We start from the raw sequence: 43,691 nt of genomic DNA, 5'->3' as shown, positions 1-43,691 counted from the left end.
CCTCAACGACACACCAAGAGCCCAACCGCCCCGGTCAGCCGCAGGCCCGAAACCCCACCATCCCAGGGGACTTAGCCTTTGAAGACAGCCCGCGTACCGGGCACACCTTTAGTGACGGTTTGCTGAATCGGTATGCCGCAGCCGCGACACACCACAGGAACGCGCCTCGCTCGCGCCCGCGTGACATGGCCGTAGCGGGCCGACGCCACTGGTCGGTGCCCCGACCCGAAGATCGCGATCAGGTGGACCACTGCGGTGAGAAGATCAACTGTCCGGCGCGCAGCGGGCATGCCCAGCCCGTCTCTGCCACTGTCCGGGGGTGCGCCTCCGACAACATCGGCAAAAGTACTCAAAAGTGGCCAATGGCGCACTCCGGGAAGTATCGTACAAATACCTATATGGTCGGGAAACAAGACGTATCGCCGCGCAGGTCATCCATCCTGGACAGCAGGGCCCGCCGCTTGCACGACCATTGCGGCCTGTAGGGACGGTACATCTTGTCGAACACAAGCGAGGCAGGTTTCCCGGCTGCCATAGCGCGGACGGTCTTGGTGGTCGACGCCGGGGATCCCGGGCCACAGTGGCAGCCCGGTACGGAGGCGTTGTCTACCGCCGCGCTCTCGTGGCTGGAGCGCACACTGGGCGAATTGGTTGCCGACCACAGCGGTATCTGCCTGACGGAGCAGGACCGCCGAGACAGGTTCGCCGCCGGGTTCGCGGACACCAGTGACGCGGTGGCGTGCGCCATGGCGCTGCAACGCACGCCTTCGGCACCCATCCAGCCGCGAATCGCAGTGCACGCCGACGAGGTGCCGCCGGTCGAACCGGACACGTACCCGAGATCCCTGGTGAACCGCGCCGCGCGGCTATGCGACCTGGCCCACGCCGGTCAGACGGTGTTGTCGGAGACGGCCCGCGAGCTGATGGGTGATCAGCTTCCCTTAGAGGCGTGGCTGCTTGATCTGGGTATCCATCGGCTGCCCGGCAGGCCGTATCCGGAGCGCGTGACGCAACTCTGCCACCGCGACCTTGGCACCGATTTTCCGCCCCTTCGAACGGCAAAGCCGCTGGCCGAGCCGCATTTTCCGACGCCGCTGACCAGTTTCGTCGGACGCGATGCGGAACTGACCGAGCTCCGGCGGCTCGTTGACGGCAACCGTCTTGTGACGTTGACCGGCACCGGCGGAGTCGGCAAGACACGGCTGGCGCTGCAGCTGGCCGATGAGTTGGCCGGCAGGTTTCGCGACGGGGCATGGTGTGTAGATCTGTCGCCGATCACTGATCCCGAACTGATTCCCGAGCGAGTAACGAGGACGCTGGGCCTGCCTGATCGACCGGACCGCTCCCCACTCGACACTCTGGTGTCCTTGATCGCAGGTCGGCAATTGCTGCTGGTGCTCGACAATTGTGAGCACCTCCTGGACGCGTGCGCACGGCTGACCGCCACGCTGTTGGCCGCCAGCGCGGAACTGACAATCGTGGCGACAAGTCGGGAGCCGATCGGGGTAGCCGGCGAGGTGACCTGGACGACCCCCTCACTCTCGCTGGCCGACGAGGCTGTCGACTTGTTCCGTCAGCGCGCTCGGCTGGTCCGGCCGAGTTTCACCGAGACCGCTGACGATGCCGCCTTGGTAGCCGAGATCTGCCGGCGGCTGGATGGGGTGCCGTTGGCCATCGAGCTTGCCGCGACACGAGCTCGGGCGTTGTCGCTGGTCGAGATCGCCGACGGGCTAGGCGAGCGCTTCCAACTGTTGACCGGTGGTGCGCGCACTGCGGTGCTGCGCCAACAGACGCTGAGGGCGTCGGAGGACTGGTCGCACGATTTGTTGAGCGAATCCGAACGCGTGGTGTTTCGCCGATTGGCGCCGTTTCGGGGCGGGTTCGACCTTGACGCCGCCCACGCCGTCGCCGGCAGCACTGACCTGCCGCGTGGCCAGATCGTCGACAAACTCACGCAGCTGGTGGATAAATCACTGGTGATAGCCGACAGCACCGGAGAGTCGACGCGCTTTCGGCTGCTGCAGACCGTGCAGCAGTACGCCCTGGAGAAGCTGGAGCAGTCCGGGGAAGCTGAGGGCATCCGGGCGCGCCACCGTGACCACTACGCAGCACTGTTCGACGCCGGGGCGACCGCCGGGTACGGATGGCACATTGCGCAGGCGGAACTCGAGATCGACAACCTCAGGGCCGCCTTCACCTGGAGTCGTGAGCATGGCGACATCGAGCTGGCCGCACATCTCGCCTCGTCGTTGTTCCCGCTGTGGATCCATAGCCAGACCTTGGAGGGCCTGGCGTGGTTTGATGCCGTTCTCACCGCGCCCGCCTCGATGGCACCTGCCGCGCGTGCCCGCGCTCTCGCCGACAAGGCCATCTTCGAGGCGTTGACCGGGAACTACGGCCATGCCGATCAAGCTGAGGAGGCGGTCGCCATCGCGCGGCGTCTCGATGACCCGGCCCTGCTCGCCTGGTCGCTGGCAGCCTGCGGTTTCACCTGTAGCTACAGCCCTGAGCTGGCCCTGCCCTACTTCGAGCAGGCCATCGCACTGTCCCCCGCCCTGGACGACGATTGGCGGCTGGCCCAGATATACGGCGTACAGGCCTATTCCGCCTTTGTGGCCGGGGACCTGGCCACCACGCGCGTGGCCGCGGAGAAAGGGCAGCGTCTCGCCGACGCGGTCGGCGACTGGTCGGTTTCGCGCCTGTGCCGGCTCTGCTTGGGTTTGACACACCTTCATCGGGGCGAGCTCACCATGGCCGTCGAGAAGACCCGGGGCGTGGCTATCGAGGCCGAGGCAGCAGGCGATCCGCTGTTCAGCACCCAGAGTCTGGCCGTCCTGGCCGAGGCCCTTGCGTGCCAAGGGGATACCCGAGGTGCCCGGGCCGCAGCGGACGCGTGCGTCGAGGCTGCCGCGGATCTCATCGACTTCCACCGTGCCGTCAGCTTCGGGACGGTGGTGGACGTGTCACTGGCCGCCGGTGATGTGTCCGGTGCGGTCGGCGCCGGTGCTGCAGCGTTTGACGCGTGCGCACTGCCGCAACTGATGGCAATAACCGGCAATCCGGTCGCCAGGGCCGCGTTGGCGTCCGGCGACCTGGTCACGGCGCGCCACCTGGTCGACGAGGCGCTTGCCGTGGGGTCCGGATTCCAGCGGATACTGCTGCTGGAGATACGTGCCCGGGTGGCGATGGCCGAGGGCGAACTCAAGCAAGCCGAGCAAGACGCGCGTCACGCGTTGGCGATCGCCGCCGAAACCGGTGGATACCTGGCCGTCCCCGAACTAATCGAGTCGCTGGCAGCCGTGAACTGCGCTGCGGGCCAACACCATCGCGCAGCACGGCTGTTCGGCCTGGCGGCCAGCGCCCGAGATATCGCCGGCACGGTCCGCTCCAAGGTATACGACGCCGAATACGCCGACGCAGTCAACACTCTACGAGAAGCAATGCCGCACGACGACTTTGAGCGTCATTGGGCCCAGGGAACTGCATCGTCGATCGCTGAGGTCATCGCCTACGCATCCGGCACCGAAGGCAGGCGTAAACGCCCGTCGCGTGGTTGGGCTTCACTGACTCCGGCCGAACACAACGTGATCCGGCTTGTCAGTGCTGGACTCCGCGACAAAGACATCGCCTCGAAACTGAGTGTCTCGCCGCGAACCGTGCACTCCCACCTGAACCACATCTATGCCAAGCTCGATATCTCTTCCCGCGTGCAACTGGTCCAGGTAGCGGCGAGGCATATCTGACCCCGGCGACGTTGCCCCGTTACGTACCATGCCGGGCGGGATTCGGGCGCTACGTGCTTCCACTTCCTCCCGTCGCAGCGGCACCTCACTGTCTGACGGCTTCAGGCCCCGTACACCGGCACCGGCGTGCGCGCCTGGGCCAGCAGATCGGTGACGACCGGCCCCAGCTCGGCGGGATCCCAGCGCGCGCCCTTGTCGGCCTGCGGGCCGTGCGCCCAGCCCTCGGCGACGCGGATCTTGCCGCCCTCGACCTCGAAGACCTTGCCGGTCACGTCACGCGACTCGACGCTGCCCAGCCACACCACCAGCGGGCTGACGTTCTCCGGCGCCATCGCGTCGAAGGCTTGATCCTGGGTGGCCATCATGTCGGCGAACACCGTCTCGGTCATCCGGGTGCGCGCCGACGGGGCGATCGCGTTCGCGGTGACGCCGTAGCGGCCCATCTCGGCCGCAGCGACCAGCGTCAGCGCGGCGATCCCGGCCTTGGCGGCGCTGTAGGTGGCCTGCCCGACACTGCCCTGCAGACCGGCGCCCGAACTGGTGTTGATGATGCGGGCGTCCACGGTCTCGCCGGCCTTGGACTGCGCCCGCCAGTAGGCGGCCGCGTGCTTCATGGTGGCGAAGTGGCCCTTGAGGTGCACCGCGGTAACAGCGTCGAATTCCTCTTCGGTTGCGTTGGCGAACATCCGGTCGCGCACGATGCCGGCATTGTTGACCAGCACGTCGAGCCCGCCGAAGTGGTCGACGGCGGTCTGGATCAGCTGTTCCGCCTGGGCCCAGTCGGCCACGTTGGAGCCGTTGGCGACGGCTTGCCCGCCGGCGGCGACGATCTCGTCGACCACGCCCTGGGCGGCGCTACCCCCACCGGCCGGTGAGCCGTCCAGGCCCACGCCGATGTCGTTGACCACCACCCGGGCGCCCTCGGCGGCGAAGGCCAGCGCATGCGCCCGCCCGATTCCGCCGCCTGCTCCGGTGACGATGACCACGCGGCCGTCGAGAAGTCCCATGTGTGCTGTCTCCTTTTTTTGGGGCCGACTTATTTATTTGCGCTCGACGCGTCGAGGTAGGCCGGCGGCTCGCCACCGCCGTGGGCTTCCAGGCTGGCGCCGCTGATGTAGGACGCGGCATCGGATGCCAGAAAGGCGGCTGCCCAGCCGATGTCGGCGGGCTTGGCGAGCCGGCCCAGCGGCACGGTGGCGGCGACGGCGGCGATCGACTCGGCGTCGCCGTAGAACAGTTCGGACTGCTCGGTCTCGACCATGCCGACCACCACCGAGTTCACCCGGACCTTGGGCGCCCACTCAACGGCCAGCGTGGCGGTCAGGTTGTCTACGCCGGCCTTGGCCGCACTGTAGGCCGCGGTGCCCGGCGACGGGCGGTGCCCGCTGACGCTGGTGATGTTGACGATCGAGCCGCCGCAGTCCTGGGCCTGCATGACGGCATTGGCGTGCTGGGCGACCTGTAGTGGCGCCAGCAGGTTGAGCTCGATGATCTTGCGGCTGAAGTTGGCCGAGGCCTGCGCGGCCGGCGCGTGCGGTGAACCGCCGGCGTTGTTGACCACAACGTCAAGCCGGCCGTGCTTGGCGACCACGGTCTCGATCAGGCCTCTGACCGCGTCGTCGTCGCGGACGTCGCAGGCGTGGAACTCATACGGCAGGCCGTCCATCGGCCGGCGTGCACAGGTCACCACGGTGGCGCCCTGGTCGGCGAAGACGGCGCTGATGCCCGCGCCGACACCGCGGACACCACCGGTCACCAGGACCACCTTGCCGGTCAATCCGAGATTGATTGCGTCAAGCACTGTGCTAGCGTACCAAGCAAGTGCTTGCTTAGGTACAGATGGTCCCGAAACGGAAGCGCAGGGTTTTCCAGATGCCGATCACATCCACCACCGTCGAGCCCGGGATCGTCGCGGTCACCGTCGACTACCCCCCGGTCAATGCGCTGCCGTCCCGAGCCTGGTTCGAGCTGGGCGACATCATCACCGCCGCCGGCAACGACATGTCCACCCACGCGGTGATCCTGCGGGCCGAGGGTCGCGGCTTCAACGCCGGCGTGGACATCAAGGAGATGCAGAACACCGAGGGCTTCACCGCGCTGATCGACGCCAACCGAGGCTGCTTCGCCGCTTTCAAGGCCGTCTACGAGTGCGCGGTCCCGGTGATCGCCGCGGTCAACGGCTTCTGCGTCGGCGGCGGCATCGGACTGGTCGGCAACGCCGACGTGATCGTGGCCTCCGACGATGCCAAGTTCGGCCTGCCCGAGGTGGAGCGCGGCGCACTCGGTGCGGCCACCCACCTGTCCCGGCTGGTGCCGCAGCACATGATGCGCCGGTTGTTCTACACCGCGGCCACCGTGGACGCCGCCACCCTGCGCCAGTACGGCTCGGTACACGAGGTGGTGCCGCGCGCCGAGCTCGACGAGGCCGCGCTGCGGGTGGCCCGCGACATCGCCGCCAAGGACACCCGGGTGATCCGGGCCGCCAAGGAGGCGCTCAACCTCATCGACGTGCAGAAGGTCAACTCCAGCTACCGCATGGAGCAGGGCTTCACCTTCGAGCTCAACCTCGCCGGGGTGGCCGACGAGCACCGCGACGCCTTCGCCGGCACCGAGAAGGGGAAGAAGTGACGACCAAGGTAACCACTCTCGACGACGCCGTCGCCGAACTGCGCGACGGCATGACGATCGGCATCGGCGGCTGGGGTTCGCGGCGCAAGCCGATGGCCTTCGTCCGCGCCATCCTGCGCTCGGGAGTCAAGGATCTGACCGTAGTGACTTACGGCGGACCGGATCTGGGGCTGCTGTGCTCGGCGGGCAAGGTGCGCCGCGCTTACTACGGCTTCGTCTCGCTGGACTCCCCGCCGTTCTACGACCCCTGGTTCGCGCGTGCCCGCACCACCGGCGCGATCGAGGCCCGCGAGATGGACGAGGGCATGCTGCGCTGCGGGCTGCAAGCCGCCGCCCAGCGGTTGCCGTTCCTGCCGATCCGGGCCGGCCTGGGCAGCTCGGTGATCGACTTCTGGGAGGGCGAGCTCAAGACCGTCACCAGCCCGTACCCGACTGACGGTGCCCACGAGACACTGGTCGCGATGCCGGCGCTGAACCTCGACGCCGCGTTCGTGCACATGAACCTCGGCGACGCCCGGGGCAACGCTGCCTACACCGGTATCGACCCCTACTTCGACGACCTGTTCCTGATGTCGGCGCAGCGCCGCTTCCTGTCGGTGGAGAAGATCGTGCCCACCGAGGAACTGATCGCCACCACGTCGCCGCAGACCCAGATCATCAACCGGATGATGGTGGACAACGTCGTGGAAGCACCCGGTGGTGCCCACTTCACCATCGGTGCAGCAGATTACGGCCGCGACGAGAAGTTCCAGCGGCACTACGCCGAAGCCGCGAGGTCCGACGAGACCTGGGCGGAGTTCACCGCCACCTACCTGTCCGGTAGCGAAGACGACTACCAGGCGGCGGTCAAGGCATTCGGAGCCAACCAGGAATCAGGGGCACAAGCATGACCGACTCACCCACCCGTGCCGAGATCTGCGCCATCGCCTGCGCCGAGCTGTTCCGCGACGCCGGCGAGATCATGGCCTCACCCATGGCCACGGTGCCCTCGGTGGGCGCCCGGCTGGCCCGCCTCACCTTCTCCCCCGACCTGGTGATCACCGATGGCGAGGCCCGCATCCTGGCCGACACGCCGGCGATCGGCAAGGTCGGTCCACTGGAAGGGTGGATGCCGTTCAACCGGGTCTTCGAGACCCTGTCGTGGGGCCGGCGCCATGTGATCATGGGCGCCAATCAGATCGACCGGTACGGCAACCAGAACCTGTCGGCGTTCGGCCCGCTGCAGCATCCCACCCGGCAGATGTTCGGGGTCCGCGGCGCGCCCGGCAACACCATCAACCACACCACCAGCTACTGGGTGGGCGCTCACTCGCCGCGGGTGTTCTGCGAGACCGTCGACATCGTGTCCGGCATCGGCTACGACAAGGTGGACCCGGCCAACCCGGCGTTCCGGTTCTTCAACCTCGGCGGGGTGGTGAGCAACCTGGGCGTGTTCGACTTCAGCGGTCCGGACCACCAGATGCGTGCGGTGTCGCTGCACCCGGGCGTCACTGCCGACGAGGTCGCCGAGAACACCTCCTTCGAGGTGCACGGGCTGGCAGACGCTGCGACGACCCGGTTGCCGGAAATCGAGGAGCTGCGGCTGATCCGTGAGGTCATCGACCCGAAGTCGCTGCGGGACAAAGAGGTCAGATCATGATGATCCCCCTCCTCCTCATCGCTTCGCTCTGCATCGTCGGCGGTGGCCAATGAGCCGCCTCAAGACCCCGCTGACCGAGCTGGTCGGTATCGAACATCCCGTCGTGCAGACCGGGATGGGTTGGGTGGCCGGCGCCCGGCTGGTCTCGGCGACCGCCAATGCCGGCGGGCTGGGCATTCTGGCCTCGGCGACCATGACCATCGACGAGCTGGCCGCCGCGATCGCCAAGGTGAAGTCGGCCACCGACAAGCCGTTCGGGGTCAACATCCGTGCCGACGGCGCCGATGCCGGCGACCGGGTGGATCTGATGATCCGCGAGGGCGTCAAGGTGGCGTCGTTCGCGCTGGCACCCAAACAGGAATTGATCGCGAAGCTCAAAGAGGCCGGCTCGGTGGTGATCCCGTCGGTGGGCGCGGCCAAGCACGCCAAAAAGGTGGCCTCCTGGGGCGCCGACGCGGTGATCGTGCAGGGCGGCGAGGGCGGTGGCCACACCGGACCGGTCGCCACCACCCTGCTGCTGCCATCGGTGCTGGACGCCGTTGCCGGCACCGGAGTGCAGGTGATCGCCGCCGGCGGCTTCTTCGACGGTCGCGGCCTGGCCGCCGCCCTGTCCTATGGGGCGACGGGCGTCGCGATGGGCACCCGGTTCCTGCTGACCTCGGATTCGACCGTGCCCGATGCGGTCAAGCAGCGCTACCTGGCCGCAGACCTGGGTGGCACCGTGGTTTCCACCCGGGTCGACGGCATGCCGCACCGGGTGCTGCGCACCGAACTGGTGGAGAAGCTGGAAAGCGGTTCGCGGGCACGCGGTTTCAGCGCCGCGATCCGCAACGCGGCGAAGTTCAAGAAGATGTCGCAGATGAGCTGGCCCACCATGATTCAGGATGGCCTGGCGATGCGGCACGGCAAGGAACTCACCTGGTCGCAGGTGCTGATGGCCGCCAACACGCCGATGCTGCTCAAAGCCGGTCTGGTGGAGGGCAACACCGAAGCCGGTGTGTTGGCCTCGGGTCAGGTGGCCGGCATCCTCGAGGACCTGCCGTCGTGCGCGGAGCTGATCGAGGGCATCGTGGCCGACGCCGTCGAGCACCTGCGGGCAGCCAACTCCTTCGTCGTTTAACCCCGAGTGAGAATCTCACGACGCGACACGCCGGTCGAGCGTCGCGAGGCTCCCACTGGCGGCCTGACCTGCCCAGCCGGCGGCGTACATCGCGTCGCGCACCCGGCCGATCAGCGTCGCCTCCCGGTAGCGCAGCAGCACCGCACTGACCCGGATGATCACCCAGCCCTGCTCGGCCAGCGCCACCTGGCGGTCGATGTCACGCTGTCGCTGCTTCGGGTCGTTCCAGTGTTGCGAGCCGTCGTACTCGATTCCGACCTTGAGTTCCCGATACCCCATGTCGACTCGGGCGACGAAACCGCCGAATGCGTCGCGGACGACGATCTGAGTCTCCGGCGTCGGGAATCCCGCGTCAATCAGCACCAGCCGGGTGCTGGTCTCCTGATACGACTCTGCGCCGTCATCGACGAGCGGTAGTACCGCCCGGAGCCCATTCAAATGCCGCGCGCCGGGATGCTCGGCGATGACGGCCTCGACGTCGGCGACCCCGACTTCGGTGGCGTTGGCCAGTGCATCGAGGCGTTGAACCGCGTGCAGCCGTGACCGGGTTCGCCGTCCGATGTCGAAAGCCGTGCGGGCCGGGGTGGTTACCGCCATGCCGTCGACGGTCGTCACCTCACCCGGGGCCAGGGTGTCGCGGTGCACGACGAGACTCGGTGGTGTCTTGTGGTTGCCGTACACCAGCTCCGCATCGAGCGCCGGGCTCACCCACTTCGCGCCCAGCAGCGCCGCAGCGGAATTACCCGCGACCACGGCATGCCGGCGCGACCACAGCCAGGCCGCCTCCGCCCGCTGCCGCGCACTCAGCTCGACGCCCCAGGGTGCGTAGACGCCCGGATAGACCGGTTGATACAGCGTTCGCATCGCCCGCTCGGGGATCGCCTTGTCGGCCAACGCTTCGGTGCCCAGGAACGGCCGGTCCAATTCGTCCACGACCGAATCGTGCCGGAATGCGCCGATCCGCGCCGACGGCTATCCCCAAGCACACCCCAAGCCCGCCGAGCGGGAATCTCACGACACGACACGCGGTGACGGCGTCGTGAGATTCCCACTGGCGCTGCGGCTAGACCTCGGCCACCATCAGGGTATGGCCGGTCGGGTCGCGGAACCAGAACAGCGGCGGCACCGGATCACCCATCCGGGACACCTGCTCATCGACGTCGATCCCGAGCTCCTTCATGGCGGCCAGCGTGGCGTCGATGTCGTCGGTGGTCAGCGTGATGCCGGTAACGGCCGGCTCAACCGGACCGCTCTCCGGCGGCGGCGGCGCCAGCGCGATGCCGGCGATACCTGTCGGCGGGTAAACCTCGATCCATCGGTAACCATCGCCCATCTCGATGTCGGTGCGCTTCTCGAAGCCCAGCGACTCATAGAACGCAACGGCCTTGTCCTGATCGGGCGTCGGGACACACACCAGGTTAATCGTCTTCAGGCCGGTCGTGGTGCTCATCTTTCTCCTTCTCGGTTGGGGGCGCTACGAGTTGGGGCCGTATAGCCGGGCGATCTCCGGCGAGCTCGCCCAGCGGCCGTAGGTGGGACCCTGCGGCCAGCCGGAGGGCGAGTCCTGCCACTCCTCCTGACGCCCATAGGGCAACACGTCGATCAACGGGAACGTGTGACTGAGCTGTTCGACACCACGTCCGGTCGTATGCCAGGTTCGGAATACCTTGTCGACTTGGCGCAGAAAGACATTCACGGCGAAGCCCCCTCCTGGCGGGGCATCGACATCAGCCCCGAACGCGCTGTCGGCGGTGCTGTACCAAGCCATCTGGTTGCCCACCCGGCGCTTATAGTCCAGCGCTTCGTCGATCGGACCCTGAGTGACGACGACGAACCGCGCGTCATAAGCCGACAGGAACTCCAGCCGGCTGAACTGCGCGGTGTACCCGGTACATCCGGGACACTGCCATTCCTGTCCCGGAGACCACATGTGGTGGTAGACGATCAACTGCCGCTTACCGTTGAACATCTCGGCCAGCCGGATCGGACCGTTCTCGCCTTCGAGCACGTAGTCGCCCATCGCGAGCATCGGCAACTGGCGGCGTTGCGCGGCGATGGCGTCGAGTTCCCGGGTGGCGGCCTTCTCCCGGACTCGCAGGGCGTCGAGTTCCCGTTGCCAGGCCGACCGTTCCACGACCGGCGGCCACCCCATGGTCGTAGTCACGAAAACCTCCCGATGTTATGTGTACGGCGTCCACATTGGTTATGTTGACACCGTACACTTCGACACGAGGGAGCTGTCAAGAGGTGACTGCGACGAAGACCGGTTATCACCACGGCGATCTGTGCGCGGCACTGATCGACGCCGGCCTGCAGCTCACCCGGACCGGCGGTCCGGAGGCGCTGACCGTGCGGGAGGCCACCCGGCGCGCCGGAGTCTCCCCCAACGCCGCCTACCGTCACTTCGCTGACCGCGATGCACTGCTCGCCGCGGTGGCGATGGCCATCCACGACAAGATGGCCGCGCGCATGCTCAAACCGGTGAACCGGCGCGGTTCAGCACAGACCCGTGCACGTGATCAGCTGCGCGCAGTCGGGCTCGGGTACATCGGGTTCGCCCTGGACGAGCCCGGCTGGTTCGCGGTGGCGTTCTTCGGGGCGGACTCGGTCGGCGATGACCGGGTTCCCCCGCCGCTTCGCGCACTCGTCGACGGGCTCGATGCGATGGTGGAAGCCGGTGTGTTGCAAGCGAATCGACGTGCCGGAGCGGAGTGGCCGTGCTGGTCGGCCGTACATGGATTCGCCGAACTGGCGCTACACGGGCCGCTGCGCGGCACCAGTCGCGACGAGCTCGATGCACTGGCACGACGAACCGTCGACGACATCATCTCCGGACTGGTGCGCTGACCCCGCTACCTCACCCGGCCCGGTTCGACCGGACCGGACCGGCATGGCGGATTCCGTGTCCGACCGCGAGCACGAAAGAGGTCAGATCGTTCGCCAACTCGTCGATCGACCGTGGCGGCTCGGTGGCATGCAAGAAGTCAGCGACCAGCTCGAACAGCCCCCCGACGGTGGCGACGGCCATCGCCCGGTAGTCGGCGTCGGGCGGTGCCTTGCTGCGCCAGAACGCCTCGATGAAGGCCGCTGCCCACCTGCGGTTCTCTTGCCGCCGAGCCTCGACCTGCGGCGAGATACCGGTGCACTCCCGGAACGCCACCACAGCCACCCGCGGGTCGTCGACCAGCACATGCGCAAACGTGGTGGCAACCCGGCGCACCGTCAGCTCTTCCGGCTCGTCGGGGGCGCTGCGCCCCAACTCCGCCTCGACCTCCCCTTTGAGCCGGTCGCCGATCTGGTTGAGCAGCGCCAGGAAGCAGTCTTCTTTGCTGTCGAACAGTTCATAGAACGCCTTGTTGCCGACATAAGCCGTCTGGCAGATCTGTTCGATCGACGTGTTGACATAGCCGTCCTGCGCGAACAGGTCGAAAGCCGCGGTCAGGAGTTGGTCGCGGCGCTGCGCGCGACGCTGCTCGGCGTCCAACCCGCGGATCCGGCGCCCGCCCGGCACGGAGGTCGTCATTGCTCCCATGCCGCAGAAGTTTAGCTGTCCAGCCGCTCGATGATGGTGACGTTTGCCGTACCGCCGCCCTCACACATGGTCTGCAGGCCGTAACGGCCGCCGGTGCGTTCCAATTCGTGCAGCATCGTGGTGAACAGTTTGGCGCCGGTGGCACCCAGCGGGTGCCCGAGCGCGATCGCGCCGCCGTTGGGATTCACCTTGGCCGGGTCGATCGGAAACTCCTTCATCCAGGCCTGCACCACCGGGGCAAAAGCCTCGTTGATCTCCACGACGTCGATGTCGTCGATGCCCAGGCCGGTCTTCTCCAGCGCGTAGCGGGTGGCCGGTATCGGGCCGGTCAGCATGAACACCGGGTCATCGCCCCGGGCGCTGATGTGGTGGATGCGGGCGCGCGGCTTCAGGCCGTGCGCCTGCACCGCGCTTTCTGAGGCCAGCAACACCGCGGACGCGCCGTCGGAGATCTGGCTGGCCAATGCGGCGGTGAGCCGGCCGCCCTCGACCAGCGGCTTCAGCCCGGCCATCTTCTCCAGCGTCGATTCGCGCGGTCCCTCGTCGACCCGGAACGCAACACCGTCGACGTCGACCGGGATGATCTCGCGGTCGAAGCGGCCCTCGGCGATGGCGGTGAACGCCCGCTGATGGCTCTGCAGCGCGAAGCGTTCCATCTCCTCGCGAGACAGGTCCCACTTCTCGGCGATCATCTCGGCGCCACGGAACTGCGAGATCTCCTGATCGCCGTAGCGTTCCAGCCACTTCTTGGACTCGTTGGTCGGCGAGGTGAAGCCGAACTGCTCGCCGACGATCATCGCCGAGGAGATCGGCACCCAGCTCATGTTCTGCACGCCGCCGGCCAGGATCAGGTCCGCGGTGCGCGACATGATGGCCTGGGCGCCGAACGAGATCGCCTGCTGGCTGGACCCGCACTGCCGGTCGACGGTGACGCCGGGAACGCCTTCGGGATAGCCGGCGGCCAGCCACGCCAGCCGGCCGATGTTGCCGGCCTGGCCGCCGATCGCGTCCACACAACCGACGATCACGTCGTCGACGGCCGCAGGGTCGACGCCGACCCGGTCCAGCAGCCCGCGGAACGCCAACGCGCCCAGGTCGACCGGGTGCACACCGGCCAGCGACCCGTTGCGCTTGCCGACGGCGGTGCGGCCGGCGTCGATGACATAGGCCTGCGAAATGGGAGCGATTTCAGACATTATGTTTTCTTCCTTCACTGATTCCACCCAGCACGATGGCGAGGTACTGTCTGCCCACTTGTTCGGCGGTGAGCGGTCCGCCGGGCTGATACCAGCGCACCGAAACCCATGTGGTGTCTCGGATGAAACGGTAGACCAGGTCGACGTCGAGATCGGGCCGGAAACATCCCGCTTCGGCGCCCTGCTGCAGCACGTCGATCCACATCTTGCGCTGCTGGCGATTGCGCTCATCGACGTAGCCGAAGCGCTCCTGCGAAGACAGCCGCTTGGCCTCGTCCTGGTAGATGACGACCTGGGCGTGCCGGTGCTCGATCGCATCGAACGACGCCAGGAACAACCCCTTGAAGCGTTCCATCGGATCGGATTCGGTGTCGATGATCTGCTGGTAGCGCTCGAACAGCCAATCGAGGAAGTCGCGCAGCACCTCGTCGACCATCTCCTCCTTGGAGGAGAAGTGGTGATACAGACTCCCCGACAGGATCCCGGCAGCGTCGGCGATGTCGCGCACCGTGGTCGCGCGCAGCCCACGCTCGGCGATCATCGCCGCAGCCAGGCTCAGGAGTTCGTCACGGCGCGTCATGGCATCACGGGTGCTGACTGGAAACCGAGATGACTTCGCCGGTCAGGTAACTGGAATAGTCGCTGGCCAAGAACGCGATGGTGGTGGCGATCTCCCACGGCTCGGCGGCCCGGCCGAACGCCTCGCCCTCGGCGAGCCGGTCGAGCAGCTCCGCGGAGCTGGTCTTCTCCAGGAACTTGTGTCGGGCGATCGACGGCGACACGGCGTTGATCCGAACCCCGTACTCGACCGCCTCGATGGCACTGCACCGGGTCAGCGCCATGACACCGGCCTTGGCGGCGGCGTAGTGCGACTGGGAATGCTGCGCACGCCAGCCCAGCACGCTGGCGTTGTTGACGATCACCCCACCGTGCTCGACACCGCGGAAATAGCGCAATGCGGCTCGGGTCGACCGCATCACCGAGTTGAGCGTGACATTCAGGACGCGGTCCCACTCCTCGTCGGTCATGTCGATCACCGGCGTCTGGCCGCCCAGGCCGGCGTTGTTGACCAGCACGTCGAGCCGGCCCATCTTGGCCACGGCGGTCTCGAACAGTTCGTCGACCGCGGCCGTCGAGGTGACGTCGCAGACCACCGCCTCCACCCGGCCCAGCCCGAGGGCGGCCAGTTCGTCACGGGTCTCGGAAAGCCGGCGCTCGTGATAGTCGGAGACGACGACGTCGGCACCTTCGAGCAGCGCACGACGGGCGGTGGTGGAGCCGATTCCGGTGCCGGCGGCCGCGGTCACCAGCACCGTCTTGCCCTTCAGCAGGCCGTGTCCGGCGATCTCTTCCGGCGCGGTGGACAGATCCGAAACCGAGCTCATCCCTTTGCCTCCCGGGGTAGGCCGAGAACCCGCTCGGCGATGATGTTGCGCTGAATCTCGTTCGATCCGCCGTAGATGGTGTCTGAGCGGGTGAACAGATAGAGCCGCTGCCACTCGTCGAACTCGCCGTCGGCGAGCACCATCGAGTCGCGACCGATCACATCCATGGCGAGCTCGCCCAGGTCGCGATGCCAGTTGGCCCACAACAGTTTCGAGACGTTATCTTGACCGGGCTGCTCGACGTCCATGGTGGCCAGCGCGTAGGACCGCATGGCACGCAAGCCGACCCAGGATCGGGTCAGCCGCTCGCGGATCAGCGGATCTTCGGCGACGCCGTTGCGCTGGGCGAGCTCGGCGAGCGCGGAAAGCTCACGCGCGTAACGGATCTGCTGTCCCAATGTCGAGACGCCGCGCTCGAAGGTGAGCGTTCCCATCGCCACTTTCCAGCCGTCGCCGGGCTCACCCACCACCAGGTCGGCATCGGTGAGCGCGTTGTCGAAGAACACCTCGTTGAACTCCGAGGTGCCGGTCAACTGCACGATCGGCCGGATCTCCACGCCGGGCTGGTCCAGTGGCACCAGCAGATACGACAGTCCGTTGTGGCGTTTGGAGCCCTTCTCGGTGCGGGCCACCACGAAGCACCATTGCGACAGGTGCGCCAGCGAGGTCCACACCTTCTGGCCGTTAATCACCCAGTGGCCGCCGTCCAGTATCGCGGTGGTGGCGACATTGGCCAGGTCAGATCCGGCGCCCGGCTCGGAGTAGCCCTGGCACCACAGCTCGGTGACGTTGCGGATGCCGGGCAGGAAGCGCTGCTGTTGTTCGGGGGTGCCGAAGGCGATCAGCGTCGGACCCAGCAGTTCCTCGCCGAGATGGTTGACCTTGTCGGGCGCGTCGGCGCGGGCGTATTCCTCGTAGAACGCCACCCGGTGCGCCACCGACAGGCCGCGGCCGCCGTGTTCGGTCGGCCAGCCCAGGCAGGTCAGTCCGGCGTCGGCGAGGTGGCGGTTCCACGCCATCCGCTCCTCGAAGGCCTCGTGTTCGCGTCCGGGACCGCCGAGGCCCTTGAGCTTGGCGAACTCCCCGACCAGGTTCTCGGACAGCCATGCGCGGACCTCAGCCCGGAACTCCTCGACTGCTTGCACCTTTGTAGGCTAACCTACCAAGCACTTGCTTTGTTAGCCCCGGCGCAGATGCCGTCACAGAGGAGCGGCGCACATGAGCCCCGAACCGCAGACCACTCCTGCGGCGCTGGACCACATCGCGCGGACGCTTCCCGATCACGACGCCCTGGTCACCGAGGACGACCGATTCAGCTACGCCCGACTCCGCGACGAGGTGCGCCGTGCGGCGGCCGCGCTGATCGCCCACGGTGTGGTGCCCGGCGACCGGGTCGCGCTGTGGTCGCCGAACACCTGGCACTGGGTCATCAGCTGCCTGGGCACCCACTACGCCGGCGCGGTGCTGGTGCCGCTGAACACCCGCTACACCGCAGCGGAAGCCGCCGACATCCTGGCCCGCAGCAAGGCCAAGGTGCTGGTCGGCATGGGCCGGTTCCTCAAGACCGACCGGCTCACCGAACTGGATCGCGACCAGCTGCCCGAGCTGCGGCACGTCGTCCGGGTACCGGTAGAGATAGCCGACGGAACCTGGGACGAGTTCATCGCGTCCGGGGCGGCGATCACCGAGGACGAGATCGACGCCCGCGCCGCGGCGGTCGGGCCCGACGATCTGTCCGACATCCTGTTCACCTCGGGGACGACCGGCCGCAGCAAAGGCGTGCTCTGCGCCCACCGGCAGTCGCTGGCCGGCCCGGCGGCCTGGGCCGAGTGCGGCCAGATGACCGCCGACGACCGCTACCTGTGCATCAACCCGTTCTTCCACAACTTCGGCTACAAGGCCGGCATCCTGGCCTGTCTGCAGACCGGGGCCACCCTGATCCCGCAGCTGACCTTTGACCCGGCCGCGGCGCTGCGCGCGATCGCCGAGCACCGGATCACCGTGCTGCCCGGGCCCCCGACCATCTACCAGACGCTGCTCGACCACCCCGACCGCGATCGGCATGACCTGAGCTCGCTGCGGTTCGCGGTCACCGGTGCGGCCACCGTGCCGGTGGTGTTGATCGAGCGGATGCAGAACGAGCTCGACATCGACATCGTGCTGACCGCCTACGGGCTGACCGAGTCCGGCGGGTTCGCCACCATGTGCCGCCCCGACGATGACGCCGTCACCGTCGCCACCACCTGCGGGCGGCCGATCGCCGACTTCGAGCTGCGAATCGATCACGGCCCCGACTCCGAGGCCGGCGAGGTGCTGCTGCGCAGCACCAACATCATGCTCGGTTACCTCGATGACGACGACGCCACCGCGGCCGCCATCGACGCCGACGGCTGGCTGCACACCGGCGATGTCGGCACCGTGGACGCGGCCGGCAATCTGCGCATCACCGACCGGCTCAAGGACATGTACATCTGCGGCGGCTTCAACGTCTATCCGGCCGAGATCGAGCAGGTACTGGCCCGCCTCGACGGGGTGGCCGACGTGGCGGTGATCGGGGTACCCGACGAGCGACTCGGCGAAGTCGGTCGGGCATTCATCGTGCGCCGGGCCGGATCGGACGAAGCTCTTGATGAGCAAAAGGTGATCGCTTACGCGCGTGAACATCTGGCGAACTTCAAGGCACCGCGATGGGTGACCTTCGCCGACTCCCTGCCGCGCAATCCCGGCGGCAAGGTGGTCAAGCATGAGTTGAGAGAGTGGGATTAGATGGACTTGAATTTCGATGCCGAGACCGAGGCCTTCCGCACGGAGGTCCGCGAGTTCCTGGCGGCGAACCAAGACAAGTTCCCGGTGGCGTCCTACGACACCGCCGAGGGGTTCGAACAGCACCGCCGTTGGGACAAGGTGCTGTACGACGCCGGCCTGTCGGTGATCGCCTGGCCGGAGAAATACGGCGGGCGCGACGCCACCCTGCTGCAGTGGGTGGTGTTCGAGGAGGAGTACTTCCGTGCGGGCGCGCCGGGGCGAGCCAGCGCAAACGGCACCTCGATGCTGGCGCCGACGCTGTTCGCACACGGCACCGAAGAACAACTGGACCGGGTGCTGCCGAAGATGGCCAGCGGCGAGGAGATCTGGGCGCAGGCATGGTCGGAGCCGGAGTCCGGCAGCGACCTGGCGTCGCTGCGGTCGACGGCCACCAAGGTCGAGGGCGGCTGGAAGCTCAACGGACAGAAGATCTGGAGCTCGCGCGCCCCGTTCGGTGAGCGCGGCTTCGGCTTGTTCCGCTCGGACCCGGAGGCCCAGCGCCACCACGGGTTGACCTACTTCATGTTCGACCTCAAGGCGCCCGGGATCACCGTGCGCGCCATCGAGCAGCTCGGCGGCGAGACCGGTTTCGGCGAGATCTTCCTCGACGACGTGTTCGTACCGGACAACGACGTGATCGGTGTGGCCGGCGAGGGCTGGCGCGCCGCGATGAGCACGTCGAGCAATGAGCGCGGCATGAGCCTGCGCAGCCCGGCCCGGTTCCTGGTGGGGGCCGAGAAGCTGGTGGCGCTGTGGCGCGAGCACGGCAGCGACCCGGCGTTCACCGATCGGGTGGCCGACGCCTGGATCGCCGCGCAGGCCTACCGGCTGCAGACCTTCGGCACCGTGACCCGGCTGGCCGCCGGCGGTGAACTGGGCGCGGAGTCCTCGGTCACCAAGGTGTTCTGGTCCGATCTCGACGTCGCGCTGCACCAGACCGGCCTGGACATCCGCGGCGCCGACGGCGAGCTCGCCGACGCCTGGACCCACGGCTACCTGTTCGCCCTCGGTGGCCCGATCTACGCCGGCACCAACGAGATCCAGCGCAATATCATCGCCGAGCGGCTGCTGGGCCTGCCCCGGGAGAAGAAGTGAAATTCGATCTAGACCAAGACCAGCGTGACTTCGCGGCCAGCATCGACGCCGCGCTGGCCGCGGCCGACGTGCCGGGCGCGGTGCGCGCCTGGTCCCACGACGAGCCCGACGCCGGACGTCGGGTGTGGAACCAACTCGCCGAACTCGGTGTCACCGCGCTGGCGGTTCCCGAAGAGCACGACGGCATCGGCGCCCACCCCGTCGATCTGATGCTGGCCATCGAGGCGTTGGGGCGCTGGTGTGTGCCGGGGCCGGTGGTGGAATCGATTGCGGTGGCACCCGTGCTGCTGGCCGGCGCACCCGACGCCGCAGCGCAGCTGGCCGCCCTCGCCGCCGGTGAGCTGATCGCCACCGTGGCGCTGCCGCCGCACACCCCCCGCGCGCTCGACGCCGACCGCGCCGATCTGGTGTTGCACGCCGAGAGCGGCCGGGCCGGCACGGCGCAGGCCGGCACCCGACACGCCTCGGTAGACCCCAGCCGGGGCGTCTTCGACGTCACTGCCACCGGTGACTCCTGGGACGCCGACACCGCCCGCGCCTACGAGGTGGGCGCCCTGGCCACCGCAGCGCAGCTGATCGGGGCCGGGCAGGCCATGCTGAACGCGAGCGTCGACTACGCCAAGCAGCGCACCCAGTTCGGCCGGGTGATCGGCGGCTACCAGGCGATCAAGCACAAGCTGGCCGACGTGCACATCGCTTTGGAGCTGGCCCGCCCGTTGGTGTACGGGGCGGCGCTCTCGCTGTCGCAGGACTCGGCCGACACCGCTCGCGACGTCAGCGCCGCGAAGGTGGCTGCGTCCGACGCCGCTCTGCTGGCGGCACATTCGGCGTTGCAGACCCACGGCGCCATCGGCTTCACCAGCGAATGCGACCTGTCGCTGTGGCTGCTGCGGGTGCAAGCCGTGCGTCCGGCCTGGGGCGACGTCACCGCCCACCGGCGGCGAGTGTTGGAGGCGATCTAAGTGGCCCGTAACGAGGAGCGCGACCTGCTGCGCCAGACCGTGGCAGCGCTGGTCGAAAAGCACGCCGCGCCCGAAGCGGTACGTGCGGCCATGGAGTCCGAGCGCGGTTACGACGAGACGCTGTGGCAGGTGCTCTGCGAACAGGTCGGTGCGGCCGCCCTGGTGGTACCCGAGGAGCTCGGCGGGGCCGGCGGTGAACTGGGTGACGCGGCCGTGGTTCTCGAGGAGCTGGGCAAAGCATTGGTGCCCACACCGTTGTTGGGTACCGTGCTGGCGGAGTTGGCGCTGCTGGCCGGACCCGAGCCCGACGCCACGGCCCTTGAGCAGCTGGCGGAAGGCGGCGCGATCGGAGCGGTTGTCTTCGATACCGATTACGCCGTCAACGGTGATCTGGTGGGAGCGGGTGACGTTGTCGTCGGCACCGACGGCGATCAGCTCACCCGGTGGACCTCTTTCACCGCGGAGCCGGTGGCGACCATGGACCCCACCCGCCGGCTGGGCCGGGTCACCGCCGAGCAGACCGAGCCGATCGGCGCCGACCCCGGTATCGCCGACTGTGCGGCGATCCTGCTGGCCGCCGAACAGATCGGCGCGGCTACCCGCTGTCTGGACCTGACCGTGCAGTACACCAAGGACCGGGTGCAGTTCGGCCGGCCGATCGGCAGCTTCCAGGCCCTCAAGCACCGGATGGCCGACCTGTACGTGGCCGTCTCGGCCGCCCGGGCCGTCGTCGACGACGCGATCGCCGAGCCGTCGGCGACGTCGGCCGCACTGGCCAGAGTCGTTGCCAGCGAGGCATTCTCCAAGGTCGCCGGTGAGGCGGTCCAACTGCACGGCGGCATCGCGATCACTTGGGAAAGCGACATCCAGCTTTATTTCAAACGCGCGCACGGCAGTTCGCAGCTGCTCGGCCAGGCGGCCGAACACCTGCGGCGGTTACAGGCCGAGGTGTTCTAGAAGCCCGTAGGGTAGACACATGTGCACCCGATTGGTTTACCTGGGCCCCAATGGCAACATCCTCACCGGACGGTCGATGGACTGGAAGCTGGATCTGGCAACCAACCTGTGGTCGTTGCCGCGCGGCGTGAAGCGCGACGGGCGGGCCGGAGCGAACTCCATCGAGTGGACCGCGAAGTACGGCAGCGTGGTGGCCACCGGCTACGACATCTGCACCACCGACGGATTGAACGAGGCCGGCCTGTCGGCCAACCTGCTGTGGCTGGCCGAGTCGGAGTATCCCTCCCGCGACGCTTCCCGCCCGGTGATGTCCGTCGCGACGTGGGCCCAGTACATGCTCGACAACTTCGCCACGGTGGCCGATGCGGTCGCAGCACTGCAGACCGAACCGTTCGATGTGCTCACCGAAGGCGTGCCCGGCGAAGAGCGGCTGGCCACCCTGCACCTGTCGATGTCGGACAGCGGCGGTGACAGTGCGATCGTGGAATACGTTGGCGGCAAACAGGTCATCCACCACAGTCGCGACTATCAGGTGATGACGAACTCCCCGATCTTCGAACAGCAACTCGCCGTCAACGCCTACTGGGAACAACTCGGCGGCACCGTCATGCTGCCGGGCACCAACCGGGCCGCCGACCGGTTCGCGCGGGCATCGTTCTACGTCAACGCGATACCCAAGGTCGAAGACCCCAAGATCGCGCTCGCCTCGGTGTTCAGCGTGGTGCGCAACGTGTCGGTCCCGTTCGGCATCTCCACACCGGACGAACCGAATATCTCCTCCACCCGGTGGCGCACCGTCGCCCACCACACCCGCAAGCTGTACTGCTTCGAGTCGGCGTTGACGCCCAACGTCTTCTGGGTGGACCTGAACAAACTCGACCTGTCCGAGGGTGCACCGGCGCGCAAGCTGGACCTGGGCCGCGACGAATCCAACACGTTCGCCGGCGAGAGCTCAGCGGAATTCGTGGTCACCGAACCGTTCACGTTTCTGGAGATCACCACGTGACCGCGAACCGTCGGCTGGCCGCGGCTCTGCTGGCAATGCTGGTGTGCGCCCTGACAACCGCCGGTCCGGTCGCCGCCACCACCGCACCGGCCTGGTCCGGCCTGGACGCCCGCGACTACGCCGGGCCGATCCCCGCGGCCGGGGGGCTGGTCACCGCGGTGCCGCTGGACCCGGCGTTGTCGGTGCACGGTGCCGGCGAGGCGTTCCGCATCCTGTACGCCACCGTCGACCAGCACGCCGAACCGGCGGTCAGCACGGCGGCCGTCTTCACCCCGCGCACCGCCCCGCCACCCGGTGGATGGCCGGTGGTCGCCTGGGCACACGGCACCGTAGGCCTGGGCGACGACTGCACGCCATCGGCGCTGCCCCGCAGCGCCCGAGACGACGAGTACCTGACGCACTGGCTCGACCAGGGCTACGTCGTCGTCGGCACCGACTACGCCGGCCTGGGCACCCCGGGACTGATGAGCTACCTCAACAGCACCGCCGAAGCGCATTCGGTGGTGGACTCGGTACGCGCGGTTCATCACTTGGACCTGCCACTGTCGCCGAAATGGGCGATCGTCGGCCAATCGCAGGGCGGCGGCGCGGCGGTCAACAGCGCCTGGTGGGCCGACCGGCTGACCACAGGCGCCGGACTCGACTACCGGGGCGTCGTGGCCACCGGAACACCCGCCAACATCGAGCGGGTGTTCGGGCAGGCCGGGCCGGGCCTGGCCCCGCGTCAGACACCACCGGCGGCGATCAGCTACACCTCCTACATCCTCGCCGCGCTGCGCGAGGCACACCCCGAACTCGGGATCGACACTGTGCTGACTCCGCGCGGCCGCGAGTTGGCCGACGCCGCACAGTCGCTGTGCAAACCGGCCCTGGATCAGCGGGTCGGGACCACCACGCTCAACGACTTGTTCAGCGCCCCGGTCAGCTCACTGCCCGGCATCGACGCGGCGCTGGACAGCTTCATGGGCACGCCCACCGAGGGTTACAGCCGACCGATCTTTCTGGGCCAAGGGCTGCTCGACAGCGATGTCCCCCCGCTTTCCACCCAGACGCTGTATCAGCAACTGACCGACAACCACCAGGATGTGGAGCTGCATATCTACCCCGACCAGGACCATTCCGGCACGGTGATCGCCTCGATGCCCGACTCCACCCGTTTCCTGCAGCGGGTCATGGCAGGTTGAGTTCATGACCGATTCGACTCTCGGCTCCGGCGGCGTCGCGCTGCGTGCCGGCATCCCACCGTTCCACGTGATGGATGTGTGGCTGGCCGCCGCAGAACGCCAACGCAGCCACGGCGATCTGGTGAACCTGTCGGCCGGACAGCCCAGCGTAGGTGCGCCGGGCCCGGTGCGCGACGCCGCCGCAGCGGCGCTGCGGGCCAACCAGCTCGGCTACACCGTCGCGTTGGGGATCCCGGAGCTGCGCGCGGCGATCGCGGGCTCCTACGCCGATCGCTACGGCCTGGCCGTCGACCCCGACGACGTGGTGGTGACCACCGGTTCGTCGGGCGGTTTCCTGCTGGCATTTCTGGCCTGCTTCGACGCCGGCGAGCGGGTGGCGATCGCCAGCCCCGGTTACCCGTGCTACCGCAACATCCTGACCGCACTGGGCTGCGAGGTGGTCGAGATCCCGTGCGGGCCCGAGACGCGCTTCCAGCCCACCGCGGCCATGCTTGCGGCGCTCGCTGAAACCGGGCCGTTGGCCGGGGTGATCGTCGCCAGCCCAGCCAACCCGACCGGCACCGTTTTGGAGCCCGCCGAGCTAGCCGCGATCGCCACCTGGTGCGACGAGACCGGGGTGCGACTGATCAGCGACGAGGTCTACCACGGCCTGGTCTACGACGGCGCCCCGCAGACCAGCTGCGCCTGGCAGACCTCGCGGAACGCGGTGGTGGCCAACAGCTTTTCCAAGTATTTCGCGATGACCGGCTGGCGGCTGGGCTGGCTGCTGGTGCCGGCGGCGCTGCGCCGCGCGGTGGACCGCCTCACCGGCAACTTCACCATCTGCCCGCCGGTGCTGTCCCAATACGCCGCCGTCGCTGCCTTCACCGGAGAATCGATCGCCGAATCGGATGGCCACCTGCGGCATTACGCCGCCAACCGGGCACTGCTGCTCGACGGGCTGCGGGCCATGGGCATCGAGAAGTTGGCGCCCACCGACGGCGCGTTCTACGTCTATGCCGACGTCGCCGGGCACACCGACGACTCGCTGGCGTTCTGCGCGCGACTGCTCGCCGACACCGGTGTCGCGCTGGCGCCGGGTATCGACTTCGACACCGAACGGGGCAACACCTTCGTGCGGCTGTCGTTCGCCGGCCCGACCACCGACATCGAAGAAGCATTGCGCCGAATCCGCGGGTGGCTGCCGCTCGGGTAGGTTTAGCCCCAAGCTCGACCCACCTGATCGAAGGGACCACAGCCAATGCGCATGACCACGACTTCTCGACTGGCGATCGGTGCGGCGGCCGTCGGCATCCTCGGCGCGGTGGCCGCTTCCGCAATGGTCGGGACCACCGCTCCGGCTGCCGATGCCGCACCGGCGCCCTGCACGGCCGCCGGACTGTCCAGCACCGCCAGCGGCGTGCTGAGCCAGGCGGGTGTGTTCCTCAACGAGCACCCGGAGGCCAACGACGTGCTGACCAATGCCGCCACCATGCCGCCGGAGCAGGCCCGGTCCTCGGTGCAGGGTTACTTCGTCGGCCACCTCGACCAACTGTCGACCCTGCAGGGCATCGCCCAGCCGCTCACCGACCTGAAGAACCAGTGCGGGATCGCCGTCTCACCGACCCAGCTGGCCATGCTGCTGGAGACCGTCAGCAAATAGGTCCGCCATGGGCCTGACGATCAGCGAACACGAACGAGCCGCGCTGACCGAGGCGGCCGGGTTCGGGCTGTTCGCCGCCATCTCCGGGCGCCGGTCGCGGCGGTTCCCGGCCGGCGGCGTCATTCCGGCCGGCCCCCTGGCCTACCGCAGCCACCGGCCCGTGCAGCCGCTCTCCGACGTCGAGCGAGCGCTGCTGCTGTCGTTGATGGCCGGTGTCACCGGCTGGCATGACGGCATCGCGCACCACCCCGGTTATGCCCCCGCACTGCCGAACTACCCCGGCAGCGCCACCGGCCGGGCTATGCCGTCGGCGGCTGGCTTTCACACCAGTCAGGTGTTCTTCACCGACGACACCGGCTGCTATCTGCTGCCGACCCGCGATCAGCCGCCGCGGGAATTCGACACCCTCGAGGGCCGGATCAGCCATACCGCCGATTCCTATGTGCGGCTCTCGGATTCCCGGTTGCAGCTGCCTCGCGAAGAGCCCTACATGGAAGGCCACAACACCTGGATCGGCAACCATCCGGGCAGTCTGCTGGCGTTCGCCGTGGCGGATCTGGCCGAGCATCTGCTGGAGAACCTGTGGTTCTTCGCGGCCAACGGGTACCCGGTCCGCGACGACATCAATGCCCGCGAAATCCCGGGCATCCAAGCGTTTTCCGGGCTGGCGCACGCCGACGACCCGATACCGTTGTCGTTCGTCGAGCAGTACACGCTGACCGAGGCCAGCGCCGAGCTGTCGATCGCCGCCCACAACGGCGCGCTGGGCCTGCAGGCGATGGGCCTGGGCGGCTGGATCTTCGACGGCCTGGACCGACTGTCGGTGCTGGGCGGCTCAGGTGACCCGCGGGCACCGGGCTTCGGCTTCGTCGCCGACACCGACCCGCGCTGGCCGTTCCCGAATGTCACCGGACTGCCCGGCCACTTCGAGACGCTCAGCCCGCCCCACGTCGCGTCGGTCGCCGACGGCGTGGCCAAGCTGGTGGCCCGTAAATTCGGCCTCGGCGGTCCGTCCCACCGCGAGACGGCGGGACCGTGGACGGACAGTCCGGGGGTGCGCGGTTCAGCACTGCCGCCGGACGGCATCGCCGAACTGGTCACCGTCGAGGCGTCCTACATCTACGACACCTTCGGCAAGCTGCCCGGCACCGTGCCGACCGTGCATGTGCTGATGTACCTGCAGGCCCAGCATCTGGACACCGATTTCTACGACGAGCTCTACGGCCCCGGGGCGTATCTGCGCACCCACGCCGAGCACCAGCAGCGCTGGCATGCATCATGATGCACGGGCGTGATGTTATGATGCGTCCATGCGCACCACAGTCAATATCGACGACCACCTGCTGGCCGAAGCGAAGGTAGTGGCGGCAAGGACGTCGAGGCCGCTCGGTGCGATCGTGGACGACGCCTTGCGAGCTTTTCTTCGCCGCGGTACGGGCTCGAAAGCCCGCCAGGTATTCGAACTTCCGACCCATGGCCACGGCGGCCTGCGACCCGGCGTCGACCTCGACGACAAGGATGCCCTCGCCGAACTGCTGGGCGACAATGCTGCTGTTTGATGTCAACGTCTGCGTTTGCGCCATCCGCAAGGACACTCCCGACCACGCCGGTTATCGCTCCTGGGTCAACGAAACGCTCAACGGGGACGAGCCCGTCGGGATAAGCGATCTCGTACTGTCGGGCGTTATCCGGGTCATCACCAACCATCGGATCTTCGAACAGCCCAGTACTACCCAGCAAGCTCTGGATTCTTGCCGAGCGCTCCGTTCAGGTCCTGCCGCGGTCCCGCTGCGACCGGGCGAACGGCACTGGGAGATCTTCGAGTCGCTGTGCCGTGACACGAGCGCGAAGGGCAACGCCGTTCCCGACGCTTATCACGCCGCTCTGGCTATCGAAAACGGTGCGACCTGGATCACCACCGATCGCGGCTTCGCTCGCTTTCCCGGACTACGCTGGCGCCACCCGTTGCACTGAACGTTCTACAGCCAGGTGTCGTCGGTGGTGGCGGTCAGAAACGCCTCCAGGTCATCGCGCCACTGCGCGGGCGTGGTCTTCTCCGGTTCGATGCCGGTGTAGTCACCGCGGTAGAACAGCAGCGGCCGCGGCTTGACCTCCGGCACATCGGAAAGCGATTGCACCGCACCGAACACCACGAAGTGGTCGCCGCCGTCGTGCACCGAGGCCACCGTACAGTCGATGTGGGCCAGCGACCGGGCCAGGATCGGCGAGCCCAGCGGGGAGGGTTCCCATTCCACCCCGGCGAACTTGTCCGGTTCCCGCGAGCCGAACCGGGCGCAGATGTCCTTCTGCTCTTCAGCCAGGATGTTCACGCAGAAGCGTCCGCTGGCCTCGATGGCCTGCCAGGACCGCGACATCTTCGTCGGGCAGAACAGCACCAGCGGCGGGTCCAGCGACAGCGCCGCGAACGACTGGCAGGCGAACCCCACCGGCACGTCGTCGTGCACGGTGGTGATGATGGTGATCCCCGTACAGAATTGACCGAGTACGTTGCGGAACGCGCGCGGGTCGATCGGAAGGTCGTCTTTCGTCGATTCGGAGCTCACTGCTACGACTCGATGCCCACCGTGAAGTCATGCCCCCACAGGCTGACCGCGGTGCTCTCCCGGGCCACCCAGTCGTCGTCGTCGACTTCCAGCCCCTCGCAACCGAATTCGATCTGAAATCCGCTGGGCGACTTCATGTAGAACGACAGCATCTTGTCGTTGACGTGCCGGCCCAGGGTGGCGGCCATCGGCACCTTGCGGCGGTAGGCCCGGTCCAGGCAGAGCCCGACGTCGTCGGCCTCCCCCACCTCGACCATCAGGTGCACGATGCCGGTCGGGGTGGGCATCGGCAGGAACGCCAGGCTGTGGTGGCGCGGGTTGCAGCCGAAGAACCGCAGCCACGCCGGGTCGCCGTCGGCCGGGCGGCCCACCATCTGCGGGGGCAGCCGCATCGAGTCACGCAGCCGGAAGCCCAGCACGTCGCGGTAGAAGTGCAGCGCCTCGGCGTCGTCCTTGGTCGACAGCACCACATGGCCCAGGCCCTGTTCCTCGGTGACGAACCGGTGCCCGTAGGGGCTGACCACCCGACGGTGCTGCAGAGCCACACCGTGGAAGGCCTCCAGCGTGTTCCCGGAGGGGTCGTCGAAGGTGATCATCTCGACGACGCTGCGCTCAGCCAGTTCGGCTGCGGTGCCCTCTTTGTAGGGCGTGCCCTCGGCCTCCAGGCGCTGCCGGATCTCCTGCAGCCCCGCGGCGTTGGCGCACTCCCAGCCGGACGACAGCAGCCGGTCGGTGTCGCCGGGCACGACCACCAGCCGGGCGGGGAAGTCGTCCATCCGCAGGTACAGCGCCCCCTCGGTCGTGCCCTGACCCTCGACCATGCCGAGAACCTTCAGGCCGAACTCGCGCCAGGCCGCCATGTCGGTGGCCTGGATCCGCAGATACCCCAGCGAACGGATACTCATCGGTGCTCCCTCCAGATCAGACCATTGTGTCGCCGGGCGGCAACCCGAACTCGTGGTTGCCGAAGATCAGGTATGCCCGCTCCGGGTCGTTGGCCGCGTGCACCCGACCGGCGTGTGCGTCGCGCCAGAACCGCTGCACCGGAGCGTCGTTGGACAGCGCGGTGGCGCCGGCCGCCTCGAAGAGCCGGTCGATGGAGGCGATGGCCCGGCCGGTGGCGCGCACCTGGTCACGCCGGGCGCGGGCGCGCAGGTCGAACGGGATCTCCTCGCCGGCCGCCAGCAGCGCGTACTCGTCGGCGACGTTGCCGATCAGCTGCCGCCAACCGGCGTCGATGTCACTGGCCGCCTCGGCGATCCGCACCTTGGCGAACGGGTCGTCCTTGGCCTTCTCGCCGGCGAACGCCGCCCGCACCCGCTTGCCCTGGTGCTCGACGTGGGCCTGGTAGGCGCCGTAGGCCATGCCCATGATGGGGGCCGAGATCGTGGTTGGGTGCATGGTGCCCCACGGCATCTTGTAGACCGGCGCGGTGTTGGTCTCATAACCGCCGGCGGTCTGGTCGTTCATCGCCTTGTAGGACAAGAAGCGGTGTCGCGGCACGAAGACGTCCTTGACCACGACGGTGTTGCTGCCGGTGCCGCGCAGGCCGACCACGTGCCAGACGTCGTCGATGGTGTACTCGCTGCGCGGGATCAGGAAGCTGCCGAAGTCCACCGGCTTGCCGTCCTTGATGACCGGGCCACCCAGGAACGCCCAGGTGGCGTGGTCACAGCCCGACGACCAGTTCCAGGAGCCGTTGACGATGTAACCGTCGGCGTTCTCGGTGACCACGCCGGCGCCCATCGGGGCGTAGGAGGACGACACCCGCACGTTGGTGTCGGTGCCCCACACCTCTTCCTGGGCCTGCTGGTCGAACAGCGCCAAGTGCCAGTTGTGCACACCGATGATCGACGCCACCCATCCGGTGGAACCGCAGGCGCTGGCGATGCGACGGACCGCCTCGTAGAAAACCGCCGGGTCACATTCCAGACCGCCCCACTGCGACGGTTGCAACAGCGTGAAGAATCCGATCTCCTCGAGCGCCTTGATGTTGGCGTCGGGAAGCTTGCGCAGATCCTCGGTCTCCTGGGCGCGCTCGCGCAACTGCGGAAGAAGGTCGTCGATGGCTGCCAGCACCGACTGCGCGTCACGCTGCTGAATGGACGTCACTAGATTGCCTCCCATGGAGTGAGCAGGTATAGCGGCCCGTTTTTCAACCAGCCTAGAGTGAGATTAGAACACGTTCCGATTTGTGTCGAGTGGGGTGTTCCTGCGGCTGGTAGCGATACTGGACCGGTTTTCTGTAACCTGTTCTAGTTATGACGGAAGGTGAGGGGCGGACTGTGACGGAGACCATTCCGGACGAACCACTGGGCAGTCACGTCCTGGAATTGCAGATCACCGAGGTCGTCGCCGAGACCGAGGACGCGTGTTCGCTGGTATTCGGCGTGCCAGACGGCCCCGACGATCCGGAGATCCCCGCGGAGCGGCTCAAGTACTCGCCGGGCCAGTTTTTGACGCTGCGAATTCCCAGCGAGCGCACCGGTTCGGTGGCCCGCTGCTATTCGTTGTGCAGTTCTCCGTTCACCGACGACGCCCTGACCGTCACCGTGAAGCGGACCTCGGACGGCTATGGATCGAACTGGTTGTGCGATCACGCCCGTCCCGGGATGCGGGTCCATGTGCTTGCGCCGTCGGGCACCTTCGTGCCCAAGTCCCTGGACACTGATTTCCTGCTACTGGCCGCTGGCAGCGGGATCACGCCGATGATGGCGATCTGCAAGTCGGCGCTGTCGCAAGGCAGCGGCAAGGTGGTGCTGGTGTACGCCAACCGCGACGAACGGTCGGTGATCTTCGGCACCGCGCTGCGCGAACTGGCCGCCAAGTACCCCGACCGGCTCACGGTCGTGCACTGGCTGGAGTCGGTGCAGGGTCTGCCGAGCTCCGCGACGCTGGCCCAGCTGATCGCCCCCTACACCGACCGCCAGGCCTTCATCTGCGGACCCGGCCCGTTCATGCAGGCATCGCGGGACGCGCTGGACGCTTTGCAGGTTCCGGCCGAGCAGGTGCATCTCGAGGTGTTCAAGTCGTTGGAGAGCGACCCGTTCGCCGCGGTCAAGATCACCGAGGCGCCCGAGGGCTCAGCGGACACGGCGCCGGCCACCGTCACCGTCGAATTGGACGGACAGACGCAGACGCTGGAGTGGCCGCGCCACGTCAAGCTGCTGGACCTGCTGCTCGACAAGGGGCTCGACGCCCCGTTCTCCTGCCGGGAGGGGCACTGTGGCGCATGCGCTTGCGTATTGAAGAAAGGCGAGGTCGCCATGGAGGTCAACGATGTGCTCGAACCGCAAGATCTCGCCGAGGGGCTGATCCTGGCCTGCCAAGCCCATCCCGAGACCGATTCGGTGGAAGTGACCTACGACGAGTGATCTCGGTCTAGGTTGGTGCGACATGAAACGGTTGTTGATGGTGCCGGCCGCGGTGACACTGTTGGCCGCGCTGATCCCGCCCGCGATCTCCGCGGCGGCAAGTGACACCAAGACCAGTCTGATGCCGGTCAACGAGTTCGATCAGCTGCAGACCCACAGTTGGGTGGATTGCGCCGCGCCGCCGCTGTGCCGTTTCACGGTCGGGGTGCGACTGCAGACCCCGGAGGGGTTGGCCGGCTTCCCGCCCGACCTGTGGGCTCGGCAGAGCACCGAGATCCGCTCTTCCAAGCGGACCGCGTATCTCGACGTGCACACCGACGGCGGCGAGGGCTGGTTCAAGGACCGGGGCGGACCGGGAACGAAGGTGTTCAAGGACGGCACCGGTGCGGTGATCCAGTCGATGTACTACGGCGAGGGACCGCCGGAGAAATACCAGACCAACGGCAGCATCGACGTGCTGGAATACTCCACCGGCCGGCCCAAGACCGACGCCAACGTGATCGTGTGCACCCACGTGCAGGTGACCTACAGCGGGGTCAACCTGACCACGCCGTCCACCTGCGCCCAGACGGTGTTCTAAGTCCGCAGCACCGCGAACGCGTGCCCCGGCAACCGCGTCGTCTGATCGCCGTAGCTCGGTGATCCCCACGCCAGTACCGGCTCGCCGGACACCGGCACCTCCACCGTGGCCTCACCCAGGTTGCAGATGAGCGCCAACCGACCGCGGCGCATGGCGATCCAGCGGTCGTCCTCGTCGTAGTCGACCGTGAGGTGGGTCAGCCAGGGGTCGGCCAGATCGGCTTCGGCGCGTAGCCCGATCAGCGCCCGGTAGACGCCGAGCAGTTGCCGATGGCCGTGCCCGCCGGCCTCGTCCCAGTCCAGCTTGGATCGCCGGAAGGTATCGGGATCCTGGGGGTCCGGGATCTCGTCGGCGTCCCAGCCGTGCTCGGCGAACTCGGCTTTGCGGCCCTCGGCGGTGGCGCGTGCCACCTGGGGGTCCTCATGCGACGTGAAGAACTGAAACGGGGTCAGGGCACCCCATTCCTCACCCATGAAAAGCATTGCGGTGTAAGGCGATAGCAGCACCAGCGCCGCTTTGATCGCGAGCTGGCCGGCGGTCAGGTTCTGCGAGGGGCGGTCACCGAGCGCCCGGTTGCCGACCTGGTCGTGGGTGCAGGTGTACGCCAGCAGCCGGGTGGCCGGGATCTGCGAGGTGGGCAGTGGACGACCGTGGCGCCGGCGCCGGAACGACGAGTAGGTGGCGGCGTGGAAGAAGCCGTTACGCAGCGTTGCCGCCAGCGTGGCGATGCTGCCGAAGTCGGCGTAATAGCCTTGTCGCTCACCGGATACCGCGGTGTGGATGGCATGGTGGATGTCGTCGTCCCATTGCGCGGTGATCCCATACCCTCCGTCTTCACGACGGGTGATGGTCCGCGGGTCGTTGCGGTCGCTTTCGGCTATGAGCGACAGCGGACGGCCCAACTGCGCTGCGAGCGTGTCGGTCTCGGCGGCCAGTTCCTCGAGAAGGTGGATCGCCGTGGTGTCCACCAGCGCGTGCACGGCGTCGAGCCGCAGGCCGTCGGCGTGGAAGACACGCATCCAGCGCAGCGCGCAGTCGATGATGTAGCGGCGTACTTCGTCGGAGTCGGCGCCGTCGATGTTGATGGCGTTGCCCCAGGGGTTGCGGGCTTGCGACAGGTACGGGCCGAAGCGGGGCAGGTAGTTCCCGGACGGCCCGAGGTGGTTGAAGACGGCGTCGATCAGCACTCCGAGGCCGCGGCCGTGGCAGGCATCGACGAAGCGCGCCAGCCCGTCCGGGCCGCCATAGGGTTCGTGCACCGCGTACCACAGCACCCCGTCGTATCCCCAGCCGTGCGCCCCGGAGAAGGCATTGACCGGCATCAGTTCGACGAAGTCGACACCCAGGTCGACCAGGTGATCCAGCTTCGCGTTGGCCGAATCGAAGGTGCCGGCCGGGGTGAAGGTGCCGATGTGCAGTTCGTAGATCACCGCGCCTTCGACCGGTTTCCCGGCCCAGTCGTCGTCGGTCCAAGCCGGGCCGGTCTCGTCCCACAACGCCGAGCGCGCGTGCACGCCGTCGGGCTGACGGGCCGACCGCGGATCCGGCAGCACCGCGGGGTCGTCATCGAGCAGATAGCCGTAGCGGGCGTCGCCGGCCGCCTCGACCGTCGTCCGCCACCAGCCGCCGTCGGCACGGGTCATCGGGTAGGACACCCCGTCGACATCGAGGGCGACGGTCGCCGGGGCCGGCGCCCAGACGGCGAAGTCAGTCATCGACGCGCTCCAGCAGGGCCACCGGCAGCGTGGCGAACAACTCCGCGGCCGGCGTCGGTCCGCTGTGCACGGCGCCGGACAGTGCGTCGGCCCAGCTGCCCGGCGGGATCGCGACGACGGTATCGCGCCATCCGCTGTCGCGCAGCCGCACCGTCCAGCGGCTGACCGCTACCACCACGTCGTGCCCCCTGGCGAAGGCGACGACGTGCTCGGCGGCCGAGCCCGACGCCGGGACCGGCTGGTAACGGCCGTGCCGGAAGGTGTTGGGACGGGCTCGCCGCATCCGCAGTGCCGCGGCGACGACCCGCATCTTCGGGTGCCGCAGCGACGTGAGCGCCTCACGGCGCGCGGTGTAGTCGACCGCTCGCCGGTTGTCCGGGTCGACCAGACTGTCCTCCGGCAGTTCGGTGCCCTGATACACGTCGGGGATGCCGGGAACGGTCAGCGCCAGGAGTTTCTGACCCAGCATGTCGCTTTCGACGTGCGGAGCGAGTTCGGTGACGAACTCGGTCAGTTGTTTGGCGATCGATCCGTCCAGTACGTCATCGAGCCAGCGGTGCACCGCGTTCTCGAATTCGCTGTCCGGGTCGTGCCAGGAGGTGAGCCGGGCCGCCTCGCGAACGGCCTTCTCGGCGTAGGCGTGCAGTCGCTCGCGCAGTGCGGTGTTCACCCGACCATCGACCGGCCAGACGCCGAAGATGTTCTGCCACAGGAAAAGTCCGGTAGCCAGGTCCGGTGACGGGACAATGGCCTCCCACCGAGCGACGAACTCGGCCCACAACGACGGCACCTGTGACAGCACGCCGATACGGGCCCGGACGTCCTCGCCGCGTTTGGTGTCGTGGGTGGACAGTGTGGTCATGGTGTGCGGCCAGCATCGCGCCCTGGTCGCGGCCCGATGATGAAACTCCGCCGCACCCACCCCGAAATGCTGCGGGTCTCCGCCGACCTCGTTGAGCGAAACCAGCCGCGCATCGCGGTAGAACAGGCAGTCCTCGGCCGTCTTGGCGGTCACCGCGCCGCACAGCTGCTGCAACCGGGTCGAGCACTGCCCGTCGTCGGCGATCGCGGCCGCCAGCAACGTCAGCGGTTCGCCGAGTTCCGGCTTCGCAGACTGCGTTTCAGCCAACGCCACCGACAGCGTCGACACCAGACCGGGATAGTCGCTGCGGTAGACGCCCAGCCGGCCGAGCAGGGCCACGATGGCCTCGGACAGCAGCGGATGGCCCACGCCGGTGGCGCCCACCACGCAACGGCGCAGCCGCGCCAGTTCGCTGCCCAGCGTCTCGGCGGCCGTGATTTCCTTCTGTTCGGCCAACAACGTCGGCATCGCGCGATAGTCGACGCCGGCGGTCTCGACCAGCTCGGTCAGCGCCGGCTCGCCATCCGGGTCGATGAACAACCCGCCGATCTCCCGCAGCACGTCGTAGCCGGTGGAGCCGGCTACCGGCAGGGTCGGCTCGAGCGATTCGTCGACGGCCAGAATCTTCTCGACGACGATCCAGGCATCGGCTCCCACCAGGGCACGCAGCCATTCCAGATACCCGCACGGATCCGACAGCCCGTCCGGGTGATCGACCCGCACGCCGTCGACGAGACCGTCGTGAAACCAGCGGGACAGCTCGGCGTGCCAGGCGTCGAACACCGCCCGATCCTCTTGCCGCAGGCCCGCCAGCGAGGTTATCGAGAAGAAGCGACGGTATCCGCAGCTGCCGTTACGCCACCCGACCAGCCGGTAGTGCTGGCGGTCGTGAACCTGCGCGCCGGTGCCGGTGCCGGTGCCCGGCGCGATCGGAAACACCAGATCACCCAGCCGCAGCCGCTCACCGTCGACCGCCAGATCGGCGACGTCGCCGTCAGATCCCAGCACCGGCAGGACGATCCGGCCGTCACCCAGCTCCCAATCGATGTCGAAGAACACCGAGTACGGCGAGGACCGGCCGTGCTTGAGCACGTCCCACCACCACCGGTTCTGCTCCGGTCTTGCCACCCCGACGTGATTGGGCACAATGTCGACGACCAGACCGATTCCGCGGGCATGCGCGGCCGCCGACAGCCGCGCCAACCCCTGCGCACCGCCCAGTTCGGCAGACACCGTGGTCGGATCGACCACGTCGTAGCCGTGCGCCGAGCCGCGCACCGCGGTCATGACCGGTGACAGGTAAAGGTGCGAGACGCCCAGATCGTAGAAGTAGTCCAGTAGCCGTTCGGCGTCGGCGAAGGTGAACGCGAATCCGCTGTCCGGGCCGCGCAGCTGCAACCGATAGGTGGACAGCACCGGCCGCGGCGTCATCGCCTCAGCGCACTTTCCGCAAGACGAGCAGCGAACGCCCCGCAACGGGCAACGCGGCTGTTGCCGGCACCACCCGTTCATCCGTTGCCGCCGGCTCGGCGGTGTCCAGTTCGACGCTCCACTCCTGTGCGTAATCGCCTCCGGGAACCGCGAACTCGACCTCATCCTGGTGCGCATTGAAGCACAGCAGGAAGGAGTCATCCACGATGCGCTGGCCGCGTACGTCGGGCTCGCGGATCGCCTCACCGTTGAGAAAGACCATGATGCACTTGTCGAATCCGCTGTCCCAGTCGTCTTGGTTCATCTCCTGCCCAGCGGGGGTGAACCACGCGATGTCGCCGACATCGTCGCCGTGCCGCGCCGGAAGGCCCTCGAAGAAGCGGCGCCGGCGAAACACCGGATGGTCCTTGCGAAGCTGCGTCACCCGGCGGGTGAAGTCCAGCAGATCGGCATTGGTCTGGACCAGTGACCAATCCATCCAAGCCAGTTCGGAGTCCTGACAGTAGGCGTTGTTGTTGCCGTGCTGCGTGCGGCCGATTTCGTCACCGTGCGCGATCATCGGCGTGCCTTGCGACAACATCAGGGTGGCCATGATGTTGCGCATCTGGCGGGCCCGCAGTGCGGCGATGTCCGGGTCGTCGGTGGGGCCTTCGACGCCGCAGTTCCACGACCGGTTGTGACTCTCACCGTCGGTGTTGTCGTCGCCGTTGGCCTCGTTGTGTTTCTCGTTGTAGGAGACCAGGTCGTGCAGGGTGAAGCCGTCGTGGGCGACGACGAAGTTGATACTGGCGCCGGGCCGGCGTCCGGTGGCCTCGTAGAGATCCGATGACCCGGTGAGCCGGGACGCGAACTCGCCCAGCGTCTCCGGCTCACCACGCCAGAAGTCACGCACGGTGTCTCGGTACTTCCCGTTCCATTCGGTCCACAGCCCGGGAAAGTTGCCGACCTGGTAACCGCCTTCGCCGACATCCCAGGGTTCGGCGATCAGCTTGACCTGGCTGACCACCGGATCCTGCTGGATCAGGTCGAAGAACGCCGAAAGACGGTCGACGTCATAGAATTCGCGGGCCAGCGTAGATGCCAGGTCGAATCGGAAGCCGTCGACGTGCATCTCGGTCACCCAGTAGCGCAGTGAATCCATGATGAGCTGCAGCGCATGCGGATTGCGCGCATTGAGGCTGTTGCCCGTACCGGTGTAATCCATATAGAGACTGCGGTCCTCGTCGACGAGCCGGTAGTAGGCGGCGTTGTCGATTCCCCGGAAATTGATGGTCGGGCCGAGATGGTTGCCCTCGGCGGTGTGGTTGTAGACCACGTCGAGGATCACCTCGATACCGGCTTCGTGGAAGGTGCGCACCATGGTCTTGAACTCCGCCACGGCTGCGCCCGGCGTCCGGTTCGCCGCATACCGGCTGTGCGGCGCGAAGAACCCGAAAGTGTTGTAGCCCCAGTAGTTCCGCAGGCCCAGCTGCAGCAGCCGGTCATCGTGCATGAACTGGTGTACCGGCATCAGCTCGACGGCCGTGACGTTGAGGGACTTGAGGTGGTCGATCACGACCGGGTGGGCCAGGCCGGCGTAGGTCCCGCGCAGTTCCTCCGGGATGTCCGGGTGGGTCTGTGTCATGCCCTTCACATGGGTCTCGTAGATGATCGTTTCGTGATACGGCGTCTTCGGTGGCCGATCGGATGCCCAGTCGAAGTACGGGTTGATCACCACGCTGGTCATGGTGTGGCCCAGTGAATCGACCCTCGGCAGGGTTTCGTCGCTCACCGCTTCGCCGCCGGCCGTCATGTCATAGGAGAACAGCGCCTGGCCGAAGTCGAAGTCCCCGGCGAACGCCCGGCCGTACGGGTCCAGTAACAGCTTGCTGGAATCACAGCGGTGCCCGTCGGCCGGCTCGAACGGCCCGTGCACCCGAAAGCCGTAATGCTGCCCGGGCGAGACCGTCGGCAGGTAGGCGTGCCAGACGTAGCCGTCGACCTCCTCGAGCGGGATGCAGGCCTGCTCGCCGTCCTCGTCGATCAGGCAGAGCTCCACCTGCTCGGCGATTTCGGAGAACAGCGCGAAGTTGGTTCCACCGCCGTCGTAGCCGGCTCCGAGCGGGGCGCTGCTGCCGGGCCAGACGGTCGGTGACACCGACGGTTTCTCGGCTGAATCCGTGACTGCGGTGACCTTCCTCTCCGGATTTCGGGTAATGCCCATATTCACTCAATCTGGTCAGGCCGTTCGATTCCGCGACACTCGGTCGTGGCTACCCGCCTGCCGGATGGTCAAACTCTCGTCGGCTACGACACTACGGCCACCGCGCGGTCGTCGCTGATCTTGTTGAAAGGTTCCCGGCGCGGGTATAGCCGTTGTCGTGGTGCCTGATGACCTGCGCCGGCTGGCGGCCGCACACGGCGTGGCGACCTGCTATCGCAATGAACGGCGCGAGCTGGTGCAGGTCGACACCGACGTGGTGATCCGGATACTTCGGCTGCTCGAAGTCGAAGCGGGCACCGACACCGACCGGCGTCGCGAGTTGGCCCGGCTGGACGAGCGCGATCGCGCCGGCGCCGCACCGCCCGCGGTGGCGGTGCGGGTGGCCGGATGTGCGCAGCCGATGCCCGGGGCCACCCAGCTGGTGAGTGAGGACGGCGAACGCCGGACGGTGCGCGACGAACTGCCCGCCGATCTGGCGCCGGGTTGGTATGAGCTCGCGCTGCGCGATGGCCGGCAGGTCACGCTGATCGCGGCTCCCCCTCGAGCGCCGGCGGCACCGGCGACGTGGGGATGGATGCTGCAGCTCTACGCGGTGCGGTCCGCCCGTTCGTGGGGTGTCGGCGACCTGTCGGACCTGCGGGACTGGGTGCGGTGGACGGCCGGCGAGCACGGCGCCGGGGCGGTGTTGCTCAACCCGCTGCACGCCCCGGGCCCGACGCATCCGGTGCAGCCCTCGCCGTACACGCCGTCGAGCCGGCGGTTCGCCAATCCGCTGGCATTGTGCATCCCCGACCTCGCGGTCTATCACCGCACCGACCCGGACACCCGGGCGGAGGTCGATACGCTGCGGGTTGCTGCCGACACGGCGCGGATCGACTACGACCTGGTCTGGGCGGCCAAACGGGCCGCCCTGGAGTCGCTCTGGCGCGCTGACGGTCGCCCGTCCCCGCTGGATGAATCACCCGGGAACACCGCGTTGCGCGACTGGGCGACCTACTGTGCGCTGGCCGAGCGCCACGGCGGACGGTGGCCGAGGTGGCCGGCGTCGCTGCACGATGCGGCCGGCCCCGCCGTGGCGGCCGCACGTCGGGAGCTCGCACCGAGGATCGCGTTTCACGCCTGGGTGCAGCAGCGCTGCGAGGAACAACTGGGCGCGGTGCAGCGCGCGGCAACGGACTCGGGCATGGCACTGGGGGTACTGCACGACTTGGCCGTCGGCGTCGACGCCGACGGCGCCGATGCCTGGGCACTGGCCGACGTGCTGGCCGGTGCGGCCAGCGTCGGGGCGCCCCCGGACACGTTCAGCCCGCACGGTCAGGACTGGCGGCTACCGCCGTGGCGACCGGACCGGTTGGCCGCCACCGGCTACACCGCGATGCGCGACATGCTGCGTGCCGTGCTCGCTCATGCCGACGGGGTGCGCATCGATCACATCGCCGGCCTGTGGCGGCTGTGGTGGATCCTGCCCGGAGAAAGCCCGGACCGCGGCACCTACGTCCACTACGACGCCGACGTCATGCTGGCGGTGCTGGCGCTGGAAGCCCATCGCGCCGATGCTGTTGTCATCGGCGAGGATCTGGGCACCGTCGAACCGGAGGTCACCCGGACGCTGGCCGGCAACGACATGCTGGGCTGCGCGGTCTCTTGGTTCACCCGCGACGAATCGGCACCCGGCCAGCCGCTGCTGCCACCGGCGAAGTGGCCGGCGCAGGTGGCCGCCAGTATCTCCACCCACGACCTGCCCACCGCGGCCGGATTCCTGCGTGCCGAGCACGTCCGGGCCCGCGCCGAGCGGGGCCTGCTCGACGACGCGGCGGCCGCCCAAGCCGCAGCCGAGCGGGAACGAGCCGAGTGGCTGGCGCTGCTGCGCTCCGAAGGGCTGCTTTCGCCCGGCACCGAAAACGGCCAGACCGCGGACGAAGCCGAGATCATCGACGCCATGCACCGCTTGCTGGCCGCCACCCCGAGCCGGCTGAAACTCATCTCCCCGTATGACGTATTGGCCGACCCCCGCCAGCCCAACCTGCCCGGCACCGTCGATGAATACCCGAACTGGCGGCTGCCGCTGCGCGAGTCTTTCGAACAGCTGCGCACCGATCCGAGAGTCGCCCGGACCACGGCATTGTTCTCACCGGGTGGCGAGTCGAAGCCCGGCGACGTTCACGATCCCCCCGATGGCAGGTAATCGCGGCGCGAATCGGGTACATGTCGAAATATGGCCACCGACGTTGACGACGAGTTCGGTCAGGATCTCCCAGACCCGGCAGCGGGCAGCCATGTCGAACACGGCCTGGTGGAGCATCCGACCGCCGATGATTTCGGTGATGCCGCGGCACTGCCTGCCGACCCCGTCTGGTTCAAGCGTGCGGTGTTCTACGAGGTGCTGGTTCGGGCGTTCTACGACTCCAACGGCGATGGCATCGGTGACCTGCGCGGCCTGACCGAGCGATTGGACTACCTGCAGTGGCTCGGCGTCGACTGCCTGTGGCTGCCACCGTTCTACGATTCACCGTTGCGCGACGGTGGTTATGACATCCGCGACTTCTACAAGGTGTTGCCGGAGTTCGGCACCGTCGATGACTTCGTCGAACTGCTCGACGCGGCACACCGGCGCGGCATCCGGGTCATCACCGACCTGGTGATGAACCACACCTCCGACAGCCACCCCTGGTTTCAGCAGTCGCGGCATGACCCGGGCGGCCCCCACGGCGACTTCTACGTGTGGAGTGACACCAGCGAACGGTACGCGGACGCCCGAATCATCTTCGTCGACACCGAGGAGTCCAACTGGACATTCGACGCGGTGCGCAAGCAGTTCTACTGGCACCGGTTCTTCTCCCACCAGCCCGACCTGAACTATGAGAACCCGGCGGTACAGGAAGCGATGATCGACGTGCTGCGGTTCTGGCTGAACCTCGGCATCGACGGCTTCCGGCTGGACGCGGTGCCCTACCTGTTCGAACGGGAGGGCACCAACTGCGAAAACCTCCCCGAGACACACGCCTTCCTGAAACGTTGCCGCAAGGTGGTCGACGAGGAGTTCCCCGGCCGGGTGCTGCTGGCCGAGGCGAATCAATGGCCCAGTGACGTCGTCGAATATTTCGGTGATCCCGAGACCGGCGGCGACGAGTGCCACATGGCCTTCCATTTCCCATTGATGCCACGCATTTTCATGGCGGTGCGCCGTGAATCGCGCTTTCCGATCTCGGAGATCCTGGCCCAGACACCACCGATCCCGCAGCTGGCGCAGTGGGGCATCTTCCTGCGCAACCACGATGAGCTGACGCTGGAGATGGTCACCGACGACGAGCGCGACTACATGTACGCCGAATACGCGAAAGACCCCAGGATGAAGGCGAATGTGGGGATCCGGCGGCGACTGGCACCACTGCTGGACAACGACCGCAACCAGATCCAGCTGTTCACCGCCTTGTTGCTGTCGCTGCCCGGCTCACCCATCCTCTACTACGGCGACGAGATCGGAATGGGCGACATCATCTGGCTGGGTGACCGCGACGCGGTGCGCACCCCGATGCAGTGGACCCCCGACCGCAATGCCGGTTTCTCCACCGCCAATCCCGGCCGGCTCTACCTGCCGCCCATTCAGGACGCGGTCTACGGCCATCAGTCGGTCAACGTCGAAGCGCAACGCGACACCTCCACATCATTGCTGAACTGGACTCGCACCATGCTCGCCATCCGACGCCGGTACGACGCATTCGCCCTCGGCGGGTTCCGGGAACTGGGCGGCTCCAATCCGTCGGTGCTGGCCTATGTGCGCGAGCTGTCCGGCGACGAGGGCCACACGGTGCTGTGCGTCAACAACCTGTCGCGGTTTCCCCAGCCGATCGAACTGAATCTGCAGCACTGGGATGGCCATACGCCGGTGGAGCTGACCGGGTCCGTGGAGTTCCCGGCGATCGGAAAACTCCCGTATCTGCTCACGCTGCCCGGGCACGGCTTCTACTGGTTTCAACTGTGCGAGCCGAAGGAGGACATCTCATGACCGGTGGCACCGGCGAGCCGGCGGGACTGCCGTGGGCGGAATGGCTGCCGACCCGACGCTGGTACGCGGGACGTAATCGGGAGCTGGCCGTAGCCGAGCCCGCCCTGGTGGTGGCGATGGGCGACGGACTGGATCTGGTATTGCTCGACGTCGCCTACACCGACGGTGCCGGCGAGCTCTACCAGGTGATGATCAGCTGGGACGTGGAGCTGGCGCCGGAGTACGCCCAGATCGCGATGATCGGAACCTATCGGGGACACACCGCCTACGACGCGTTGTACGACGCCGCAGCAGTCAGGGTGCTGTTGTCGCTGATCGCCTCGTCGGCCACCCGTGGCGAGGTCACGTTCACCCCCCAGGAGGGGGTGTCGCTGCCCGTCCGGGCAGACTCTCGCGTATCGGAGGCCGAGCAGAGCAACACCAGCGTGATCATCGAGGAAGAAGTGGTCCTCAAGGTGTTCCGGCGGTTGAAGGATGGCATCAATCCCGACATCGAGTTGAACGCGGCGCTGGGCCGGGCAGCCAATCCGCACGTGCCGCGATTATTGGGCTGTTATCAGATCGAGTTGCCCGGCGAGTCCGGTGCGGTGCCCTACGCATTGGGCATGATCAGCGAGTACGCGATGAACTCGGCCGAGGGCTGGGCGATGGCCACCGCCAGTGTGCGCGACCTCTTCGCCGAAGCGGATCTGTATGCCCACGAAGTGGGCGGCGACTTCGCCGGCGAATCGTACCGGCTCGGTGAGGCCGTCGCCTCGGTGCACCGAACGCTGGCCGACAGCTTGGGCACATCGCAAGCGGAGTTTCCGGCGGCGGCCTTGCTGTCGCGATTGTCGGAGACGGCGGGGTTGGTGCCCGAAGTGCGCCCGCACGTCGCAGCCATCGAACAGCGCTTCCAGGCCCTGGCCGGACAGCCGATCACGGTGCAGCGGGTCCACGGTGACCTGCATCTGGGCCAGGTGCTGCGCACCCCGAATGGTTGGCTGCTCATCGATTTCGAGGGCGAACCCGGCGCCCCGCTGTCCGAACGGCGGCGGCCGGACTCGCCGCTGCGGGATGTCGCCGGTGTGCTGCGGTCCTACGACTACGCCGCCTACGGGAAATTGGCCGACCTGTCGCGCGACGGGCAGGACCGGCAATTGGCCACCCGCGCCCGCGAATGGCTGGATCGCTGCCGCACCGCCTTCTGCGAAGGGTACGGAGCGGAATCGGGTGCCGATCCACGGGATTCAGCGGCGCTGCTCGCCGCCTATGAGGTCGACAAGGCGGTCTATGAGGCCGGCTACGAGGCCCGGCACCGGCCCGGCTGGCTGCCGATTCCGCTGCGGGCGCTGGCCCGGCTGACCCAGCAGTGATCATCAGCCCCGCATCACTCGCAGGGCTCCAGCCACAGCGCCGACAGCGGCGGCAGCACCAGCACGGCCGACGCCGAACGGCCGTGGCGGGGCTCGTCAACAGCGTCCACACCACCGAGGTTGCCGGCGCCGCCGCCGTGGTAATCGACGGCATCGGTGTTGAGCACCTCTCGCCACCGGCCGGCGCTCGGTAGCCCGAGATGGTAGTCGGTGTGTTCGACACCGGAGAAGTTGAACACGGCGGCCAGCACCGATCCGTCCGTCGCGTAGCGCAAGAAGCTCAGCACGTTGTTGGCGGAGTCGTTCGCGTCGATCCAGGAGTAGCCGGCCGGGTTGATGTCTTCGCTCCACAACGCGGGATGGCTTCGGTAGACGGCATTGAGATCTTTTGTCAGGCGGAGGATTCCGGCGGCGAAGCCGCCATCCTGCCGCTTCGGATCGAGCTGAAACCAGTCCAGCCCCCGTTCCTCGGACCATTCGGCGTGCTGGCCGAATTCCTGGCCCATGAACAGCAACTGCTTGCCCGGGTGCGCCCATTGGTAGGCCAGCAGCGTGCGCACCCCGGCGGCCTTGGCGTGGTCGTCACCGGGCATCCGGGTCCACAGCGTGCCCTTGCCGTGCACCACTTCATCGTGGCTGATCGGCAGCACGAAGTTCTCGCTGTAGGCATACAGCATCGAGAACGTCATCTCATGGTGGTGATAGGA

General features: G+C 67.6%; 39 protein-coding genes. 22 read left to right on the top strand and 17 right to left on the bottom strand.

Going from position 1 to position 43,691, the window contains the following annotated elements; genetic code table 11:
• Window positions 1-497 precede the first annotated feature (497 nt).
• Window positions 498-3,743 carry a helix-turn-helix transcriptional regulator gene (locus BST10_RS18755; RefSeq protein WP_207567913.1) on the top strand — a complete coding sequence of 1,082 codons (3,246 nt, stop codon included), beginning with the start codon at window positions 498-500 and terminating at the stop codon, window positions 3,741-3,743.
• Window positions 3,744-3,844: 101 nt separating this feature from the next.
• Here the strand turns inward: BST10_RS18755 and BST10_RS18750 are convergent, their stop codons facing one another.
• Window positions 3,845-4,750, bottom strand: a complete 906-nt coding sequence (locus BST10_RS18750) for an SDR family oxidoreductase (RefSeq protein WP_083039814.1) — start codon at window positions 4,748-4,750, stop codon at window positions 3,845-3,847.
• Window positions 4,751-4,779: 29 nt separating this feature from the next.
• The gene (locus tag BST10_RS18745) at window positions 4,780-5,544 is read right to left on the bottom strand and encodes an SDR family oxidoreductase (protein ID WP_083039812.1); all 765 of its coding nucleotides are present in this window, start codon (window positions 5,542-5,544) and stop codon (window positions 4,780-4,782) included.
• Between the two features lie 71 nt (window positions 5,545-5,615).
• Here BST10_RS18745 and echA20 point away from each other — a divergent pair, with 71 nt between their 5' ends.
• Genes echA20 through ipdC form a run of 4 tightly spaced genes read left to right on the top strand, consistent with a single transcriptional unit; the run spans window position 5,616 to window position 9,130 of the window.
• The gene (gene echA20, locus BST10_RS18740; RefSeq protein ID WP_083039810.1) at window positions 5,616-6,371 is read left to right on the top strand and encodes a (7aS)-7a-methyl-1,5-dioxo-2,3,5,6,7,7a-hexahydro-1H-indene-carboxyl-CoA hydrolase; all 756 of its coding nucleotides are present in this window, start codon (window positions 5,616-5,618) and stop codon (window positions 6,369-6,371) included.
• Window positions 6,368-7,261, top strand: a complete 894-nt coding sequence (ipdA, locus tag BST10_RS18735; protein ID WP_013830630.1) for a cholesterol ring-cleaving hydrolase subunit IpdA — start codon at window positions 6,368-6,370, stop codon at window positions 7,259-7,261. The genes echA20 and ipdA overlap by 4 nt, the downstream gene beginning before the upstream one ends.
• Window positions 7,258-8,010, top strand: coding sequence for a cholesterol ring-cleaving hydrolase subunit IpdB (ipdB, locus tag BST10_RS18730; protein ID WP_083039809.1), 753 nt, complete (start codon window positions 7,258-7,260; stop codon window positions 8,008-8,010). Before ipdA ends, ipdB begins: the two co-directional genes overlap by 4 nt.
• A 49-nt stretch (window positions 8,011-8,059) precedes the next feature.
• On the top strand, window positions 8,060-9,130 hold the full coding sequence (gene ipdC / locus BST10_RS18725) for a (3aS,4S,5R,7aS)-5-hydroxy-7a-methyl-1-oxo-octahydro-1H-indene-4-carboxyl-CoA dehydrogenase (protein ID WP_083039807.1): 1,071 nt from the start codon (window positions 8,060-8,062) through the stop codon (window positions 9,128-9,130).
• Between the two features lie 15 nt (window positions 9,131-9,145).
• Here ipdC and BST10_RS18720 read toward each other — a convergent pair whose 3' ends face one another.
• The 3 genes from BST10_RS18720 to BST10_RS18710 all read right to left on the bottom strand — a co-directional run bounded on the left by BST10_RS18720 (window position 9,146) and on the right by BST10_RS18710 (window position 11,282).
• A complete protein-coding gene (locus tag BST10_RS18720; RefSeq protein WP_083039804.1) occupies window positions 9,146-10,063 on the bottom strand; it encodes an endonuclease domain-containing protein in 918 nt (305 codons plus the stop codon).
• 130 nt (window positions 10,064-10,193) lie between these two features.
• A complete protein-coding gene (locus BST10_RS18715) occupies window positions 10,194-10,580 on the bottom strand; it encodes a VOC family protein (protein WP_013830634.1) in 387 nt (128 codons plus the stop codon).
• Window positions 10,581-10,604: 24 nt separating this feature from the next.
• Window positions 10,605-11,282, bottom strand: a complete 678-nt coding sequence (locus tag BST10_RS18710) for a DUF899 domain-containing protein (protein ID WP_083039802.1) — start codon at window positions 11,280-11,282, stop codon at window positions 10,605-10,607.
• Window positions 11,283-11,377: 95 nt separating this feature from the next.
• On the opposite strand from BST10_RS18710, the gene BST10_RS18705 reads away from it, so the two are divergent.
• Window positions 11,378-11,977 carry a TetR/AcrR family transcriptional regulator gene (locus BST10_RS18705; protein ID WP_083039800.1) on the top strand — a complete coding sequence of 200 codons (600 nt, stop codon included), beginning with the start codon at window positions 11,378-11,380 and terminating at the stop codon, window positions 11,975-11,977.
• Between the two features lie 10 nt (window positions 11,978-11,987).
• Here BST10_RS18705 and BST10_RS18700 read toward each other — a convergent pair whose 3' ends face one another.
• The 5 genes from BST10_RS18700 to ipdE1 are packed head-to-tail and all read right to left on the bottom strand — an operon-like array spanning window position 11,988 to window position 16,388.
• The gene (locus BST10_RS18700; RefSeq protein ID WP_165757213.1) at window positions 11,988-12,662 is read right to left on the bottom strand and encodes a TetR/AcrR family transcriptional regulator; all 675 of its coding nucleotides are present in this window, start codon (window positions 12,660-12,662) and stop codon (window positions 11,988-11,990) included.
• An 11-nt stretch (window positions 12,663-12,673) separates the two neighbouring features.
• On the bottom strand, window positions 12,674-13,840 hold the full coding sequence (gene fadA6 / locus BST10_RS18695; protein ID WP_041320243.1) for a steroid 3-ketoacyl-CoA thiolase FadA6: 1,167 nt from the start codon (window positions 13,838-13,840) through the stop codon (window positions 12,674-12,676).
• A 10-nt stretch (window positions 13,841-13,850) separates the two neighbouring features.
• Window positions 13,851-14,438 (bottom strand): TetR family transcriptional regulator KstR2, encoded by a 588-nt coding sequence (gene kstR2 / locus BST10_RS18690; RefSeq protein ID WP_013830639.1) that lies wholly within the window; start codon window positions 14,436-14,438, stop codon window positions 13,851-13,853.
• 4 nt (window positions 14,439-14,442) lie between these two features.
• Window positions 14,443-15,243, bottom strand: coding sequence for a (5R,7aS)-5-hydroxy-7a-methyl-1-oxo-2,3,5,6,7,7a-hexahydro-1H-indene-carboxyl-CoA reductase (ipdF, locus tag BST10_RS18685; protein WP_013830640.1), 801 nt, complete (start codon window positions 15,241-15,243; stop codon window positions 14,443-14,445).
• Window positions 15,240-16,388: an acyl-CoA dehydrogenase IpdE1 gene (gene ipdE1 / locus BST10_RS18680; RefSeq protein ID WP_013830641.1), complete on the bottom strand. Its 1,149-nt coding sequence runs from the start codon at window positions 16,386-16,388 to the stop codon at window positions 15,240-15,242. Before ipdE1 ends, ipdF begins: the two co-directional genes overlap by 4 nt.
• 73 nt (window positions 16,389-16,461) lie before the next feature.
• Between ipdE1 and fadD3 the strand changes: the two genes are divergently transcribed.
• The 11 genes from fadD3 to BST10_RS18625 are packed head-to-tail and all read left to right on the top strand — an operon-like array spanning window position 16,462 to window position 26,868.
• Window positions 16,462-18,009: a 3-((3aS,4S,7aS)-7a-methyl-1,5-dioxo-octahydro-1H-inden-4-yl)propanoate--CoA ligase FadD3 gene (fadD3, locus tag BST10_RS18675; RefSeq protein WP_083039798.1), complete on the top strand. Its 1,548-nt coding sequence runs from the start codon at window positions 16,462-16,464 to the stop codon at window positions 18,007-18,009.
• Complete coding sequence (locus BST10_RS18670; RefSeq protein ID WP_013830643.1) at window positions 18,010-19,143, top strand: acyl-CoA dehydrogenase family protein; 1,134 nt, start codon at window positions 18,010-18,012, stop codon at window positions 19,141-19,143.
• Window positions 19,140-20,105, top strand: coding sequence for an acyl-CoA dehydrogenase family protein (locus BST10_RS18665; protein WP_083039797.1), 966 nt, complete (start codon window positions 19,140-19,142; stop codon window positions 20,103-20,105). The genes BST10_RS18670 and BST10_RS18665 overlap by 4 nt, the downstream gene beginning before the upstream one ends.
• Complete coding sequence (gene ipdE2, locus BST10_RS18660; protein ID WP_083039795.1) at window positions 20,106-21,062, top strand: acyl-CoA dehydrogenase IpdE2; 957 nt, start codon at window positions 20,106-20,108, stop codon at window positions 21,060-21,062.
• A gap of 19 nt (window positions 21,063-21,081) precedes the next feature.
• Window positions 21,082-22,068, top strand: coding sequence for a linear amide C-N hydrolase (locus BST10_RS18655; protein WP_083039793.1), 987 nt, complete (start codon window positions 21,082-21,084; stop codon window positions 22,066-22,068).
• Window positions 22,069-22,103: 35 nt separating this feature from the next.
• The gene (locus BST10_RS18650; RefSeq protein WP_041320244.1) at window positions 22,104-23,252 is read left to right on the top strand and encodes an alpha/beta hydrolase family protein; all 1,149 of its coding nucleotides are present in this window, start codon (window positions 22,104-22,106) and stop codon (window positions 23,250-23,252) included.
• A 4-nt stretch (window positions 23,253-23,256) separates the two neighbouring features.
• A complete protein-coding gene (locus tag BST10_RS18645) occupies window positions 23,257-24,447 on the top strand; it encodes a pyridoxal phosphate-dependent aminotransferase (protein ID WP_083039790.1) in 1,191 nt (396 codons plus the stop codon).
• A 51-nt stretch (window positions 24,448-24,498) separates the two neighbouring features.
• On the top strand, window positions 24,499-24,894 hold the full coding sequence (locus BST10_RS18640) for a heme-binding protein (protein ID WP_232062377.1): 396 nt from the start codon (window positions 24,499-24,501) through the stop codon (window positions 24,892-24,894).
• Between the two features lie 7 nt (window positions 24,895-24,901).
• On the top strand, window positions 24,902-26,176 hold the full coding sequence (locus tag BST10_RS18635) for a hypothetical protein (protein ID WP_083039787.1): 1,275 nt from the start codon (window positions 24,902-24,904) through the stop codon (window positions 26,174-26,176).
• 28 nt (window positions 26,177-26,204) lie between these two features.
• Window positions 26,205-26,453 carry a type II toxin-antitoxin system VapB family antitoxin gene (locus BST10_RS18630; protein WP_083039784.1) on the top strand — a complete coding sequence of 83 codons (249 nt, stop codon included), beginning with the start codon at window positions 26,205-26,207 and terminating at the stop codon, window positions 26,451-26,453.
• Window positions 26,440-26,868, top strand: coding sequence for a type II toxin-antitoxin system VapC family toxin (locus BST10_RS18625; protein ID WP_083039780.1), 429 nt, complete (start codon window positions 26,440-26,442; stop codon window positions 26,866-26,868). The genes BST10_RS18630 and BST10_RS18625 overlap by 14 nt, the downstream gene beginning before the upstream one ends.
• 5 nt (window positions 26,869-26,873) lie before the next feature.
• Here the strand turns inward: BST10_RS18625 and hsaB are convergent, their stop codons facing one another.
• The 3 genes from hsaB to hsaA are packed head-to-tail and all read right to left on the bottom strand — an operon-like array spanning window position 26,874 to window position 29,570.
• A complete protein-coding gene (gene hsaB, locus BST10_RS18620) occupies window positions 26,874-27,425 on the bottom strand; it encodes a 3-hydroxy-9,10-secoandrosta-1,3,5(10)-triene-9,17-dione monooxygenase reductase subunit (protein WP_205277488.1) in 552 nt (183 codons plus the stop codon).
• A 35-nt stretch (window positions 27,426-27,460) separates the two neighbouring features.
• On the bottom strand, window positions 27,461-28,363 hold the full coding sequence (gene hsaC / locus BST10_RS18615; protein WP_065024753.1) for an iron-dependent extradiol dioxygenase HsaC: 903 nt from the start codon (window positions 28,361-28,363) through the stop codon (window positions 27,461-27,463).
• Between the two features lie 16 nt (window positions 28,364-28,379).
• Entirely contained in the window at window positions 28,380-29,570 is a 1,191-nt protein-coding gene (gene hsaA, locus BST10_RS18610) for a 3-hydroxy-9,10-secoandrosta-1,3,5(10)-triene-9,17-dione monooxygenase oxygenase subunit (RefSeq protein WP_083039774.1), read from the bottom strand.
• A 173-nt stretch (window positions 29,571-29,743) separates the two neighbouring features.
• Between hsaA and BST10_RS18605 the strand changes: the two genes are divergently transcribed.
• The gene (locus BST10_RS18605; RefSeq protein WP_109559584.1) at window positions 29,744-30,832 is read left to right on the top strand and encodes a ferredoxin--NADP reductase; all 1,089 of its coding nucleotides are present in this window, start codon (window positions 29,744-29,746) and stop codon (window positions 30,830-30,832) included.
• 22 nt (window positions 30,833-30,854) lie between these two features.
• Window positions 30,855-31,412: a hypothetical protein gene (locus BST10_RS18600; RefSeq protein WP_013830779.1), complete on the top strand. Its 558-nt coding sequence runs from the start codon at window positions 30,855-30,857 to the stop codon at window positions 31,410-31,412.
• Here BST10_RS18600 and treZ read toward each other — a convergent pair.
• From treZ to glgX, 3 genes are read right to left on the bottom strand one after another with little or no spacing between them, the layout of a single operon-like run.
• Window positions 31,409-33,127: a malto-oligosyltrehalose trehalohydrolase gene (gene treZ / locus BST10_RS18595; RefSeq protein ID WP_083039769.1), complete on the bottom strand. Its 1,719-nt coding sequence runs from the start codon at window positions 33,125-33,127 to the stop codon at window positions 31,409-31,411. The genes BST10_RS18600 and treZ overlap by 4 nt on opposite strands.
• Window positions 33,120-35,420 (bottom strand): malto-oligosyltrehalose synthase, encoded by a 2,301-nt coding sequence (gene treY, locus BST10_RS18590; RefSeq protein WP_083039767.1) that lies wholly within the window; start codon window positions 35,418-35,420, stop codon window positions 33,120-33,122. The genes treZ and treY overlap by 8 nt, the downstream gene beginning before the upstream one ends.
• 4 nt (window positions 35,421-35,424) lie before the next feature.
• Entirely contained in the window at window positions 35,425-37,557 is a 2,133-nt protein-coding gene (gene glgX / locus BST10_RS18585) for a glycogen debranching protein GlgX (protein WP_083039816.1), read from the bottom strand.
• Between the two features lie 223 nt (window positions 37,558-37,780).
• Between glgX and malQ the strand changes: the two genes are divergently transcribed.
• Genes malQ through BST10_RS18570 form a run of 3 tightly spaced genes read left to right on the top strand, consistent with a single transcriptional unit; the run spans window position 37,781 to window position 42,984 of the window.
• Window positions 37,781-39,808, top strand: coding sequence for a 4-alpha-glucanotransferase (gene malQ, locus BST10_RS18580; protein WP_083039764.1), 2,028 nt, complete (start codon window positions 37,781-37,783; stop codon window positions 39,806-39,808).
• A 30-nt stretch (window positions 39,809-39,838) separates the two neighbouring features.
• Window positions 39,839-41,629 carry a maltose alpha-D-glucosyltransferase gene (treS, locus tag BST10_RS18575; protein ID WP_083039761.1) on the top strand — a complete coding sequence of 597 codons (1,791 nt, stop codon included), beginning with the start codon at window positions 39,839-39,841 and terminating at the stop codon, window positions 41,627-41,629.
• On the top strand, window positions 41,626-42,984 hold the full coding sequence (locus BST10_RS18570) for a maltokinase N-terminal cap-like domain-containing protein (RefSeq protein WP_083039759.1): 1,359 nt from the start codon (window positions 41,626-41,628) through the stop codon (window positions 42,982-42,984). Before treS ends, BST10_RS18570 begins: the two co-directional genes overlap by 4 nt.
• A gap of 14 nt (window positions 42,985-42,998) precedes the next feature.
• On the opposite strand, the gene BST10_RS18565 is transcribed toward BST10_RS18570, so the two are convergent.
• The coding region (locus tag BST10_RS18565; protein ID WP_207567912.1) for an alpha amylase C-terminal domain-containing protein at window positions 42,999-43,691 on the bottom strand (693 nt) is incomplete at its 5' end.

This window comes from Mycolicibacter algericus DSM 45454, assembly GCF_002086455.1.
Taxonomy (GTDB): Bacteria; Actinomycetota; Actinomycetes; order Mycobacteriales; family Mycobacteriaceae; genus Mycobacterium; species Mycobacterium algericum.
Note: the sequence above shows the minus strand (reverse complement) of the source record. Positions and strands in the feature narration are given on the sequence as shown.

Coding starts and splice junctions, on each gene's coding strand:
- BST10_RS18750 (WP_083039814.1), bottom strand. CDS start 4,750: ATGGGACTTCTCGACGGCCGCGTGGTCATCGTCACCGGAGCAGGCGGC.
- echA20 (WP_083039810.1), top strand. CDS start 5,616: ATGCCGATCACATCCACCACCGTCGAGCCCGGGATCGTCGCGGTCACC.
- ipdB (WP_083039809.1), top strand. CDS start 7,258: ATGACCGACTCACCCACCCGTGCCGAGATCTGCGCCATCGCCTGCGCC.
- ipdC (WP_083039807.1), top strand. CDS start 8,060: ATGAGCCGCCTCAAGACCCCGCTGACCGAGCTGGTCGGTATCGAACAT.
- BST10_RS18715 (WP_013830634.1), bottom strand. CDS start 10,580: ATGAGCACCACGACCGGCCTGAAGACGATTAACCTGGTGTGTGTCCCG.
- BST10_RS18710 (WP_083039802.1), bottom strand. CDS start 11,282: ATGGGGTGGCCGCCGGTCGTGGAACGGTCGGCCTGGCAACGGGAACTC.
- BST10_RS18700 (WP_165757213.1), bottom strand. CDS start 12,662: ATGGGAGCAATGACGACCTCCGTGCCGGGCGGGCGCCGGATCCGCGGG.
- kstR2 (WP_013830639.1), bottom strand. CDS start 14,438: ATGACGCGCCGTGACGAACTCCTGAGCCTGGCTGCGGCGATGATCGCC.
- ipdF (WP_013830640.1), bottom strand. CDS start 15,243: ATGAGCTCGGTTTCGGATCTGTCCACCGCGCCGGAAGAGATCGCCGGA.
- fadD3 (WP_083039798.1), top strand. CDS start 16,462: ATGAGCCCCGAACCGCAGACCACTCCTGCGGCGCTGGACCACATCGCG.
- BST10_RS18670 (WP_013830643.1), top strand. CDS start 18,010: ATGGACTTGAATTTCGATGCCGAGACCGAGGCCTTCCGCACGGAGGTC.
- BST10_RS18655 (WP_083039793.1), top strand. CDS start 21,082: ATGTGCACCCGATTGGTTTACCTGGGCCCCAATGGCAACATCCTCACC.
- BST10_RS18650 (WP_041320244.1), top strand. CDS start 22,104: ATGCTGGTGTGCGCCCTGACAACCGCCGGTCCGGTCGCCGCCACCACC.
- BST10_RS18645 (WP_083039790.1), top strand. CDS start 23,257: ATGACCGATTCGACTCTCGGCTCCGGCGGCGTCGCGCTGCGTGCCGGC.
- BST10_RS18640 (WP_232062377.1), top strand. CDS start 24,499: ATGACCACGACTTCTCGACTGGCGATCGGTGCGGCGGCCGTCGGCATC.
- BST10_RS18635 (WP_083039787.1), top strand. CDS start 24,902: ATGGGCCTGACGATCAGCGAACACGAACGAGCCGCGCTGACCGAGGCG.
- BST10_RS18630 (WP_083039784.1), top strand. CDS start 26,205: ATGCGCACCACAGTCAATATCGACGACCACCTGCTGGCCGAAGCGAAG.
- BST10_RS18625 (WP_083039780.1), top strand. CDS start 26,440: ATGCTGCTGTTTGATGTCAACGTCTGCGTTTGCGCCATCCGCAAGGAC.
- hsaC (WP_065024753.1), bottom strand. CDS start 28,363: ATGAGTATCCGTTCGCTGGGGTATCTGCGGATCCAGGCCACCGACATG.
- BST10_RS18600 (WP_013830779.1), top strand. CDS start 30,855: ATGAAACGGTTGTTGATGGTGCCGGCCGCGGTGACACTGTTGGCCGCG.
- treZ (WP_083039769.1), bottom strand. CDS start 33,127: ATGACTGACTTCGCCGTCTGGGCGCCGGCCCCGGCGACCGTCGCCCTC.
- treY (WP_083039767.1), bottom strand. CDS start 35,420: ATGACGCCGCGGCCGGTGCTGTCCACCTATCGGTTGCAGCTGCGCGGC.
- treS (WP_083039761.1), top strand. CDS start 39,839: ATGGCCACCGACGTTGACGACGAGTTCGGTCAGGATCTCCCAGACCCG.
- BST10_RS18570 (WP_083039759.1), top strand. CDS start 41,626: ATGACCGGTGGCACCGGCGAGCCGGCGGGACTGCCGTGGGCGGAATGG.